At 38.6% G+C, this 57,671-nt stretch carries 46 protein-coding genes and 1 pseudogene (2 of these 47 running past the window's edge); 11 read left to right on the top strand and 36 right to left on the bottom strand.

Translation table 11 applies throughout. The features are described 5' to 3' along the window. The 4 genes from H4J66_RS11760 to H4J66_RS11745 all read right to left on the bottom strand — a co-directional run. On the bottom strand, positions 1 to 802 hold the 5' end (the start) of the coding sequence (locus tag H4J66_RS11760; RefSeq protein WP_182174728.1) for an Eco57I restriction-modification methylase domain-containing protein. Its footprint begins 3,269 nt before the window's first position; the window shows 802 of its 4,071 coding nt (coding positions 1-802); its start codon is at positions 800 to 802; its stop codon lies off the left edge, out of view. Next, on the bottom strand, positions 802 to 3,954 hold the full coding sequence (drmD, locus tag H4J66_RS11755) for a DISARM system SNF2-like helicase DrmD (RefSeq protein WP_182174725.1): 3,153 nt from the start codon (positions 3,952 to 3,954) through the stop codon (positions 802 to 804). The genes H4J66_RS11760 and drmD overlap by 1 nt, the downstream gene beginning before the upstream one ends. A 15-nt stretch (positions 3,955 to 3,969) precedes the next feature. Then, positions 3,970 to 5,019 carry a DNA cytosine methyltransferase gene (locus H4J66_RS11750; protein ID WP_182174722.1) on the bottom strand — a complete coding sequence of 350 codons (1,050 nt, stop codon included), beginning with the start codon at positions 5,017 to 5,019 and terminating at the stop codon, positions 3,970 to 3,972. A 187-nt stretch (positions 5,020 to 5,206) separates the two neighbouring features. Then, positions 5,207 to 5,452, bottom strand: coding sequence for a helix-turn-helix domain-containing protein (locus H4J66_RS11745; protein ID WP_182174719.1), 246 nt, complete (start codon positions 5,450 to 5,452; stop codon positions 5,207 to 5,209). 122 nt (positions 5,453 to 5,574) lie between these two features. Between H4J66_RS11745 and H4J66_RS11740 the strand changes: the two genes are divergently transcribed. Together H4J66_RS11740 and H4J66_RS11735 are read left to right on the top strand one after the other, a co-directional pair. Then, on the top strand, positions 5,575 to 6,096 hold the full coding sequence (locus H4J66_RS11740; RefSeq protein WP_182174716.1) for a hypothetical protein: 522 nt from the start codon (positions 5,575 to 5,577) through the stop codon (positions 6,094 to 6,096). Continuing rightward, positions 6,097 to 7,578 carry a DEAD/DEAH box helicase gene (locus tag H4J66_RS11735; RefSeq protein ID WP_182174713.1) on the top strand — a complete coding sequence of 494 codons (1,482 nt, stop codon included), beginning with the start codon at positions 6,097 to 6,099 and terminating at the stop codon, positions 7,576 to 7,578. Between the two features lie 144 nt (positions 7,579 to 7,722). Here the strand turns inward: H4J66_RS11735 and H4J66_RS11730 are convergent, their stop codons facing one another. From H4J66_RS11730 to H4J66_RS11690, 9 genes and pseudogenes are all read right to left on the bottom strand, one after another. Continuing rightward, on the bottom strand, positions 7,723 to 10,521 hold the full coding sequence (locus H4J66_RS11730) for an SEC-C metal-binding domain-containing protein (RefSeq protein ID WP_182174710.1): 2,799 nt from the start codon (positions 10,519 to 10,521) through the stop codon (positions 7,723 to 7,725). 125 nt (positions 10,522 to 10,646) lie between these two features. Continuing rightward, positions 10,647 to 10,874, bottom strand: coding sequence for a hypothetical protein (locus H4J66_RS11725; protein ID WP_182174706.1), 228 nt, complete (start codon positions 10,872 to 10,874; stop codon positions 10,647 to 10,649). Positions 10,875 to 10,893: 19 nt separating this feature from the next. Further along, positions 10,894 to 13,077 carry an AAA family ATPase gene (locus H4J66_RS11720; RefSeq protein WP_220463287.1) on the bottom strand — a complete coding sequence of 728 codons (2,184 nt, stop codon included), beginning with the start codon at positions 13,075 to 13,077 and terminating at the stop codon, positions 10,894 to 10,896. After that, the gene (locus H4J66_RS11715) at positions 13,074 to 13,511 is read right to left on the bottom strand and encodes a VPA1267 family protein (RefSeq protein WP_182174703.1); all 438 of its coding nucleotides are present in this window, start codon (positions 13,509 to 13,511) and stop codon (positions 13,074 to 13,076) included. The genes H4J66_RS11720 and H4J66_RS11715 overlap by 4 nt, the downstream gene beginning before the upstream one ends. A 53-nt stretch (positions 13,512 to 13,564) precedes the next feature. After that, positions 13,565 to 14,149: a hypothetical protein gene (locus H4J66_RS11710; RefSeq protein ID WP_182174700.1), complete on the bottom strand. Its 585-nt coding sequence runs from the start codon at positions 14,147 to 14,149 to the stop codon at positions 13,565 to 13,567. A gap of 1 nt (position 14,150) precedes the next feature. Beyond that, positions 14,151 to 16,118 carry a site-specific integrase gene (locus H4J66_RS11705; RefSeq protein WP_182174697.1) on the bottom strand — a complete coding sequence of 656 codons (1,968 nt, stop codon included), beginning with the start codon at positions 16,116 to 16,118 and terminating at the stop codon, positions 14,151 to 14,153. A gap of 11 nt (positions 16,119 to 16,129) precedes the next feature. Further along, on the bottom strand, positions 16,130 to 18,310 hold the full coding sequence (locus H4J66_RS11700; protein WP_182174694.1) for a hypothetical protein: 2,181 nt from the start codon (positions 18,308 to 18,310) through the stop codon (positions 16,130 to 16,132). Then, complete coding sequence (locus H4J66_RS11695; RefSeq protein WP_182174690.1) at positions 18,310 to 19,470, bottom strand: site-specific integrase; 1,161 nt, start codon at positions 19,468 to 19,470, stop codon at positions 18,310 to 18,312. The genes H4J66_RS11700 and H4J66_RS11695 overlap by 1 nt, the downstream gene beginning before the upstream one ends. Before the next feature lie 37 nt (positions 19,471 to 19,507). Beyond that, positions 19,508 to 20,128, bottom strand: a pseudogene (locus H4J66_RS11690) (ion transporter); the annotation flags it as partial. Positions 20,129 to 20,465: 337 nt separating this feature from the next. Here H4J66_RS11690 and H4J66_RS11685 point away from each other — a divergent pair. Beyond that, the gene (locus tag H4J66_RS11685; RefSeq protein WP_182174684.1) at positions 20,466 to 21,803 is read left to right on the top strand and encodes a sodium-dependent transporter; all 1,338 of its coding nucleotides are present in this window, start codon (positions 20,466 to 20,468) and stop codon (positions 21,801 to 21,803) included. 248 nt (positions 21,804 to 22,051) lie between these two features. On the opposite strand, the gene H4J66_RS11680 is transcribed toward H4J66_RS11685, so the two are convergent. The 4 genes from H4J66_RS11680 to H4J66_RS11665 all read right to left on the bottom strand — a co-directional run bounded on the left by H4J66_RS11680 (position 22,052) and on the right by H4J66_RS11665 (position 26,753). Continuing rightward, on the bottom strand, positions 22,052 to 23,251 hold the full coding sequence (locus H4J66_RS11680; protein WP_182174681.1) for a GGDEF domain-containing protein: 1,200 nt from the start codon (positions 23,249 to 23,251) through the stop codon (positions 22,052 to 22,054). Between the two features lie 50 nt (positions 23,252 to 23,301). Continuing rightward, complete coding sequence (locus H4J66_RS11675) at positions 23,302 to 24,654, bottom strand: DNA recombination protein RmuC (RefSeq protein WP_182174678.1); 1,353 nt, start codon at positions 24,652 to 24,654, stop codon at positions 23,302 to 23,304. 225 nt (positions 24,655 to 24,879) lie between these two features. Next, on the bottom strand, positions 24,880 to 25,098 hold the full coding sequence (locus H4J66_RS11670) for a TIGR02922 family protein (RefSeq protein ID WP_182174675.1): 219 nt from the start codon (positions 25,096 to 25,098) through the stop codon (positions 24,880 to 24,882). Positions 25,099 to 25,229: 131 nt separating this feature from the next. Then, positions 25,230 to 26,753 carry a fumarate hydratase gene (locus H4J66_RS11665; protein ID WP_182174672.1) on the bottom strand — a complete coding sequence of 508 codons (1,524 nt, stop codon included), beginning with the start codon at positions 26,751 to 26,753 and terminating at the stop codon, positions 25,230 to 25,232. Between the two features lie 168 nt (positions 26,754 to 26,921). Here H4J66_RS11665 and pabB point away from each other — a divergent pair, with 168 nt between their 5' ends. The 3 genes from pabB to H4J66_RS11650 all read left to right on the top strand — a co-directional run bounded on the left by pabB (position 26,922) and on the right by H4J66_RS11650 (position 30,476). After that, positions 26,922 to 28,343, top strand: a complete 1,422-nt coding sequence (gene pabB, locus H4J66_RS11660) for an aminodeoxychorismate synthase component I (RefSeq protein ID WP_182174669.1) — start codon at positions 26,922 to 26,924, stop codon at positions 28,341 to 28,343. A gap of 39 nt (positions 28,344 to 28,382) precedes the next feature. Continuing rightward, on the top strand, positions 28,383 to 28,952 hold the full coding sequence (locus tag H4J66_RS11655; RefSeq protein WP_182174666.1) for a CoA pyrophosphatase: 570 nt from the start codon (positions 28,383 to 28,385) through the stop codon (positions 28,950 to 28,952). A 132-nt stretch (positions 28,953 to 29,084) separates the two neighbouring features. Beyond that, a complete protein-coding gene (locus tag H4J66_RS11650) occupies positions 29,085 to 30,476 on the top strand; it encodes an L-serine ammonia-lyase (RefSeq protein WP_182174663.1) in 1,392 nt (463 codons plus the stop codon). A gap of 251 nt (positions 30,477 to 30,727) precedes the next feature. On the opposite strand, the gene cysB is transcribed toward H4J66_RS11650, so the two are convergent. Then, complete coding sequence (gene cysB, locus H4J66_RS11645; protein ID WP_070374031.1) at positions 30,728 to 31,702, bottom strand: HTH-type transcriptional regulator CysB; 975 nt, start codon at positions 31,700 to 31,702, stop codon at positions 30,728 to 30,730. Positions 31,703 to 32,026: 324 nt separating this feature from the next. Here cysB and H4J66_RS11640 point away from each other — a divergent pair, with 324 nt between their 5' ends. From H4J66_RS11640 to H4J66_RS11625, 4 genes are all read left to right on the top strand, one after another. Then, a complete protein-coding gene (locus H4J66_RS11640; RefSeq protein ID WP_220463286.1) occupies positions 32,027 to 32,794 on the top strand; it encodes a hypothetical protein in 768 nt (255 codons plus the stop codon). A 73-nt stretch (positions 32,795 to 32,867) separates the two neighbouring features. Then, positions 32,868 to 33,251 carry a ribosome recycling factor family protein gene (locus H4J66_RS11635; protein ID WP_182174660.1) on the top strand — a complete coding sequence of 128 codons (384 nt, stop codon included), beginning with the start codon at positions 32,868 to 32,870 and terminating at the stop codon, positions 33,249 to 33,251. Between the two features lie 78 nt (positions 33,252 to 33,329). Beyond that, the gene (locus H4J66_RS11630; protein ID WP_182174657.1) at positions 33,330 to 33,863 is read left to right on the top strand and encodes a YaeQ family protein; all 534 of its coding nucleotides are present in this window, start codon (positions 33,330 to 33,332) and stop codon (positions 33,861 to 33,863) included. 32 nt (positions 33,864 to 33,895) lie between these two features. After that, positions 33,896 to 35,254, top strand: a complete 1,359-nt coding sequence (locus H4J66_RS11625; protein WP_182174654.1) for a M28 family peptidase — start codon at positions 33,896 to 33,898, stop codon at positions 35,252 to 35,254. 105 nt (positions 35,255 to 35,359) lie between these two features. Here H4J66_RS11625 and H4J66_RS11620 read toward each other — a convergent pair whose 3' ends face one another. Further along, positions 35,360 to 35,809, bottom strand: a complete 450-nt coding sequence (locus tag H4J66_RS11620) for a GNAT family N-acetyltransferase (RefSeq protein WP_259368474.1) — start codon at positions 35,807 to 35,809, stop codon at positions 35,360 to 35,362. Next, complete coding sequence (locus H4J66_RS11615) at positions 35,799 to 36,695, bottom strand: DMT family transporter (RefSeq protein ID WP_182174651.1); 897 nt, start codon at positions 36,693 to 36,695, stop codon at positions 35,799 to 35,801. Before H4J66_RS11615 ends, H4J66_RS11620 begins: the two co-directional genes overlap by 11 nt. Before the next feature lie 203 nt (positions 36,696 to 36,898). Here H4J66_RS11615 and H4J66_RS11610 point away from each other — a divergent pair, with 203 nt between their 5' ends. Further along, complete coding sequence (locus tag H4J66_RS11610) at positions 36,899 to 37,351, top strand: isoprenylcysteine carboxylmethyltransferase family protein (RefSeq protein ID WP_182174648.1); 453 nt, start codon at positions 36,899 to 36,901, stop codon at positions 37,349 to 37,351. A gap of 112 nt (positions 37,352 to 37,463) precedes the next feature. Here the strand turns inward: H4J66_RS11610 and H4J66_RS11605 are convergent, their stop codons facing one another. The 16 genes from H4J66_RS11605 to uppS all read right to left on the bottom strand — a co-directional run. Beyond that, positions 37,464 to 38,033 (bottom strand): alkylphosphonate utilization protein, encoded by a 570-nt coding sequence (locus H4J66_RS11605; protein WP_182174645.1) that lies wholly within the window; start codon positions 38,031 to 38,033, stop codon positions 37,464 to 37,466. A gap of 318 nt (positions 38,034 to 38,351) precedes the next feature. Further along, positions 38,352 to 39,590: a serine/threonine transporter SstT gene (sstT, locus tag H4J66_RS11600; protein WP_182174642.1), complete on the bottom strand. Its 1,239-nt coding sequence runs from the start codon at positions 39,588 to 39,590 to the stop codon at positions 38,352 to 38,354. 108 nt (positions 39,591 to 39,698) lie between these two features. Next, positions 39,699 to 41,069, bottom strand: coding sequence for a tRNA lysidine(34) synthetase TilS (gene tilS / locus H4J66_RS11595; RefSeq protein ID WP_182174639.1), 1,371 nt, complete (start codon positions 41,067 to 41,069; stop codon positions 39,699 to 39,701). Positions 41,070 to 41,202: 133 nt separating this feature from the next. After that, on the bottom strand, positions 41,203 to 42,159 hold the full coding sequence (accA, locus tag H4J66_RS11590) for an acetyl-CoA carboxylase carboxyl transferase subunit alpha (RefSeq protein WP_070374042.1): 957 nt from the start codon (positions 42,157 to 42,159) through the stop codon (positions 41,203 to 41,205). A 171-nt stretch (positions 42,160 to 42,330) separates the two neighbouring features. Beyond that, complete coding sequence (gene dnaE, locus H4J66_RS11585) at positions 42,331 to 45,888, bottom strand: DNA polymerase III subunit alpha (protein ID WP_182174636.1); 3,558 nt, start codon at positions 45,886 to 45,888, stop codon at positions 42,331 to 42,333. Continuing rightward, positions 45,888 to 46,613, bottom strand: coding sequence for a ribonuclease HII (gene rnhB, locus H4J66_RS11580; protein WP_182174633.1), 726 nt, complete (start codon positions 46,611 to 46,613; stop codon positions 45,888 to 45,890). The genes dnaE and rnhB overlap by 1 nt, the downstream gene beginning before the upstream one ends. Continuing rightward, entirely contained in the window at positions 46,610 to 47,812 is a 1,203-nt protein-coding gene (gene lpxB, locus H4J66_RS11575) for a lipid-A-disaccharide synthase (RefSeq protein WP_182174631.1), read from the bottom strand. Before lpxB ends, rnhB begins: the two co-directional genes overlap by 4 nt. Positions 47,813 to 47,844: 32 nt before the next feature. Beyond that, entirely contained in the window at positions 47,845 to 48,639 is a 795-nt protein-coding gene (gene lpxA, locus H4J66_RS11570) for an acyl-ACP--UDP-N-acetylglucosamine O-acyltransferase (RefSeq protein ID WP_182174628.1), read from the bottom strand. Then, positions 48,640 to 49,092 (bottom strand): 3-hydroxyacyl-ACP dehydratase FabZ, encoded by a 453-nt coding sequence (fabZ, locus tag H4J66_RS11565; protein ID WP_070374046.1) that lies wholly within the window; start codon positions 49,090 to 49,092, stop codon positions 48,640 to 48,642. A 4-nt stretch (positions 49,093 to 49,096) separates the two neighbouring features. After that, positions 49,097 to 50,137 (bottom strand): UDP-3-O-(3-hydroxymyristoyl)glucosamine N-acyltransferase, encoded by a 1,041-nt coding sequence (gene lpxD / locus H4J66_RS11560; RefSeq protein WP_220463285.1) that lies wholly within the window; start codon positions 50,135 to 50,137, stop codon positions 49,097 to 49,099. A 173-nt stretch (positions 50,138 to 50,310) separates the two neighbouring features. Continuing rightward, positions 50,311 to 50,829, bottom strand: coding sequence for an OmpH family outer membrane protein (locus H4J66_RS11555; RefSeq protein ID WP_259368473.1), 519 nt, complete (start codon positions 50,827 to 50,829; stop codon positions 50,311 to 50,313). Between the two features lie 146 nt (positions 50,830 to 50,975). Beyond that, positions 50,976 to 53,450, bottom strand: coding sequence for an outer membrane protein assembly factor BamA (gene bamA, locus H4J66_RS11550; protein WP_182174622.1), 2,475 nt, complete (start codon positions 53,448 to 53,450; stop codon positions 50,976 to 50,978). Positions 53,451 to 53,477: 27 nt separating this feature from the next. Beyond that, positions 53,478 to 54,833, bottom strand: coding sequence for a sigma E protease regulator RseP (rseP, locus tag H4J66_RS11545; RefSeq protein WP_182174619.1), 1,356 nt, complete (start codon positions 54,831 to 54,833; stop codon positions 53,478 to 53,480). Then, a complete protein-coding gene (ispC, locus tag H4J66_RS11540; RefSeq protein ID WP_182174616.1) occupies positions 54,834 to 56,081 on the bottom strand; it encodes a 1-deoxy-D-xylulose-5-phosphate reductoisomerase in 1,248 nt (415 codons plus the stop codon). It lies immediately after the preceding gene. A 13-nt stretch (positions 56,082 to 56,094) separates the two neighbouring features. Beyond that, positions 56,095 to 56,964, bottom strand: a complete 870-nt coding sequence (locus tag H4J66_RS11535) for a phosphatidate cytidylyltransferase (RefSeq protein WP_182174613.1) — start codon at positions 56,962 to 56,964, stop codon at positions 56,095 to 56,097. Positions 56,965 to 57,033: 69 nt separating this feature from the next. Beyond that, positions 57,034 to 57,671: the 3' portion of a polyprenyl diphosphate synthase gene (gene uppS, locus H4J66_RS11530; protein WP_182174610.1), read on the bottom strand. It continues 106 nt past the right edge of the window; only the last 638 of its 744 coding nucleotides appear in the window; the start codon falls outside the window, past its right edge — the gene reads right to left on this strand; the stop codon is at positions 57,034 to 57,036.

Raw genomic sequence — 57,671 nt, 5'->3', positions numbered from 1 at the left:
GGTTTAATCGATCAATTGATTGAATAAGCACTTCAACTGCTCGACTAACCTGACTTCCTAGTGCTTGGGTTACGTCGCCTTGATGTGTTAAAGATTCATCAACTAACTGGGGTAGTGTTTTATTATCATCAAAACCACTATAGACAATCTTAATATTAAAAAGACTATAAAATGCTTTTAACGTTACCGACTCTAGCCCCCAAAGTCTTGCAAACCAACTTGCATACGTTGTAGTTCCACCAGCAGGTGCATCAATGAACATCCATTGTTCACCGTTAGTAATTAAACCTAAACGAGTACCAACACCACGACATAAATGTGCCATTCGTTCTGCTGGACTTGTTGACCAACCATCACCTCTTAATACCTCACTGAGTGCTGTTCCAGCTGGGTAGGTTTGTACTAGCATATAAGGCTGAGTTTCATCATCACCGATAACAACATATTCAGGTTTAATAGTGACGTGATGTTCAGGGACGATAACATGAATGGAAGCGTGCATTTGAGATTGATCTTTAAGAGTGTCACCATCATCATCTTCGTCTAGTTCTAGGCCAACTTTTAATACCCAATTGATCCATTGTTGATGAATTTTATCTTTGATCTGTATATCTTGTTGTGCATCACTGTCGGTGACTTCACGCCATTCGTCATAGGTTTGACGAAATTGCTTTTTCTTAACGGGGTCTACTTTTTCTAAACCTTGTGGAAAAGCTTGATTAAGAATAGGCTCAGCTAAAAATGGTCCTGATACTTCAATAAGTGAAAGCCACTCTGCATGTTGATTTGTAGAATATGTCATTAGTTAGCCTCACAAATATTATCTGGAACCAGAAATATTACCGCGACAGGAAACGTACGGTCGATATAATTTGCATACCGCTTTTCAATAGCTTCGGTTTCAGCTTTTTTGTCTGATTCTATTCGCTTCTGTCTCTCTACAATGGCTACTCTATCTTTTGTGACTTGAGTTCGTTCTTCTTCACCAAATAAGCTCATTTGATCATGAAGTACATTTTCCATTAACCCTTCTCTTGCCAGCTCTGTATTTATCGAGTTATTCAATTCATTAAGTACAGAAGTGATATCAGCGATTTCTTTGTATTTAAGATTGCTTAGTGTATTTTCCAAATTATTAAGTCGCTCTTTTGAGCGAGCTTCGATAGTTTGATAAATAGCATTTTCTTGGTTCGTAAACCTTATTTTTAAAGCGTCTTTCGTTTGTTCTGATATTACTGCTGGATTTGATTGTTCTAGCCAATCATTAATTTGTTTAACACCGCGCTCTCGATTGTAGCCCTTATCTTTTAGGTAACCACCGGCATAGGTAATTTCTTCATGAAGGCGATTATGAGTACCCCCAACAACTACTAATCTTGATGCTACAATAGCAACAATGTTATCCAACTCAGAACTTGGAACACTTCGAACGGTTACACGATGGAGTTTATCGTCTTTTTCCCACACTTTGCTTCGTAACAAACGCAAACACATTTGTACTAATCGATGATTGAGATGAACTAAAACAACATCATCTCTGCCTTTAGCCACATTATGGTCAAAGGTTATCGGCCTAATTTTTTGGGTATACGGATGACGCAAACCTTTATTACAGGGAGCCCAAGAGCCAGTAAATTCTGGCATAGTAAAAATGCTTCCGTCAGGCGTGTTGGCTAGCGTTGATTTTTTCAATAACGGTTTTTGAGCAACTTCAAGCGCAGTTTGAACAGCAGCAATGACATGTTCTGGTGTTAAGTGGAAATCTTCTTGTGTAGATATTAATTGTTGGTGCAGCTTTTTAATTTTTTCTTGCAAATCTCTTTCTGCTCGAACTAGTTTTTTTGCTTTTGCCATTTTAGCTTCAGCTAGTTCAGTATTTAACTCTGTTGCTCGGCCTTCAATTAATCCTGCCATTTGTGGAGCAATTACGGGATTTACACTTCCCATGTCTGCACGCATCGATTCAAGTTTAGTGAGTGCACGGATGATGTCATCCTTGTGGCCGCCGATAGCATCACTTTTATCAAAATCTGTTCCGGAATCAACCGGATGCCAAATAAGGATTTCTTTAGCTTTTTGGCCATGTCGGTCAATACGGCCATTACGTTGCTCCATAACGTTTGGGTTATAGGGGATTTCTAAGTGTATAAGGCAATTACAATGATTCTGTAGATCTATACCTTCTGATGCGGCATCAGTGGCTAATAATATTCTGACATCAGATTGTTCAGGATGAGTTTGAAAAGCTGCCTTTATTTCTTCACGTTCCTCATGAACCATACCACCATTAATCATGGACAACCTTTTACCTGCATATCCTTTTTCTGTCAGTATTTTTTCTAACCATTGCTGTGTTGTTCTGTATTCAGTAAATAATATTACGCGTTGGTTATTCCACTTATTACCGTCTTTTAAGTTGCTATCAATCCAACGACATATTGCATCTGCTTTAGAGTCTGACTGGTGCTGTGCTGACTGTGCCCAGTTTCTCAATTCTTTTAATAACAATCGTTCTTGTGAGTTGAGTGGTGCACTTCGGCTACTTGCTTCTTCAATGGCTTCTTCTTGAGCAATTTCGAAATCTTGATCATTGGCATAATCTTCTTCGGCTTTTAGCATTGCTTTTCTTAGAATGCGTTCTTCTATCGCTGTGATTTGTTTCGGTTCAGTGGTTTTAGTAACTGTACTAATATGCTTTTCAAGGGTTGATGCAAAAGAAGCTGGAGAAGAGAATAGTCTCTTTTTCAGCAAGCCATTAACAAACTTGGTTGCCATCGCATTTTTAGCATCAGCATTTGATTCTTCACGGCTTTGTGCATATTGCTCTAACTTCTTATGCATATTTCGTTCAAGTTCAGTGTAATTCACCTCTAACGCTTGTAACTTGCGCTTTGGATAAAGCGGATCACCTTTTTCATCAACAAGATCTGTTTTCAAGCGGCGGATCATTACTTTCTGAAGCTGTTTTTCATCCGGTAAAATATTGCGAGAAAAACGTTGGTCATCCAAAATCTCGAGAAGGGATGTGAATGATTCTGTATAGCCGTTATGAGGAGTTGCGGTTAAAAATAATTTATGTTGAAAATGAGGGGCTATTTCTCTAATTATTTGTGTACGTTGACTTGCTACAGCGTAATTGGCAGAGCCTGAAGGCGCTATGTTGTGTGCCTCATCAATAACCATCATGTCAAATTTACGAGGATAAGTAGCCTTAGTTGGGATAGTTTCTCGTAAAAGCCTCAAACCCTCACCACTTTTGATCCAATCTTGAGATACTATTAATCGGGGAAAAGATGTCCATGGGTTTGCATGAATACCACGTTCTCGACGGAGGTGTTTTACATAATCAGTATTGACGATTTTAAACTCTAAGCCGAACTTTTCTTGCATCTCATCTTGCCATTTAAGCTGCAAGGATGCGGGACAAATGATTAAGACAGTTCTTGCTCTGTGGCGTAATAACATTTCTTGAATGACAAGACCTGCTTCAATTGTTTTACCTAAACCAACGTCATCAGCAATGAGTAGATTCACTCGAGCCATGTTTATAGCTCTTACAAGTGGATCTAATTGAAAATCTTCTATGCTAACACCACTACGAAATGGTGCCTGCAAAAAGCCTCTATCCGCGTTGGTTGCTGCGCCCCAACGAACGGCATCTAGAAAGGCATCTAACTTTTTAGCATCATCAAAACCTGTTATTTCGGGTAAACCTGATTTTTCGATGATATGTGCACCGGGTTCTATTTCCCAGATAACCTCAAGCTCTTCACCCAAACCATCTTCATCAATTGAAGATAGCTTTACGTAGTGTTGTTTTTTATGGCGTGAATTAGGAAGTTGTGAGGTATTAACATCCGCGACAATCCATTGCCGTTTTCTGACTTCAACCAGTTGACCTGGCTCAGGAGATATTTTAAGAGAAGAGTTTCTTTCAGCAATACTTTCAAGCATTGATTATCCTTAATATTAATTTAAAGTAATGGCTTTTCCATGTTCTTCTAAATGTACTTTGATACTTTTTGCTATTGCTTCACCTAAACCGACAGGAACGGCATTTCCTATCATTCGACCTAACGGTGCTCTAACAAGAGGCATTCCTGGTGGAATGAATTTATAATTTCGGGGAAAACCTTGTAGTATTGCAGCTTCCCTCAATGAAATAGCTCGATCTTGATCTGGGTGTCCGAATCGACCATTACCAAAGCCAAAACATTGTGTCGTCATTGTTGGGCCAGGTTTATCCCATTCCATTCGACCGTAAACACCTGTATAAGTCTTCCCACTTTTAACTTGATGGCAAGGCGCAACAAGCTCTTCAGGCCAATCTCTCCAAGTTCCACCAGGCTTAGAAGCTTGGATTCTTTTCAAATTTATATCAGTTAAAGCTGAAGAGCAGTGTAGTTTATCATTTTTATCTGTTTCACCTGCTCTGATTGGCTTTAATTTACCAATAGCTTCTTTTACAGTTATGGGTGATGCATGAGTTTTCTCGATCATTTGAAAAGAACCGTATAAAGATGCAAGCAGAACAAGTCTTTTTCTGGTTTGAGCAACACCATAATGACTGCTATCAACAATTTTATACCATACATGATAGTCATTGCTTTCAAGCTCTTTTACAAAGTCACTAAATATTTGGTGTTTTTGAACGCTAGGTACATTTTCCATCGTGATGATGTCGGGTTTTGTACCTTTGGCTAGACGTAAGAACTCATTTAACAAGCTCCAACGTTCATTTCTATTAATGTCATAGCGTTGAGAATACGTTGAAAATGGTTGGCATGGGGCACAACCTGCAAGAATCTTAATTTTTGAATTGCCGTACAGCTCTGAAAGTTCATTAACTGAAAAATCACTGACATCTTTTTCTATAAATATTGAATCATTATTTTGCTCATATGGGTAACGACATGCACCATCAAGATCAATACCAGCAACTACTGGTAATCCTTCTTTTACAAAACCGTGGGTTAATCCACCCGCACCACAGAACAAGTCTACACAAGAAACTGTCATTTATTACTCTTGTTATTATAGTATTTCACGTCTTATTTAAATAATCCGATGTTATTAATTTAGTAAAATTAAAGGTCTGTATTCTATAGCAGAAAATATCAAACCAAAAGTTATAATACCTGTTACTGTTACGTTGAATTAATAATAAAATTTTATTACTTGAGATATCAGAGTTTCGAAGGTTACTTTAAAAGTTATCATTTAAATTACTTTTTACTTCTGCTGCATCAGGATATATATCAGTATGTTCACACCCAAGGATGTGAATAATTTCATAAATTCGCTCACTCGAAGCTGCCACCTTACCTTGCTCAATTCTGCTGATATAGCTTTGTTCAACATTAAGCTTGGATGCTAAATCAAGTTGGCTCCACGACTTCCTAACCCTTGCTATCTTTATGTTCATTCCAATTAATACTTGAACCGGTTGCATAGCTAAGTTCCGCAATTAAAAGAAAAATCTTCTCACATTGCGAATACATCACCTATGTAATATAATACATCAAATATGACATATAAGTCATATTTGATGTATTAATTTAGCTAAAGGGCCTTATGAAGATTGATCCAACTGTTTGCAGTATTTTATCTATGAAAAATGTGGACAATTTTTCTGCCATTGAAATAAGAACAGCTTTCATAGCGATTAAAAGGGATAAAGATTTACTCCCTGCTAATGCAAGGCGTTTTGTCTATGAAGAACTTCATAAAATTGTAAAAAGGGGGTGGTTAAAAAAAGCTACTTCTGAAAAAAAAGGGATCACTCGGTATACCAAAACAAAACAATTTGATTATCAATTTTTTAATCGTTTAACTGAAGTAAAATTGACTCCCACACCAACCTCATCTGACGTTGACTCTTTTGCCTTAGCAATGCGCTCTAGACTAGAAACATATCAAGCAGAACTGTTAGAGGGGTTGGGTTCTATTGAGGAGTTTGTCTGTTTACGAGCAAGCTACCCTGAATTACATGTTTCATTAAAACCTAAATACAGGCATTTAAAAGAACGAAACCACATGCTGATGGGAAGAATTAAAATTGTTGAAGAGTTACTCGAATCTAGCAGAGACCAATAAATGAAATTAAGAAAATGGCAGGCTGAATGTATTGATTCGGCGCTTTTGAAATATAACGATGTAACGAGACACTTTCTCGCATTAGCAACCCCTGGCGCCGGAAAGACAACTATGGCTTCGGTGCTAGCAAAAAGGTTATTAGAACTAGACGAAATTGACTTGGTGTTATGTTTCTCCCCCTCTTCGATTGTGGCTAGGGACTTTAGTGATGAGCTAAGTAAACAGTTTGATGCACCTTTTGATGGCTCTTTAGGGGCGATGGGGAATTCCATTACTTACCAAAAGCTTAATACCTTAAATGACTCTACATGGAGATTGTTCGATAAATACCGCATATTCGTCATCTTTGATGAAATACATCACTGTGCTGGTTCATGCGTTCAAGATGCAAACTCGTGGGGAGAGCCAATCATTAATAAAATTAAAGATAAGGCTAAATACTCTATCGCTCTTACCGGTACTCCTTGGCGATCAGATGCGCTACCCATTGCGTTGTCTCAATACTGTGAAAGTACCCAACAAATACAGTGCGACTATATTTACGGATTAAAAGAAGCCATACGCGATAAGGTTTGCCGAATCCCTCAAATTATTGCACTAGATAATGATAATATTACTGTGGTTACAGGGGATGAAACATCACACTTTAATAGTTTTATCGATCTTTTATCTCAATCTATCATTCCGTATTCAGAAATTGTTACTAACGACGTGGTAATTGAGCAACTGTTAATAAATGCTCAAGAGAAACTAGATGAATTAAGGCTCATTAATAAAGGCGCTGGTGGGTTGATTGTTGCATCTTCAATCGCCCATGCATGGCAAATACATTTGATAGTGCAACAAGTTCTTGGTGATACGGCTGTAGTGGTAACAAGTAATGAAATAGATGCAGATGAAATAATCAAAAAATTCCGTGACGGATCTGATAAATGGATCATCAGCGTTGGCATGATCTCTGAGGGAACTAACATTCCTCGATTGCAAGTATGTTGCCAGTTAACGAACATAAAAACCGAATTACATTTCAGGCAAATATTAGGCAGGATTCTGCGAATGACTGGTGCTTTTAACCAAGAAGCTATCATGTTTATTCCAGCAGATCCCAAGCTGGTTAAATACTCCTATCGTGTTGCTCAAGATATCCCTGATGAAGTTAATGTGGTTCAGTTTACTACGATGGATAGTGATTTTGAAATGGAGATAATTGAGGATGAAATATCATCTACTGCTGATACGGAAGTTCAAAATTTAGGTTTAAAGCAAGAAATAACTTTAGATCATAACACTAATTTTTTTCTTGCCACGAATGATCAATACAGTGATATTTGCCCAAACCATTTGACGAATACTTATGAAAAAATCATGAAAATCTTTGGTCGATTTAAGCAAGAGTCATTATGCATTGATGGTTTTGACTCTTTTGAGATATCTGCCCAATCCCTTTCTAAGTTAAACAATTTCAGTTCAGAACTAAGTTAATTACTCTATAGAAAGCCTGTTAAAAATAGAGCTGTAGACGTCAATAGTGTTGAAAGCTGATTTTTCGCATACATATTCGCTATAACTTATTTTAAGGTCAATTGTTCGCTATGAAACAAGCACACGGAGACATTGACAAATAAGTTAGGCTCCATGGCATTTTTTATATTTAAGTCCAGAACTACAAGGACAAGGCTCATTTCTTCCTACAGAGCCAAACGACCGAATAACCGCGCGCTTCGACGCGTTATAAGAGAGTTGGGCAATGTAATTTGATTGCTGTTCTACTTCCTGACGTTGTTCGCCGGATAACCCCTCAACATATGGTTCCAAGCGTCGCATTTCGGCATTGGCGTCCTCATGGTGCCCGCCAAGCGCTAGGATTAACGCATACTGGCTTCTGACCTGAACCAATTTCCCCACCAATCCTGCCTTATTTACAACCGGTAAAACGTGCTGTTCCATGACTTCTCTTGCACCCTTAAAGTCTTTCATGTCGATAAATTGATCAGCTAAATCTTGACCAACTCGCACCATAGAATCTGGTGCACCAGCCATGTTATAGAACTTCATTGAATGAATACGGGCGAACGGCGTTGGCTTACCCCACGCTTCACGGTTTGTAGCGTACAAATCTAGGGCATCCGCAATATGTTTGAGATATTCCTGAACATTTTCTGGTCGGTTGATAATTGTCCATAAGACATCAGAATTTTTACCCATAACATCTTGAGAACGGATACCGAGCAGGTCGTAATATCCTTCAATGACTTTCAAACACAGTAAATCTACTTTTTTGTATTTCTTTAATCTCCAAAGGGCTATGGCATGGTTATAGTCAAAAATTCTTTCATGATCGGCATTGGGGAACTTAGTACTGACTTGTTCTACAAGTCGTTCAACCTCGTGTGCGTCACCATTTCCTGCTGAGAATAATATCCGCTTCATTGCATACGCGGTTTGTTCTCTATAACCAAATTCATGCTCAGCAAGAAGAACCTCCATGGCTTCAAATCGCTGGACGAGTTTTTCAGTTTGGCCCTCCCTTATTTCAGAGAATACTATCCCATCCAAGGCCCAAAATTTATGAACAGGTTCCAACTTATCTGCAGTCAATGCACGTTCTAGACTTGCTAGTATGTCTACGTTGATACCCATTTCATAAAACAGCTCTTCCCCTGAAAGATCGATGAGCGCCATAATATCATTAAGCTTGATAAAAATTTGGGTCAGCAGCGCAAATCTAGATGTATCGCGATTTTGGTGAAGGCTCACTATCAGCATATCTTTCAACGCTATCAGTCCATTATTTTCTGACACTGGATCCATAAACTCTAAATGTTGCAGTCCCAGTGCTCTGATTGCATCATGTACCTTCAGCGTCTGATTCCCGAAAACCTCGACGACTCCGGTGGACCGCATCTTTTTAATGATTGCGGCAGCACCTTTTGTGGTTAATTTTAGTGAATCGACAAGAAGCTTTGAAACTTCATCACGACTCAATCCCACATCAGCCAAGCTGAATAATGCCAGCGAGTCTTGAACTAACTTGTCGAACCCCTGATAAACACGAGATAGGATGACTTCCTGCGCCGTTTCTGCGCTATTTTCCTGTTGCTGAAGTTCTGCGCATAGTGCGTCGACATTCCCTGCGTATTCTGTGACCGCAATCTTCGCTGCGCTCTGAACATATAGTGGCAGTCCACCGGTATAACTCCGCAGCTGCTCATAACCCTGAGCAGTGGCAAAGCCACCTAGCTTATCTACAGCTTCGGCAACAGTATCAATATCCCAACCCAGAAGTGTTTGACGCTGAAGCCCCGTAATAGCCTCCAGCTCTCGAACGTTGTCATGAGGCTGACACAGCAGAACAAAGCTAATGTTTTTGGTTGCATTCAGAACATCCCGTAGATTTTCTACAGGGATACGATGAGCGTTATCTAAAACCAGCAGCAGAGTTATCCCTTGCTGTTCTAGGGATGTGTCGAACGTTTTCAGAGCCTCGTAACCACTTGCTCCTGGTAGTAGAATTTTTCGTAAACCATCTCGATCCGATGTTGAAAATTTTGCTGCCAATTCACGAACCAGTGTACTTGCTAAGGCAGGTCCAGGAAGATCACCTGTGTCATAGTAGGCACATAGTTGAGTGCTGTGCAGCGCTGCTTGAGCTGCCCACGCGGTTTTACCTGCGCCGGATAAACCGCAAAGAATACGTACACGATCATCAGATGTCAGAGAAGGCTCCTGCTTTTGTGGTCTGTAATAAGCTGGAGGTGTGGGAAAGTCTTGTAACTGAACAATAAGTTGCTCAAATAGCCCAGGTAGGTCATTGATGTGAAATGAATGCTGCTTGTCAGCGGTGCTACCAGTAGCTGCAAGTTGTACCAGTCCGGCCAACTTCCATATCAGGGAGTCCGGGGACAACAATGAAAAATTCAGTTTCTCCGCCTGAGCGATACACCATGCTGCTGCATCAGTCAGCGACTCCCATGCGGGTGGGAGTGCCGGGAATATTTTAGTAGTTGACTGAGGGCAAAAGAAAAAAACATCAGGAGGGAGTTCATTATTGTCGATAGTATTTTGAAGCATAACGCTCGCTGGCTGGTTAGCAACGAAAAAAAAGGATGCCTCACCTTTTCTCCTCCCTTCAACATGCTCTTTTCGCAGGTCGTCAAAACGCTCTAGGGCGCCTGAAATCTCGCTGGGTATGATTGGCTTTGAACGAGTTTTAACCTGCACATAAATTCGCTCCTGCTCGGTAATAAGTTCAATATCCTCATCAAGCTCAACCATCACCACATCGACGTTTGCCTTTTCCGCCAATAACAAGCAACCTACCGTGTACAGATGCTGATATAAGAATCCTCCATGAACTGACTCGATACGTACCAACTGAGCTGCATCCAATACTTCTGGAATTTTTATTTCATCGCTTCCGTGCATATTATTTCTCATATAATTATAAATTTGTAAGTGGAACATTAGAAATGATATTTAACTCATTGAGTCTTTAGCTATAATCTACAACATAGCGCTTATTCGGTTGAATTTGAATTATTTAAAATGCTTTATGAAAAACCACCATATTCAATATGCTTAACATACTGAAGGAAACGATCCTTTTCTCCTAAATCACAAAGTTCGGAAGGTGTTTTGTCGGCGCATGATGGAATTTGGTGCGTATTAAACCAATTAATTACTTCATAGTCGTTTTTGGTCCATTTTTTCAATAGCGGCATCAAATAATTAAGTTCTACTTGGGTGAAGCATCGCTCTATTTCAATAATGCTATTCATGTGAATAATACCTCTTTTATTAATTAAAATCGTTCAAGTTCTGCCCTGATAATAATTCACTTAGAAATGAATTCCGTTTATTAGCATTACTTTCATGTTGAGTGATTTTAATGAAATCACTTTCTTTACCAACAATATGAACCTCTGTTTCTGCCCTTGTTATGGCTGTATACAACCAACTTCTATCAACAATCCTAGCACTTTTAAGACTGATTATTATTCGTGGAAACTGTGAGCCTTGAGCTTTATGTAGTGATATTGCATAGCCTAGTTTAATTGAGCTAAACAAATCTAAATCAAGTTGAACTTCATCACTAGTATCAAGTGTCACCACACCAAATTTATCATCTTCATGGTCAATCGATGTAATAACACCAAGGGAGCCATTTTGTACACCTATATCATAGTTATTTTTGGTGAACAAAACAGGATCGCCGAGCTTGATGCGTACAAACTGTATCTCGCCTTCGTGTTTAATTGTTAGCCTCTGTCCATCAGGGTTATTCTCTGCTTGGGCAAGACTGTTAATTTCATCTATACCCCCAAACTTCGCTTTATAAGTAGCACCAATAATACGGCTATTTTCAGGTGACTGTGAATATAGCTCAACGCATTTAGATGATATTTCCTCTTCAGGCGTTTCATGAAATGTTATTTTGCCAAAAGATAAGTTATTAGGGACGATCCCAACACATATCTGTGCACTGTACTCAGTTATACCTGTGCTAACGTCTTGTCGTTTAACGATATCTAATGTTGTGTTCATGATGGTGCCGCTACTTACAACATCTGCTAACACCTTACCTGGCCCAATCGGAGGTAGTTGGTTAGGATCTCCCACAAATAAGATCCGAACATTAGGGTGGATATGAGTGACAATTCTGTACATTGTTGGTATATCGACCATTGATGCTTCGTCAATCACGACTACATGTTTACCATCATCAATCTCTTCTTTTCGTAAGAATGCTGCAATGGTACTTGTAGCGAAACCAATAGATTCATGCATGCGCATAGCAGCCCGACCTGATAACGCTATAGCATGTATTGTATAACCCGCGAAGTGCATAGCCCTCAGCGCTGTTCTAAGTACGGTTGTTTTACCTGTACCGGCACCACCGGTGATACACGCTATTTTAAATGCTAAAGCGTTCACAACAGCTTCCTGTTGCTTATCCGTCAACCCATAAGGCAACTCATCAATCGCTTGCCTTGAACTTTTAGTAAATGATTCATCGAAGTTGTCACCAAAGCTTGTTAGCTTCTTAAATCGCTTAGTAACAACACCCTCCATTATCAATGTGGCTGATTGATGATATGTTCCATGTTCAGGGTGAATAATATACTGACTTTTACTAAATCCGACTTGAAAAGCTTTTTTGGTAAGTTCCATACAACCAAGTAATCGCCTTACTATTGGCTTTAATTCATTTTGGCTTGAGAATGTATTACCATTGCCTAAAGAAGCACGTAAAGCTTCCTCTATTGCCGCTGACAATCTTCTATCGTCATCATCGTTAACAACATTAAAATGAGATTTAGCTAATTCGCTAACAGCTTTAAACGACATACCAAATGACATCAACCGAAAAGGATCTTGCCTTATCTCTTTGATAGATTGATCGCCATGAAATTTCAGTAATGATTGTTGGACATTTGAAGGGATCTGCTTTTTAGACATCCAATTAGCGTATTTAAGGTTAGAATACTTTTTAAATCCTTCGTACAAAGCTTCTACGGAAATATCGCTAAGCATTTTGCTTAACGATATTTTATCTTCCGCATAATTGCGGCTAAGCATTGCGTAGATTTCTTTATCATAGTATTCCCAAAGCTCTCTAGCTTTAACAGTCCCAATACCTTTGAATGCTTTTTCGTATGAAATAAACTTTATAAATTGCTCACCTGTTTCAGGAAGCGTGCACACCGCGAATATGGGATCTTCATAGGTGAGTTGTTTGTATGTATAACCATTATTATCGAAATCAGAAACTTTATACTTATCCTTAACCGTCCAGTGCTGCCCTATAGCAGGTTCAACAGAAAGGTTGGTTTTCTTTGACATGATTGAGATTAAGGTTTTCGCACTAAAAATCTTATTGCTTTTATCTAATGGTGCTCCCATAAAGATGACATAATTGGATGTATTGCGAGTTACACTGGTAACCCTGAACCTTGACTCTCTAATTCTTGAATCAATCATCTAGGCATCATTCCTAATTCACCAATAACATCACCTAGCTCAGAATATTTTTCTAGTTTACGTTCGAGCTCACGTACTTTAGCTTGAAGTTCAATGTTTTCTTGCTCAAGCTTCGACAACCGTTTTTTGTTCAATGCGTTCCCAGTAGCTGATTGGTCAAACTCATTAGGTTGTGTCTCTTTTTCAATACGTTCTTCTGTTTTTTCAGGTAAGACTCCTCGTTCTCTAAGACCATCCTCGAGGGCAGCTAATGCTGGGACTATCAGGTCATTTTGTGTCAGGGCAGATTTACCGATACCCGCGCCAAGAGAAATTTCCTTGCGATTAAGTTGCCCCCGGTAGACTATTTGACTAAAGCAGGCATCATCTTGAGTTGATGACCAACTCATAAATTTATCAAAAGTATCCTGCTTTGCTTGCTCTGCGCTTCCCATTATCTACTCCTCTTTTTTTAATGAGATAAGTCTCGATAAATTGCCAGATGAAGCTATTTACGGCTGTTAATTTCACGAATTAAACTTTTCAACTTCAGCTCTAAATTAGCACTTCTCTCTTGTTCTTGTTTATACAAAACATGTAATTCACGATACTTTTCTTGCAAGTCTCTTTGTGAGTCAAGCACCTCTGACTCTACTGCCCGATCAAAGTATTCATGCAAATTCTTTTGCTTCAAAACCTCTAACTCTTTATCTCGATCTATAACAAGAACTTCAAGTTCTTCTTTGGAAAGCCTTTGACCAACACCAATTTGGCTGCAACGACTTTTCCAAACCCTAGCCAACCGGTCATTTTCTTTGTTAATGAATCCAAATAAATCAGGTTCCCGATCTTCTCTGATGTTTGAGCGCCCAATACTCAAGCTATCAGCAATTTGTGCAGGGACTATTTTTCGTTCTTTGATTTTTAGTTTCTCAACTACTTTTGGTTCAGATTGTTCAATAATCTTTTCAATCTCTTTAACTCTCTTAACAATCGTTAGATAGAGCATTTGTATTTGCTCTCTTGATTGTGCCCATGAAGGTATTGTAGAGCTCTTTTTGCTGGTGAAATTATCTAATGAAAACCTTTCCATACTATGTATCCATCTCGTCAAGCATAGCTTCCGCACGCTTAAGTGTTTGCCTTGAAGTATCAATGGCGATACTTTTAACATTATCGCCCATCAGGTTAGTAAATCTTGCGATCATGTGTTGATGTGATACAGCAATCCGTGTAATTGATTCTTTATTTGCATTTTCAGAGGTTAGAAAGTTAATACAATCGCTGCATACTTCAAAGACACCTGTATCTAGCATTGGGGTTTGAGTTTTTTTGTCTATGCATTTAGCTAGGTGCTTCATTTCTTTACGAACTAAGCAATAACCGTACTCGTGAGCCGTTATACTTTCAAACTCCTCTGCCATATCATCAACAAAATCATCAATTTCAGTCTCAGTTAAAACTATAGTTCCCATCGATTTACTGATGTAGTGAGCCACCTTACCATGGAGATCACGCTTAAAATCATCATCCATCACAGCTTGAACATTTTCAGTAGCCAACTTAGTCAATATTTCTTTCAAGTATTGTTTTTCAATTTCATCGCGCACTTCGTCTTTGAGTTTGCCAAAAACATAATGCGTGGTGAAGTAACTACCGTAGCTGTGGCGAAAATGACGACGTATGGCTTCAAAGACATTACCTTCAAAACGCCTTAAGGCAAACTCAGCCCATGTATGACGAAAACGATGTGGGTGTATTGACGGGCAGTGTTCGTTAAACTCTGGATGACATTGCAAAAATTTACTATATATAGAGTTCAAACGATATCTTAGTGTATTGTCACTCGCTCTTCGGTTTTCACGCCTGAAATCATCATTGTTCTTATAATCCTTTTTACTAAAATATTTACCGAACAACGGAAGTCTTTCTTTATCTTTTCGATTTCGTTTATCGATATAACTTAATGCAACTAGAGTACTAGCAGCCTCAGCAACTAATCCATGCATTTCACGAACTTCAGTGATACCGTAATTAGTTTTAATTAACTCCGATTTGAACATCCAGGTGCCATCGTTTTCGATATCATAATCATCCCCACAAATACTCCCAAGCTCACTAAGTCTTATGCCAGTTAAGCATAGAAAAATAACGATGCAAGCATCATAAACATCATTACAATGTTCATTCAATTGTTTGAAATTTGAAAATGGCAATCCGATTATTTTATTCCCATAATGCTTTTCTTTAATATCTTTAAGCCCATCAAGTTGCCTCTTTGTATGCAGTCTTACTTCAGACCATTCCCCATTTAAATAAAGATCAAAATACCCCTGACCAATTTGATGTACAGAATAACTATCGGCACTTCTTTGATATTTAAAATAATCTTTGAGGAAGACAGTTTTTTTATCTTGTAAAATAGCGATGGCATCATGCAAAAAAGCCATAGCGATGGTGAGTGGGATGGAGCTCCAGCCTTGACATTTATACCACTCATCATAAGAAAACCCATATGATTTCAATTTAGTTTTTAGAGAGGTTTTAATAAAATTTTTAGGAAAGTCAAAAGCAATCCCGTCAGAAAGAAGACCTCTCAACTTAAGATTTCTACTTCGCTTTAATATCAAAAATGTAGGATCAATAACTCCCCTGCTAAGTGGAGCTTTCTCATTATCTTCAGTCCAGTTTATATTGTTATCTAAGATATCTAATAACAATGCCTTCACATGAAGCTCAGTCCATTGTGATAAAGGTAAACTAGGATATTTAGTGCTTGCCCAAACACCAATACGTAACAAAGCAGCTTTCCAGTTTTTTGCAGTGTTTTTTCTAGAGCTAAGCGTTTGTAGTTCAGTGTGATTCCAGCCCCCGCACATTTGTACAAAATATTCTTTAACCCAAAACTGAAAAGTTGGCGTTAAAGCCGAGTGATAAAGGTCAACTTCAAAATCTACACCATCAATACTGTCTCTTACTGTAAATACATTTTCACTTAATCTGTTAATTACAGAAATGTCATCAATTACTTCTGGTATATTTGCATTCTGATTTAGGTTCATAATCATCGCCCTTAAATTAAATCACTAAAAGAGAAAGTCAGGTCTACCGACATAAGCTTGCCTGCTACTTGGACATCCTCAGGAAAACGGTCAAGAACTGCCTGTAAATATACTTTTTCCCCAATAGCTTTTTTTGCGTTAAATTGTGAATTAGGATCATCCATGAGCATACGAGGTAATTGTTCCTCTATATGTGACATCTTTAAAATGATCAGCGCAGCTGTTAAGTCATTTGCAATAAAAATAACCTTATTTTTGCATATAATTTCGCTGGTTAAGCCAATATCTTCGTCGAGTTCATTGATTAAACTTTGGAAATCTTCTGATGTACTAGCACAACCTAAAATCTTTTTAGCTTCATTGAGGTTAACCACTTGAGTATTCTTCATCAGCTCTCCCATTTTTGTTGCATCCTTTACCATGAGGTCACCCATTTGCACAGCAAACTTACGCCTTGATTCTATAACCTCTTTAGCGTTTGATCTGTCATGATAGGTATTGTGTTTGGTCTGGGGTGTATGCCCTGTCAACTGAGATTCAACTTGACTATCATTAAAGTGTGAACTGGTTTCTGAACCTTTCTCTTGTATATTATTACCACCATCCATAGCAACTCGAGATTGCCCAATAAACGTTGGATTGAGGCCTATCCTTTTATGTTTAACAACATCTCCCCGACTTACTTTAGGCTTACCGAGCTTTTTATTTTTATGACGAAGTCTTTCATGTTTTCCTACTTGCTCATTTACCAACTGATTGTTGTCAAAAACCTGTTTAACTATCCAAAGGAAAGGTTGTGCATCTTCTATAGTTACGTCTTTTAAAAGGGCTTTTTGTGTATGACTCCCCTCAGTAATTAACAAACTAAAACACAAAGACACGGGGTCTTTCGCTACTCCTAAGTAACCATTTCTCATATGCTTACTAGATATATATGGCAGAGCTAATCCTTTAATTTTTTTTGGTAGTAAAGTCTGGCACTCTCGAACAATATGAAAATACTTTTCTAAGGCATCATGTATCAACTGTTTTGGGGGATATACAATGGTTAAACCTTTCTTGTGTTTTCCAGGGCGACGTCCCTTTACATGTTGAGCCTGAGTTCCAGTGTCATTACTAATTACATCAAGCAATTTTAGTCGTTCCAAGTTGCTAGACTGAACTCTATCGGAGGCTAAAAAACACTGTGCTGTAAATACTTCAACTAAAGATGCTGAAAACAAGTCGCGAACAGATAGTGACCAAAGATTGGAGAGAGAAAAAGTGTTTCCGCTATGGCAATAATCAACTGATACCATATTATCCAATTTAGTTGAATTTCTAAAAAAAGATTGCATATCTTCAATCGATACTACAGGGCCAAATGGATGACTTGTTGATTTAATCACTCTTTCCATCAACACAGGATCATTTGAGTTTAATACTGCTTTTAAAACTGGAGTATAGAAACGTTTGCTTTCATCAGTTAAATCAGGACGTAACTTGCCCCTTGAAAAGTGTGCATGAGAAACAGGGGGATTCAAAATATCTTGCTTTTTAAGCAGACTTACCAAAGCACTAACCTTTGAATCACTCAACAAAATATTACGCTGTCTATCATAATCAAGTAACAACCAGCAACAAACGAGTCTTAACGATTTTACAATGACAGTATCGCTGTATGGGCAATCGGGAAATAGGTTCGATAGTGGCTGGTAGGCATCTGGTTTACCCTTCTGAAATTTCGGAAAATACGCTAAATAGGTAATTAATAGATCGCTGTAATTATTATTAATGTCTGTCTTAACAAATTCATCCAAGTACCACTCAAAAACAACTTTAATAATGCTTACTGTTGAACCTACAGTCCCCCCTGTTTGTTTAGTATTTTCTTTAATATAGAGAGTGAACTCTTCAAATACTTTCATTGGTACATCCGAGTCTTTAAGATAACTTTTAACAAAGGTAAACTTAAGAAAAAGCTCAATGTAATTGACCACACGGTACCTAGTACTCACCGCCATCTTTTTAAATTTTACTGAGTGTAAATAATCAATAACTACAAAATGCACAGTTAGTTCTGTATCCTCTTGCACACTAATACGCTTTAACTTCTGTTGACCGATATCAACCATTACTTCTATTTTTGAGTATTGAGCGGGTAGAATAGTAGCAGGTACATCAAAGTTATTTAAATCCATGCTGTCATCCATTACTTTTCTCCCTTTCTATATTTTTTATGATATAGCTGAGCAAAAACGGTTTCTTGAAGATTTAAGTCTTTCATAACATTCAATCGTTTATTTAAAACAGCATCATAAAAGATGTAAATGTCAGTAGTCTGTGGATCTTCATGCCCCATCCATTGGGTAACGAAAATCCTAGAATCCAGCCCCGTTTTTTGGCAAAACATCACTGCATTGGTGGCGAAACATTTTCGCAAAGTGTGATAGTGCCTTCCGACCCAAGTTTTGACTTCATCTTCTTCAAGCGTAGTTTTTTCAAGATATGTATTAATACATTCACGAAACAGCTCAGTACCAAAGCTTTCATAACTCAAAGGTCTTCCTTTTTTAGTGGACATCAAATTTGTTTTTATGTGTTTAGCACGACCCCACAGAAAATCGTATATAGCGGTTGTACCTTCAACTGTGAGTTGAACATTACGCGTCTTTCCGCCTTTACCTGTTATATCTAAATTTATTGCTCGTGGTACGCGTTTATCTTCTTTAGGCAACAGTTTACGCAATTTTTTAACACATAAGTTTTCTTCAAAAACTAGCTCTTCTGTTCTAAACCCAGCATGATACCCGAGCATTAATGCTAGTTTGTTACGCTCACGTAAAAATGGATCTTTAGTGGTCAAATTGGCAAGTACGACATCTTTAAACGTACTTTCATTCATATAGGTTTCATGCAGTTTGATAGTCAGCCCCTGCATAATACTTGTCTTTGTTTCTTCATCACCATAGGAATAAGTAAAATGTGGAACCGTAGACATTAGCCCATACTTATACGCATACTTATAAAAACTAGAAATAGAAGCGATGTGTCTTTCAATAGTCGAATCAGCTAATTCTAATTTTTTCTTAAGATAGCCATGTAAATAGCGGGACATTTGTTCATCGGTCAATTCACGAAAATCCTTTCCGAAAATTCCATGGACCTTTTCAGTATGTTCAAGAACGCTAAAGAATTTAGCAAGGTCGAATGAATAGCCGCGGATGGTTTTTTCAGCATTACCAGCTCTGGCGAGGTGAAACAAATACATGCTAGGCGAAAAAATAGGTACTCTTAATTCATCAACGACACAATAAAAATTCAATACTCTAGAAGCGTATTTGTAATTTTTAATTACTTGAGAGTTTGCCATTTAATTATCCAAAGGTACTATTTGTTGACAGTCTAATCATAAAAAAAGATTTCGTCAACAAAACAACAAAAAAAGACAAACCTAGATAATCGGTCCAATCTTCAAAAGTGGCAATACGAAAAAGAGTCAACATCGATATTGAAACATCGCCCCAGAGTTCTTTATTAATATTATTAAAAAACATACTGCCAACCGCAGCATAAATATAAAAAATAACAAACATGAGTAAGGCGATATAGCCCATACGAGGAATAGCTTTGAGCAGCGAATTTATCAGCAAGCGTAATTCAGGTACCATAGAAACTAGACGTAAAACCCGAAACACTCTCAACAGTCTTGCTAATAAGACACCTGAGCCACCTGTTGGTATTAAACTACCGATAACAATTAATGTATCAAAGATATTCCAACCACTTTTGAAGAAATTCTTTTTATCTGGAAATGCCATGAAGCGTATTGATAATTCGATGACAAAAAACACCGTGATAACACTGTCTAAAAAAACCAATATTCTTAATGCTTGCGGGGGTAAGTTATGGGTTTTTGCGCCAATAAGTAATGCTGACATAATAATAACGGCAATAATTGACCATTGAAAAAACGGGCTAGCGTCAATTTTTTTTAGCCGTTCTTGGACACGCATCACATAGGAATTCATAAATAAAGTTCTCTCAAAATAACATTCAACCCTGTTAACGCCAACAAACGAGTTATTACAACGTTCTTATTAAAATAAATCTAGCTTTAGGGGATAATGTCCAAGCTTATCTTGAAAATTTAACAACACCCACACCTTTCATACGTATTTATAATGACATTAATTTAACTTCAACTTATATAGGGGTAATATTTTTGAAAGCAAGTTTATCGGCCATTAGTTACTAGGTTTACAGTGTTTATATTTTATCAGAAACAAATTTTTAAAAAACCGTTGCTATATGATCTGAACTCGGTAAGCTCATCACCAAATAAAAATAATTTGCATTCAATACTATATGACACACACTAGAGATTCTTTTCATTCCCGTATCGGGTTTGTCTTGGCCGCTGCAGGATCAGCCATTGGTTTAGGCAATATTTGGGGATTTCCAACCCAAGCCGCTAATAATGGCGGTGGTGCTTTTTTATTCGTTTATTTACTTGTAACACTTTTACTCGCCCTTCCCGCTTTGTATGCAGAAATATATATTGGTAACCAGGCGCAAAAAAATCCAGTGGCTGCATTAAAAGAGGCTTGTAAAGACACTTCGCCTACTGTAGGTAAATATGCCGGCATAATAGGCCTATGTGGCGCTATAATGATGTTAAGCTTTTACACTATCGTCGCTGGCTGGATGTTAGCGCATGCACTATCGGCATTCGCTGAGCTGTTAGGCCTAACCAATATTTCACAGTGGTTAGCCACATCAAGCACCGAACGTAATTTATTATTTACGCCGCTTTTTATCTTACTAGGCGCCGCCATTATACATCAGGGCGTTAATGCCGGTATTGAAAAATGGTCAGGGCGTTTAATGCCATTGTTGTTAGTGATGCTAATTGGTTTAATCATTTATATTTTACGCCAACCCGGTGCAGAAAAAGGCTTAGCGTTATATTTAATTCCTGACTTTTCACAGGTTACTAACCCTAAACTCATCATATCAGCAATGGGGCAAGCCTTCTTTTCATTATCTATTGGCGTAGGCGGTATGATGGTGTACGGCTCGTACATGCAAAAAGGTAAAGACATTGGTAAATTAGCCATTTCTATTACCGCACTTGATACTTTTATCGCTTTTATGGCCGGCCTGTTAATCATACCGGCACTTTTTGTTGCTCAAGAAGCCGGAGTTGAAGTTTTCAGTAATAATGAGTTGATTGGAGAAGGCCAGTTAATCTTTAAGATATTACCTGAGCTGTTCAATTCAATGGGCAATGTCGGCTTGATTGTTTCAAGCTGTTTCTTCTTGTTGTTATCCATTGCTGCATTAACTTCAACTATTTCTTCAACTGAAGTACCTGTCTCTTATTTAATGGAAGACAAAGACTTTACTCGTTCAAAAGCGACGTGGCTAGTCTCCTTCGTGGTTCTTTGTGCCAGCATATTGTTAATTGCTTTTTTTGACGAATTATTTGGTTTAGTCATTCGAGCATTAACAACCATATTGCAGCCATTAAGTTGTTTATTCTACTTTATCGTTGTTGGTTGGTTATGGAATAGAGGTAATAAATTACGTGATAAAGCGCTACAAGAAGGTAGGAAGTGGCTACCCATTTGGGGAAACTACCTTCGTTTTGTATGCCCACTCTTGTTAAGTGTGGTTTTTGTTAACGTTGCGATATTAAATTAAGCATTAATCACTGGCTTACCCCGCATTAATACAGCCTTTTAACATCAGCCCCTGAAGCAAGTTCAGGGGAGCCGGTACCTTGTGCTCGGTGGCAATTAATAATATCACGGGTCACGTTAACTTCACTAAACAATGCAAGGCTTGCTCAGTAACGATGCTTTGCTTCGGCATGGTTCACCTTAATTGTGAACGATAATTTCTGCTGGCCCAGTATTATACTTGCAGACAGTCATCATATTTAGCCTGCTTTAGACACTAACGTTATTTCGCCCTTTATTCTTAGCTTTGTATAATGCTTGATCCGCGCATTTTAACGCTTGTTCAAAGCTTTGTTTACTTTCCCGCACTGCAACACCAATTGAAATAGTAACATTGACAGTTTTAAACTCACTATTTTTGCTTACCTTTTTAGCATTTCGTTGTTGTTTTGTTTTTCTCTGTGGCTGACGAATGACAATTTTATAGGTTTCAATAGCTTGGCGGACCACTTCTAACTCAGTAAAGGCTTGCTCAAGAGTTTTACCGGTAAATACGATGGTAAACTCTTCTCCGCCATAGCGAAATGCTTTCCCTCCCCCTTTAACGTTGCCAATTTTTTTTGACACTAGTTTTAATACTTGGTCGCCAATGTCATGGCCATAGGTATCATTAAACTTTTTAAAATGATCAATATCTAGCATAGCAAGGGTGTATTTTCGTCCAAGTGATAAGGCTAACTGATTGAACGCGCGACGCGATGGCAAGCCCGTTAAGTCATCTCGATAGGCAAGAAAATAAGCGTCGACAGCAATGACTAACACGAAATACAAACTGAGTAATGCCAAGGTTAAACTTAGCGGTAGCTCAATTAATTGATATTGATAACATAGCCAAAACAGTAAGGAAATAGCAACCGCTGAAGTCACTAAATCTGCTTTAATCACTGCCCGCCAAACAATAACCATACTACATAAAGCTAGTGGCAACTCTAAACGAATAACGTTACTAAAGCCTGCAATATGGGAAAATGTTTGTACAAAAATGATAATTGGCTCACTCATCGTTAACCAGACATAGCTAGTGATAGCCACTAAAGAAATAGCGATTAATCGATAAAGACCATGAATCGAGATAACGCCACGGTCTTTTATCAAAGAAAATAAAAGTAAAACACCACAGCCAAATAACGTTAGCCAATCACCCTGCTGTAGTAACCACGTTGACCAAGGCGGTGAAAAAGTGATACTGGCGTAATATAAAAGCCACAATAATGATAAGTAAGCTAACCGGCTACGATTAAAATAACTGGCAAAGACGATCACAACAGCCAAGAACACCACTAATAATTGTTCGACAATCACTATTTGCTTTAGCCAAAAAGCTTGGTTTTCCATCATCAAAAAATAAACTAAGGTAACCGTGCCTAAACTAATAAATAGTGTTTTTAGTCCTTTAATTCTTTGCAACAAGATTAACTCCTTAGATTAAGTTATCACTAAAGGGTAGAGAAGCAATCAGGTTAAACAACAGGCAGAGCTTGCTCATTATCTATTTTACTGTCTGCACCAGTGGGCTTTTCATCACTATCATTTTTCAACTCAACCTGTTCAATTTTATCAAAGCGTGACGATATTTTATCTGCCGAGGTATGAATTTGTTTTACGTCACTCGCTGCTTGGTCTATGTGCTTTGCTAAATTGGCAAAACGAGATTTAAAACGACTAAAGTCTTGCGATAAGTGTGAGAGATGCGCTTGAATAACATGTATTTGCTTACGAGTAGCTTCATCTTTTAGTACTGAGCGTGACGTTGTTAATATAGCCATTAGCGTGGTAGGCGATGCCAGCCATACTCGCTTTTTATTGGCGTAATCAACTAAATCACCTTGGTGTGCATGAATTTCAGCAAAGATAGCTTCTGCAGGAATAAACATAATAGCCCCGTCGGCGGTTTCTTTTTCAATCAAGTATTTAGAACTAATATCATTAATATGCTTTTTTATGTCGAGTTTAAACTGACGCTCTGCCGATTTTCGGTCATGCTCCCCTAGCTGGTTATCCAGCATTTTCTTATAGTTTTCTAAAGGGAACTTAGAGTCGATAACGACATTACCGGTTGGCTCAGGTAAGAATAAAATACAATCAGCAATTTTTCCATTTGATAAAGTGTGCTGTAAAGAAAAGTTTTGCTCGGGGATGACGTTGCGAATTAAACTGTTAAGCTGAACTTCGCCAAAAGCCCCCCGTGAACGCTTATCACTTAATACTTCTTGTAAGCTGACTACGTTTGAGGAAAGTTCCGTGATCTTCTTTTGCGCGTCATCAATCAAGGCAAGACGTTGCAAAATATCATTAAAGGTTTTTGTTGTTTTCTCAAACCCTTCTGCTAAACGTTTTTCTACTTGCCCGCTGATTTCTTTTAAGCGGTTATCGGTAGAGACAGTTAATCCATCAATACGTTTGGCCATTTGCTCACTCGATGCTTGCAATGACTTAGTTAACTCTTCACGGCTAATGTGCGTCACTCGATTTAAGTGTTCAACAAGTTGATCAACCGATTTTAGCTGATTCTGATTAAAAACGACTTGGTGCTCGTGTAATGCGCGGTGTAACTTTTCACTACTTGCATGTAAACTCGATGATTGCTTCTCACCTTGCTCAGCATGTTGGTACAACAACTTAATTTTAAAATCAGAGATTTGTTGTTCGAAATAAGTCTTTAACTCAACTTGTTGGTTTGCCAATTGTTGATGATTAAAGCTAGTTTGCTGTTGTTGTTGCTGTTGGTATTTATTTGAGACTTCACTATCAACGGTTAATTTTTCAAACAATAGCTGTGACTTTTCATCTTGCAGAAACAACTGTAGTGACATTTTTTTTATTTTAAAAAAAACTATAAAACTTATTAAAAAGCACAATACCAATAAAATAATGTTGAACAGCATAAAAATTTCGGTAGGAATTTTTTCTAAAAAAACAAGGAATTCATCGATAGGCATAAAATCACATCAGCAACACTGTAAATATTATCAGTATTAAACCATAGAAATATACTCAGGTTAAGTTTATTCTAAGCTTGTTCATCAACAAGTCCATATTTAATAATCATTGATAAGATGAATGCGATCGCCAACTTTATTAAGAATGGTTATTTCTCCATCACACACAGCAACAATCGATTTATCTTCTTTAAATTTTTCCGGAATAATGACACGTCCACTGGCATTTTCTGCAAATTGTCCAATAAAGTGCATTAACTCAAGTGAATCCTCATTATAATAAATAATAGTAACAGTGCGAAGGTTAGTGTTAGTCATAGTTAATGTTTTTAATACTTAATTTTAATAATGTTCTATTAGTATAGACGAAAATAATCAACTTACTATCATCAATAAAAAAAGCGCCCTAAGGCGCTTGTTTTAAAATTAGTAGCTTACACAAGCATCAATTAATTTTTTGATTTGGCATCCTGCACTTCAATCTTAGCTTTCCAAATAGCAGGGCCCGTGACGTGAACCGATTCTCCTTGGCTATCAACAGCTACCGTTACCGGCATATCTTCAACTTCGAATTCGTAAATAGCTTCCATCCCCATATCTTCAAAAGCAACAACTCTTGCTTTTTTAATGGCTTTCGATACTAAGTATGCAGCACCACCAACGGCCATTAGATAGACTGATTTATGATTTTTGATGGTTTCAACGGTCTCGGCACCACGTTCAGCTTTGCCGATAGTGCCAAGTAGGCCTGTTTCAGAGAGCATCATTTCTGTAAATTTATCCATGCGTGTTGCTGTCGTTGGGCCAGCTGGACCCACAGCTTCATCGCCAATAGCATCGACAGGACCTACGTAGTAAATAAACTTGTCAGTAAAGTCTACCGGTAACTTTTCACCCTTGGCTAGCATATCTTGAATACGTTTATGAGCAGCATCACGTCCGGTTAAGATAGTCCCGCTCAGTAATACAGTTTCACCGGTTTTCCAGCTACTGATATCGGATTTTTTCAAGGTATCAACATTAACACGACGCACGTTTTCACCGACTTCCCAGGTTATTTCTGGCCAGTCTTCTAATTTTGGTGGTGTTAAGTTAGCTGGACCAGAACCATCTAAGTGAAAATGGACATGACGCGTTGCCGCACAATTGGGTATCATCACCACAGGTTTTGATGCCGCGTGGGTAGGTGCTGACATAATTTTAATGTCTACAACTGTCGTTAAACCACCGAGACCTTGTGCGCCAATACCTAATTTATTAACACGTTCAAAAATTTCTAGACGCAGTTTTTCTTCGGCTGTTTCAGCACCACGGTCAATAAGATCTTGAATATCTACCGGTTCCATTAAACTTTCTTTAGCAAGTACCCCTGCTTTTTCTGCTGTTCCACCGATACCTATGCCTAACATTCCCGGAGGACACCAACCTGCGCCCATTGAGGGCAGTGTTTTTACTACCCAGTCAGCAATTGAATCACTAGGATTTAACATCACCATTTTTGATTTATTTTCACTACCACCGCCTTTCGCTGCAATCATAATATCGACGCCACCACCGGCAACCATATCGATATGAACAACCGATGGTGTATTATCTTTAGTATTAAGACGCGCGCCAGCGGGGTCTTTTACAATAGAAGCGCGCAATGGGTTGTCTGGGTTTAAGTAAGCTCTGCGAGTACCTTCATCAACCATTTGCTGAACCGTTAAGTCAGTTTTGTCCCACTGAACATCCATACCCACTTTTACAAAGCAAGTCACTATGCCGGTATCTTGACAAATAGGACGCTGGCCATGGGCTGACATTCTAGAATTAATTAAGATCTGAGCAATAGCGTCTTTAGCTGCGCTGCTTTCTTCTTTATGATAGGCTTTTTCAAGCGCTTGAATAAAATCTAAAGGGTGATAATAAGAAATGTACTGTAATGCATCGGCAATACTTTCAATTAAATCTTGCTGTTTAATGATAGTCATGAGGGTCTCTTTTTATGCAGATCGGCAGATGTAGTTCAACGGCATTTCCTACTTACCTGAAATTATAGATAAACTAGGGAAGCTTAAAATGGTTGAAAGTTATAAATATGCAGATATCATACCCTTCTTGTTAACGAGCTTCCACAATATTATCGAGTAAAACCTGTCATGTTTACTATTTCTGCCCAGCATTTTACTGTAGAAAAATCTATCGATGTAAAAGCTTTATTTTCAGCTTTTAGTCATCAGCCTTGGGCGATGTGGCTTGACTCTTGTGGTGAACAACAGTCACCTGCCCACGTTGATAGCAACTTTGACATTTTGGTTTGGCAACCCGAAATTACGCTAACCACTCGCGGCGATCAAACTGAAGTACAGTGGTTAAAAGATGACAAAAAACAAATCAGTCATCAAAATCCATTAACGCTGTTAAAAGAAATTCAACAGCAATGCTTCAACAACATAACTGTTGCCAGCAGCCATTTACCTTTTAATGGCGGCAGTGTCGGTTACTTTTCTTACGATTTAGGCCGACGTTTTGAGAACTTGCCCCATCAAACAACGCAAGATATAGATTTAGCCGAAATGTCGATAGGGCTTTATTTTCAGGCATTAATTTTTGATCACCAAGCTCAACAGTTTTGGTTGGTTTGCCCACAACCACAACGTGAAAGCCTAACAACTGCAATAAATCAGCAGTTAGCTTTGATAAAGAAAACCACACAAGTAAAAGAAAAGTTTTCATTAATGACCGATTGGCAGTCGAATATCAGTAAAGCGCTTTATGATGAAAAATTTAAATGCATACAAGACTACTTATTGTCAGGAGATTGCTACCAAATTAATTTAGCGCAACGCTTTAGTGCTCAATATCAAGGTGATGAATTCGAAGCTTATTGCGCGTTACGTGATAAAAACAAAGCACCTTTTTCTGCTTTTTTACGTTTTGAAAAAGCCAGTATTCTCAGTATTTCTCCTGAACGATTTTTACAAAAAACAGGGCGTAAAGTACAGAGTAAGCCAATAAAAGGCACTAAACCACGCAGTGATAATACTGTCATAGACCAACAAAATTCAGTTGATTTACAGCACTCAGAGAAAGACCGTGCCGAAAACTTAATGATTGTTGATTTGCTGAGAAATGATATCAGTAAAGTCTGTATTGCTGGCTCGGTAAAAGTTCCTAAGTTGTTTAATATTGAAAGTTTTCCTGCGGTTCATCACTTAGTCAGCACCGTTGAAGGTGAATTAGCACAACCTTATCAAGCGACTGATTTATTAGCGGCTTCATTTCCTGGCGGTTCAATTACTGGCGCTCCAAAAATAAGGGCCATGGAAATAATTGATGAATTAGAGCCTCATCAACGAAGTATTTATTGTGGTTCTATTGGTTATATTTCTGCTTGTGGCAATATGGACACGAGTATTACTATACGTACCTTGCTGTGCGAAAAAAATAATGCGACCAAAGCGAGCATCATTTATTGCTGGGCCGGTGGTGGCGTGGTGGCAGATTCAAAGGTTGACGCTGAATATCAAGAAACCTTCGATAAAGTAAATAAAATATTACCTGTGTTATCAGCGCTTTAACTTATTGTAGTTTTGGCTTTCGCCATTGATGGATTTATAATGAACAAGCATGATTTTTTACAAAACTTTCAATTTTCAGCACTTGATGTTTCCCTTCATCAATACCAGCACCTTGGCGCACTAAAACCTGCTGCGGTGTTAATCGCACTAATAGAAGAGAATAAACAACTCTCTGTTGTGTTAACAAAACGTGCTAGTCATTTAAAGCATCATCCTGGGCAAATCAGTTTTCCCGGTGGAAAAATGGAGGACTTTGATACAAGCTTTATTAACACCGCCATAAGAGAAGCCGAAGAAGAGATAGGTTTAAATAGTAACAACATTAATATTGTTGGCCAATTACTTCCTTATGAAACAATCAGTGGTTATGTGGTTATCCCCATCATTGCTTTTATTGATAAAAACCAAAATTACGTGATCGATAAAAATGAAGTTGCTGAAATATTTCAGGTACCATTACAGCATTTTCTCGATTTTAATAATCACTACATGGTAACCATTGAGCGTCATCGCAAACCCTTTCCAATTCACTTTATGCCTTTCGAACACCATAATATATGGGGCGCAACCGCGGTAATGCTGAAAGATTTGGCCATTCAATTATCGTGAACCTTTAGGTTTTTAGTTAATATCAACTATAATTAAACTATTATTGTTTTTCATGGTGATAGCTTTCAGTTACAATTACCGAAGATAATTCCATCTTTTGATAATTTTATCAAAATAAATTCAGGTTTTAGTATGATTAGTGTATTTGATATGTTTTCTATTGGCATTGGCCCGTCAAGCTCTCACACTGTGGGTCCAATGAAAGCAGCGAAATTGTTTGTTGGACAACTCAAAGATGAGCATAAATTAGCCCAAACAACGCGGGTAAAATGTGAACTTTTTGGTTCGTTAGGGCAAACTGGTATTGGCCATGGCACCGGCAAAGCGGTAATTTTAGGTCTGTCTGGCGAAAATCCGGATACGATTGCCGTCGACGCTATTGATTCAATTCTAGAAGCCGTAGTGGGTAGCCAAAAAATTTCGCTTAATGGCGAGCACTTAGTATCATTCCCTAAAAATGATGCAATTATCTATCATCGCCGTAAAACGTTACCTGCTCATTCAAATGCCATGACTATCTTTGCCTTTGAAGATATCCCAGGAAAAGAAAGTACGTTATTACTAGAGCAAACATATTATTCAATCGGTGGCGGCTTTATAGTTAACGCGCGCGACTTTGAAAAAGAAAAAGATAAAGCACTATCTCTGCACAACAATATAAAACGTCCTCATTATTTCTCATCAGCGACTGAGCTTATCAACGAAGCTAATGAGAAAAACCTCAGGATCAGTACCATCATGATGAATAATGAGAAGTGCTTAGCCGATGAAGCCACTATTAGGGCTAAACTCGTTAATATCTGGCAAGCAATGAAAGATTGTGTCGACCGAGGTATTAAAACCGAAGGTATTTTACCCGGTGGCTTAAAAGTTGCGCGCAGAGCTCCTGCCCTTTATAAGGCATTATCAGTTGAAAATAACAACGATCCACTTATAGCGATGGACTGGGTTAACTTATTTGCTCTTGCAGTTAATGAAGAAAATGCCGCAGGTAGTCGAGTTGTAACAGCCCCAACCAATGGTGCAGCGGGTATTATACCTGCCGTATTATGCTACTACGATAAGTTTGTTAGACCCGTTGATGAAGATACCTGTGTACGCTATTTATTAACCGCCGCAGCCATTGGTATTTTATATAAAACTAACGCGTCAATTTCTGGTGCTGAAGTGGGCTGTCAAGGTGAGGTTGGCGTAGCTTGTTCTATGGCAGCTGGCGCATTAACTGAAATTATGGGTGGTTCGCCAAGTAAAGTAGAAAACGCGGCAGAAATTGGTATGGAGCACAATTTAGGATTAACCTGTGACCCTGTTGGTGGCTTAGTTCAAGTTCCTTGTATCGAACGTAATGCTATGGGCTCGGTAAAAGCGATCAACGCATCACGTTTAGCTTTACGCGGCACCGGTAATCAAAAAGTCCCACTGGATAAAGTGATTAAAACCATGTGGGAAACTGGCAATGATATGAAAACTAAATATAAAGAAACTTCTCGTGGCGGCTTAGCGGTCAACATTACCGAATGTTAAGACGTTTTTAATCGCAAAGCTCCAATTGACAAAGGGTTAATGGATGAACATTTGTCGTTCCTTGCCATCGTTGTGCAGCGAAGCATTAATGTTTTGAAAGACAGGATGTCTGAGAAAGGTCATCCTGAACATTCGTCGTCCCTTGCCATACTTTCTATACTTCCCATCACGAAATACTCTTCATCCTGAACATAAAAAATCGACTGATATCAGTCGCTTTTATGTGGTTATTGATTTGTATCACAGTTGTTTTAACGAACAGGCAATTTAATATTCGCAAACATCTCATCTATTTCAGCATTATTTTTCAATAAAACGGCTTTAGTGACTAAATCACGATTTAAATGAGGAGCAAAACGCTCGATAAAATCAAACATGTAACCACGTAAGAAAGTACCGCGTCTAAAACCAATTTTAGTGGTACTTGAATTAAATAAGTGACTGGCATCGATAGTCACTAAATCACTATCAATTCTAGGGTCGATAGCCATAGTGGCAATCACACCAACGCCAACACCTAAACGCACATATGTTTTAATTACATCAGCATCGGTGGCAGTAAAGGCAATTTTAGGCTCTACTCCAACACTATTAAAAGCCGTATCAAGCTCTGAACGTCCAGTAAAACCAAACACATAAGTCACTAATGAATACTTTGCTAAATCTTCAATAGTAATGCCTTGTTTTTTAGCTAAGGGATGATCGGGTCGCACTATTATACTGCGATTCCAGTGATAGCAAGGTAGCATCACTAAATCGTTATATAAGTGTAATGATTCCGTCGCAATGGCAAAATCAGCGTCACCTTTGCCTGCGGCATCACTAATTTGCGCTGGTGTTCCCTGAGACATTTGCAAAGAAACTTTTGAGTACTTTTTCATAAAGCCTTTGATCACTTCAGGCAATGCATATCGCGCTTGAGTATGCGTGGTTGATATACGTAATTTACCTTCATCGGGTTGTGTATGCTCACGCGCAACCGCTTTAATCGCTTCAACTTTAGAGAGAATTTCTGTAGCAATATTGATAACTTCATTGCCTGGGGCAGTAACATGCGTTAAATGTTTGCCACTGCGGCCGAAAATTTGAATACCGAGTTCATCTTCTAGCATGCGAACTTGCTTGCTTATACCCGGTTGAGAGGTGAATAAACTTTCTGCTGTTGCAGAGACATTTAAATTATTGTTGAGTACTTCAACAATATAGCGCAGTTGTTGCAGTTTCATAATTATACTTCAAAATTTTATGCTGATTGCTTATGCAAAAAATATATACTTAAATGAAGACTTATTCCATATTAATTTTCATTATTATGCTTATATAAACGATTTAATTTAAAAATGTAGTATTATTACTACAAAATACACATAACGAAGTTAAAATTGACTTTTTTCAGATAAAATGAAGTTTTTCATTCAAAATAAAAAGTTATATAAATAGCCTTAATTAGTATTAGAGATAAAAGGTTCATATAAGGCTATGCTAATGTGTCCATTTTTTGTAGACTGCATGAAAGATATTTCTATTTTCATAGACGAGTAGTTAACATTATGGGCATTATCATTGCTTTAATTATCGCATTAATCATTATAGTTGTGGGTGTTGGTGCAATTCAACAGCACAAAGCAAAACAAGAAAAAGACAAACGCATAAAAGCGGCTAAGCAAAAAGCGATTATAGATGAAAGTGAAGACCTTATTCTACATCTTGCTAACCTGCCCAGTAATCCTAGTATCGTCAACATTCTTAATCGACGCAGTTTAACCGCAGCAAAAGCGATGAGATCAATTTTACCTGATTCAAAAAAAATTAAAGGTAAAGTTGATGATATTGAGTCAAGGTTAAAAGCGTCTCAAGAACTCGCGGCTTCAAATTCAGAACAAGAGGAACCATTCATTCTCCCTGATAATGAACAACAACTTGTTAGTATTTTGCAATGTATTAAAAAATTACGAGCAACACTTAAGTCAGAGCAAGTCAAAGGAGCATTAGACGCACAAACATTTACCCATGAAGATAAAAAGCTCGATGCTATGCAACTACAGATTGGTGTTGAAAGCTTGCTAAAACGTGGCAACATGGCTTACCAAAAAGAAATGTTGGGGTCAGCGCGCCAATATTTTGAGAAAGCTTTGCAAACATTGTCCGCTCATCCTTCACAAACAGAATATACCATCAATAAAAAAGCTGAGGTTGAGATCCAACTTGAAGAAATAACCGATGCACTTAAAAGCACTAATGCTAAAGATGCGGCGAAAAAAGCCAAAGATCAAGAAGATGATATAGACTTATTATTTCAACCGAAGAAAAAATGGTAGTCAATTATTATTAGTAAGACTGAAACCAGCATTTTGCTGGTTTTTTATTCTCTGTTAACATTACTCGCTCCTTATGAAAACATCGCCAAATCATATACCTGTCATTAATCTGCCCTCATTGCTTAGAAAAGTAATAAAAGCTTATGCGTTAAAAGCAGGAATAAGAGCTAGTGGCTGTGAACTTTATAGAATTGGCCGTTCGCGCAATTGGCAACTAAAAGCTAGCTTTGAACAATTAGAACACGTTGTCGCTTTTATACAAGACTCAGAAGAGCCGAGTTGGCAGTGGCTAGTTAGTTACTTAATGAGTCAAAGGCAAGCACTTAGTCACGATGAACTTATACGTATTGCTAAATTAAAGTCAGACATTACTGTTAACCAATTAATGGCCCGCACTGATTGCACGATTGCTGAAGCCAGAAAAGTCATTGATGAATTAGAGTGGCTGGTCGAATAAAAGGACTTACCTGCTGTATTCCTTAATGTTATACGGGTATTATAAGCTTAATTAGCATTTCTTACTTTACGGATAATCATGGCACTAAAAGCAACAATAAATAAAGCCAGTATACAACTGTCAGATATGGACAGAAATTACTACGACACCCTCAATTTAACCATCGCCCAACATCCTTCAGAAACAAATATTCGCATGATGGTTCGCTTGTTAGCTTTTATTTTAAATGCAAATGAACATCTGCAATTTGGTAAGGGTGTGAGTGACGAAGAAGAAGCCGCTCTGTGGCAAATTAATTACTCTGAAGTGATAGAGTTATGGATAGAGCTTGGGCAACTGGATGAAAAACGTCTCAAAAAAGCCTGTAATCGTGCCCAAAAAGTGATTCTTTATGCCTATGGCAGTAGTGCTGAAACCTGGTGGAAACAGTCACAAAACAAATTATGTCTACTCAATAAACTTTCCATTGAGCTCATTAGCCAAGAAACTTGTGATGCATTAGCAAAACTTGCTGGCCGCTCTATGGACTTTCAGTGCAGTATCCAAGATGGCCAATTATGGTTAACGGCGGGTAATGAAACACTGTTAATTGAAACAACAAAATTACAATAATTAATACCAACATGGATAGGGAAATAATAAGCATGAAAAGTCACCTTACTAAAAGCTGCTTAACTTTAGCTCTTTTTGCATGCATTACACTCCTTTCTGCATGCAGTGAGCCTGAACCACCTAAAGCCAAAATTGCTAAAATGTCATCGGAACAAGTTATTAAAGATATTACTTATCTCGCAAGTGACGATTTAAAAGGCCGAGCCAGCTTCTCTGTTGGTATTGACCAAGCGGGTGATTATATTAGCCAGAGGTTTACCGACATTGGACTAAGCCCACTCGAAGGCAATAAAGATTTCAAACAAACATTTAATGTAACCAGTATTATGCCAACAGCATTAACGGTGACCTTAAATGGTCAGACTATTGCTGACGCTAATTTAGGTATGGCAAGTACTATGGCCACGCTTTCATGGCAGAGCCTTGAAAATGTTAACACCCATATTATTGCTGAAGCGGATGATATGCGCGCGGCTCTTAGTAAAATGAATAATGACGGTGGCCAACACCTGGTTATTATCCATAGTGCTCACGCTAAAACTTTTGCTGGTTATCGAGGTTACTTTCAACGAGGCTTAACTAAGCTTAACCTTGATCACCAAGGGGCTATTGTTATGGTTTTAGCCGATGATAATGAAGTTACCACGGTAAACGTTAACGCGAGTACTTCGATAACTGAAAAAACCTTAACCAATATTGTTGCGATACTACCGGGCAAAGATAAAAACCCAGCGACAGCAAAAGAAGTGGTTTTATATTCATCACACTATGATCATTTAGGTGTAACGGCTGATGGTAAAGAGGTTTTTAATGGTGCTGATGACGATGCGTCGGGCACCTCTGCTGTTATTAATCTGGCACAACACTATGCCCATCAAGGTAAGAACGCAAGAACCTTAATTTTTAGTGCTTTTACCGCCGAAGAAATTGGTGGCTTTGGCTCTAAATATTTTTCACAGCAATTAGATCCTAACAACGTTGTGGCAATGATAAACATTGAGATGATAGGTAAACCTTCAAAGTTTGACGCTGGTTCGGTTTGGATGACAGGAATGGAGCGTTCAAATTTAGGTGAATTACTTAACGTAAGCTTAGCGGCTAAAAACAGTGAAATTTACCAAGACCCTTACCCAGAGCAGGGGTTATTTTATCGTTCAGACAATGCAACACTTGCGCGTTTAGGTGTTCCAGCTCACAGTTTTAGTAGTACCCAACTCGATAAAGACCAGCATTATCATAAAACGTCTGATGATATTAGCAGCCTAGACTTAGCGTCGATGTATCAGGTTATTGAGACGTTATCAGTCGCTACGCAAGGACTAGTTGATGGCAGTATTACCCCAACACGTATTGATGTAAATACTGTTCGATCGAGTGGTAAAATCTACTAAGTTTGACCGTTCGTCCTGAACACCGTCACTCCTTGCCATCCATGGCATCGTGACATACCGTTCATCCTGAACATAAGGTCAGTGATTTTAATTACTGGCCTTATTTTATTGTAACCAGCGCATTTGATACTCAACTTCATTCTGGCCAGTGACAACAAAACCATGGCGTAAATATAAAGAAATAACTGGATTTGCTAACAAAACATTTAATGTTATTGGTAGTTTTAACTCTTTTGCTTTTCTTTTAATTAAGGCTAAAACCTTACCACCAATTCCTTTTCCTTGATGTATTGGTATGATTTGCAGCTGCCTGATGTGTAATTTATTCGCTAATACGGCTATTTTTATTAAGCCTATAGGCTCATTGTTCATCAAAATAATAGTTGAATCTGCAAAAAAATCATTCACTCGTTCAAGGTGTTGCTGATCAGATAAATCCAAACCTGCAGCAATAAGATGTTCGCCCATTGAGGCTTTTCTTAATTGTAATAAATAGCCGATATCACTCTGCTGGGCTTGTCGAAATCCTATGGTTACTTTTTCATCACTGAGCATATTTATTACGATGGTGTTTAATCACTGAATCGCCCCATTGATAAATAGCTAAACCAGCAATGATAGCTAATGCGCCAACGATTAAATTAAAATTAATCGTTTCATTATTTAATAGTAACCCCAGTGAAATGGCAATCACTGGGGTGATCATAGTGATCAATGCCACCGTACTCGCTTTTAGGCGTTGTAATATATAGAAATAAGCAATAAAACCCACTAAAGAGCCAATAACACCAAGATAAACGACACTTAATATTGATTTGTTACTCCATGTTTGATGCGCAATATTGCCATCGAAAATAAGCCAAACTAAGGTAAATAAAGGTAAGCTTAATAATAGTGAACCCAGGGTTGTTGCCATAGGGTTTATAGCAACGTCAACACTTTTGACCAATACACCACTTAAACTAAAAAATGAAACCGCAATCAATACCGCGATAATGCCAATATATCCATCACCTTTAAGTGATATTTTATCAAAACATACTGTAGCTAAGCCGCAAATAGCGATCGCCAAGGCTATTTTTTTTGCTGTTGATAATGCAGACTCAGCCAAAAATCGCTGACTTAGCACCCCAGATAAAATAGGTGCCAAGCCGAACATTAACGACATCAGCCCAGAAGAAATGTAGCCAGCGGCTAAATACGCAAATAACATCCCACCAAAAATGCCTATCGCTGAAAAACTATAAAGTTTAAGCGCCTTTTTATGCCAAGGAAGCTCAATACGAAAAGCTTTCAGTATGAACCAGCCAGGCACAACCGCAATCAGCATCCGCAACAATACCGCTAAGGTTGGATGAATAGTTTCACTGCTCCACACTATCGCTAGTGGTGTTGTTGACCAGATAAGAATAACGGCAAAGTAAGCAATGGGTACTGACATTTTATATATCCTTTATCGGTGCTATATTGAAAATTCAACCCGAAGAAAACTAAAGAAACATAACGAGTATACAAATAATCGATGGCGATATTATCTGACTACGTCAAGAACATCTAAAAATAAACTTATCGATTTAGTGTGATTAATAGCCACTAATATCTACTAAAATAACAGCCATAAAATTTTTAAGCTTAAGGCAAATCATGGAGTTAAAAGTAATACCCGTAGTGCAGATATTAATTGCCGTGTTATTAATGATAGTTTTTTATAAAATATCACCCGATCTCACTTTGAGCTGGCCGGCACATTTACCGGTTGCCCTCGCGCTGTTCTTTATCGCGATAGTCGTCGGCCTTTGTGCAATAGTCAGTTTTAAAAAGCATAGAACAACCGTTAACCCCACTAAGCCAGAAACAAGCTCAACTGTGGTAAGTTCTGGCATATATTCATTTTCAAGAAATCCAATGTATTTAGCCATGCTGATTTCACTGATCTCGCTCACTTATTACTTACAACATTTAGCATCTTTACCTATTATTTTAATATTTATTGGCTGCATGACACGTTTTCAAATAATTCCCGAAGAAAAAATGTTAACAAAAATATTTGGTCAACAATACCGTGATTATCAGCTAAAAGTAAGACGTTGGTTATAAACGATATGAGTCAGACAGTAAAACCGCAATGTTGGGGCTTTACTGACTTACTCTGATGGCTTTGTTGATGCTACATAGCTTTTTAAAAGCTAATATAAACAACATGTTTTACTTAAGCTTTTTTCAGGTACGCCGAAACTAAAACAATACGTGTACCGTTAACTTTTCCTTCAATATGCTCAGGATTATCCGTTAAGGTAATACCACGCACCATAGTGCCCTGCTTAGCCGTAAAGTTAGCGCCTTTAACTTTTAAATCTTTAATCAAGGTAACATCGTCGCCGTCTTGTAAATCAGTGCCATTACTGTCTCTTGTTGGCCCCTCTCGCTCAGCAGCGGCAATGCCTTGCTCAGCCCAAGTTTTAACATCATCTTCCATGTAAATCATTTCTAAAGCGTCTTGTGCCCAACTCTCTGCTGACAGTTTATGAAGCAAGCGATACGACATAACTTGCACAGCAGGCTCTTGATTCCACATACTGTCGTTCAAACAACGCCAGTGACTTACATCCATTGAAGTGTCACCATTAATTTGTGCTGTGCATATAGCACATAGATATACACACTGCTGAGCACTTAAGTCGCTGGTTGGTGGCACAGGAAACACAGCTAATTGTTCAGTTGACGTACATAATTCACAGCTAGCATTACTGCGTGCTTTTAAGGCATTTTCGGTAGGCATAATATTAATTCACTAATTTTTGAAGAGGGTTTTTCGCTATTATGCCCCTAATTCAGTGATTTAAAAAGTGCTGATTAACAACGGGAAATAATTGACCTGAGCCATTATTTAAAGGCTACGCTTTACTCTGGCTAAAACGTGACCGTATAGCTTAGTTGCTGAATACTAAAGTGGCGGTATAGCTCTGTTACTGAATACTAAAGTGAAAGTATAGCTTTGTTGCTGGGCAATAAAGTGGCAAAAAACTATCACCCTGAATTAGCGTCAGGGTCTAAAATCAACCACCTCTCTATATGAGGTGGTTAACGAGGGCTTCATTTATTCTAGATTTTTAGTGATGTGATGCGAAGCCGCTGCCGTGAAAATAACATCGGTAGAGCTATTTAAGGCTGTTTCGGCAGAGTCTTGGATAACACCAATAATAAAGCCTATCGCGACTACTTGCATAGCAATGTCACTGTCTATACCAAACAAACCACAGGCTAATGGAATAAGTAACAATGAACCACCTGCAACACCAGAGGCTCCACAAGCTGATACTGAGGCGATGACACTCAATAAAATAGCGGTTGCAAAATCAACTTCAATATTTAAAGTATTGGCCGCAGCAAGCGTTAATACCGTAATGGTGATCGCCGCACCAGCCATATTAATGGTGGCGCCTAAAGGAATAGAAACCGAATAGGTATCTTCATGTAAATCAAGTTTTTCACACAGTTCCATATTAACCGGAATATTTGCTGCAGAGCTACGCGTAAAGAAAGCGGTAATACCCGATTCTTTTAAGCAAGTAAAGACTAGCGGATAAGGGTTTTTACGCGTAATAAAATAAACAATCAGCGGGTTAACCACTAAAGCAATAATAACCATAGAACCTAAAAGTAATAGTACTAGGTGTCTAAACTCACTTAAGGTATCAAAGCCTGTGGTCGCAACCGTATTAGCGACTAAGCCCATAATACCTAAGGGTGCAAAACGAATAACCAATTTAACGACACTTGAAATTGCTTCGGCTAAATCATGAACCATAACCTTCGTTGATTCACTGCCTTTCTTTAACGCAAAACCTAAGCCTAAGCCCCATGCTAAAATGCCAATAAAGTTTCCAGTAACAACCGCATTGAACGGATTATCCACAATTTTAAACGCTAAGGTTGATAAGACTTCACCTAGTCCTTGTGGCGGATTAGCACTTGCGCCAACAATATCTAATGTTAATTGCACCGGGAACGCAAAGCTTAGTGCTACAGCAACCAGCGCAGCACTTATTGTGCCGAGTAAATAAAGCCCAACAATCGGTTTTAAGTTAGCATCGCTATTTTGTTTTTGGTTAGCAATAGATGAAGCGACTAAAACGAATACCAAAATAGGGGCAACCGCTTTTAGTGCACTAACAAATAAACTGCCGAGTATCGAAAATGACTGTGCAACTTCAGGTAAAATAAGCGCTAAAACAATACCAACAACAAGTGCAATAATGATTTGATTAACGATGTTAATAGCTTTTAGCTTACCCAAAAATGATGTTTTTTCTACAGAGGTATTTTGTGTTGTCATAGTTTGTCTTATTTTAGTTATTGTTTTTGTTATTAAGATAACGTATCGATGAAAGATTTTTACCACTTATGCACCGACACTGTCTAGTTTATTCGTTACACGGTACCTTTAAAGAGGCAGTTGACCATGCCATGATAGCGTAAATGCTGAGTCACTGTTCTCGGCGAGATAGGACTGACAAACAAACTGTCCGACTACCGCAACCAATTCATTATCATAAAAGATAAAAGGTAACCTTTTTCTCTGCCATGTTGGTATAGCAAGCTCTTGTAAGATTTTCTTTAATGGTCTTGAATGCTGTCGATATTGTGGTAAACACCTTGGGTTTTCGTGAGAAAAACAAATCGTCACTTTTTGTTGCTCTGCCGGTTTTTTTATCACTGACTGCCAAGCACTATTTTCTTGTACTTGTGCTGATACATTAGAAAAACTTAACCAACCTAATTGATCGGGAAGATAAACATCTAACGGTTTATCATCCGCTAACAGCCCTAATGCCACGTTTTGTTGCCACAACGACAGGTCCTGATAGATACCCGTTAGGTGTAACTCACCTTTATAACGTCTAATACAACACTCAGCTAATTGCACAACTGGCGACTTATCCGCTTGTGCATTAAGCTGCTGGCATATTTGCATTAATTGCTTTTGGCTTGGCATTAAGAATCCATGGCAAGCCAAAAAATAGCGCAATAGATTTTTAAGACGTGCTTCGCTGAGCTTATTTACATCAACAACACTAAGCTTATTAGCTGAGGACTGACAAGCAATTAAATCTTGCTGCGCTAATTCATCCAGTAATTGTTGTGCTTCAAAGCAATGTTCAGCACTGCGTGCAATCGTCTTATTGATGCTTGGCCAACGTTGATTTAACTTAGGTAAAACTTGATGGCGGAGAAAGTTTCTGTCAAAACGCTCATCCGTATTTGATTCATCTTCTATCCAAGCTAAACCATACTCTTTCGCATAGGCTTCAATATCGGTTCGTGAAATAGTTAACAACGGTCTGACCAGTAATTGTTGCCCCAATATCATCTCACTTTGCATCGCTGAGAGCCCTTTCAAACCTGCGCCTCTTTTTAGGGCGAGTAGAAAAGTTTCAGCCTGATCGTCACTGTGATGACCCGTAACAATTAAATCACCTGCTTTAGCTACTGATTTTAGTGCTTGATAGCGGGCATCGCGCGCAAGCGCTTCTAAGCTTTTTTGGGCAACAGCTTGCACGTTTACTTCAATAATATCTAACGGCAGGCAAAATAGTTGGCATTGTGTTTTAGCAAAGGCTTGCCATTTAACGGCATTAACACTTAAGCCATGATTAACATGACAAACACGAATATCGCTATTAATAGCATGTTGTGCTCTTAAAGCACTAAGGCAATGTAACAGCACTTGAGAGTCGATACCGCCACTGTAGGCAACAAGCAGTGATTTTTGAGGGTGATTGGAAAAAAAATCTATTAAGGTCTGTTTAATCATAGAATACTTGGTTAATTGACACTGAAAACAAAAAAACTGTCGCCTTAACTTAGAGATAGAATCAGTAAGATAAGGCTACAACTTCATCAGCAGAGTATTCAATATTACTTTGCTCGTGTCGATTTATAGCAACTTAACAATAACCGAAAGACATTAATCTGTCATAACGTTTTTCAATTAATTCTTCTTTGGACAAGCCTTCTAATTCGGCAAGGTTTGATTTTAATTCTTGCTTTAAGTTAGCTGCCATAATATCCATATCACGATGTGCACCACCTAATGGTTCTTCAACGATATTATCGATAAGTTCTAATTCTTTAATACGCGTAGCGGTAATACCCATGGCGGCAGCGGCAGTAGGTGCCTTTTCAGCGGTTTTCCACAAGATGGATGCACAACCTTCAGGAGAGATTACCGAGTAAGTAGAATATTTCAGCATGTTGACACGATCACCAACACCAATCGCTAATGCACCACCAGAACCCCCCTCACCAATAACCGTACAAACAATCGGTACAGTTAAACGTGACATAACTTTTAAGTTCATCGCTATCGCTTCACTTTGGCCACGCTCTTCTGCACCTATACCCGGGTAGGCACCTGGCGTGTCAATAAAGGTAATAATCGGCATATTAAAACGTTCAGCCATTTGCATTAAGCGTAAGGCTTTACGGTAACCTTCTGGACGAGGCATACCAAAATTACGTTTAACTTTTTCTGCTGTTGAACGCCCTTTTTGATGACCAATAATCATCACAGGTTTACCGTCTAAACGCGCAGTGCCACCAACAATGGCTCTATCATCTGCATAGTGCCTATCACCAGCAAGCTCATCGAATTCAGTAAAAATGCGTGGTATGTAATCAAGCGTATAAGGACGCTGTGGATGACGTGCCACACGAGCTGTTTGCCAAGGGTCAAGATTTGCAAAAATCTTTTTGGTTAACTCCGCGTTTTTACCGCGTAATTGAGTAATTTGATCTTCAAGGTCAAGATCTAATTCTTGACCGTTATTGACTAATTGTAACTCTTCAATTTTGGCATCAAGTTCAGCAATAGGCTGCTCGAAATCTAAAAAATTTAATGACATATGATTATTCTTACCTATGTTCTATGCCGTTTTATAACAACAGCATGATTATTCAAATAGAGTACTTAATAATTTAAATTTGACTATTAAGTTGCTAACAAAGTCGTCATCGACCTTGTTATAAATTTTTTATAATGGTTAACAATAAATAACCCTTTAATGCGCCCTAAATTATTTAAACCTTAAAGTAACGTCGCCATCACCTAATAAGGTTTTTAATTCATGTAATAAAGGGTCTGCAGGCGTAACGCGCCATTGTACGCCTAATTCTAGCATAGCTTTTGCTTCATCTCTTTGATAAAACAACCGAACAGGACACGTACCATCCTTATAAGGTGTTAATACCTCGGTAAATTTATCAATAAAACCTGCGCCTGCCTTGTTTTTATTGACATTGATATCTACTGAAGAGACATAGTTTTCACGAGCATCACCAACCGTCATGATATCTCGAGCGGTCATTGTAATGCCTCCGGAGTATTCATCAAAGCTGACCTGTCCACTACAGACCAAAATAGCATCACTTACCAGCAATTCAGCAAAATTATCATAGTCATCGGGAAAGAGTCTAATGTCCATGCGAGCACTTTTATCGTCAAGCGTAACCAAGGCCCATCGTCTGCCGCGCTTATTGACCATAACTCTAACACCTAACACTAAACCAACCGCAACCGTGGTTTTGTCTTTACTGGTCGGTTGCAGACTTACTAAGCGTCCAGTCGCATAATGCTTTATTTCACTTAAGAAACGATTGATGGGATGACCCGTTAAATATAAACCTAACGTTTCTTTCTCTGCATTAAGCCAAACTTCTTCAGCCCACATCGGCACATCTTTAAAGGCTTGTCGCGGCTCTGCTGACGTTTCATTAATTAAGCCAAATAAATCATTCTGTCCAACTGCCTGTGCTTTTGCATATTGGTCTGCAGCCTTTATGGCTTCAGGTAATGTTTCAAATAAAACAGCACGATGTGGTACTTCTTTACCGTTGATAATTTTTTTAGGCCCTAAACTGTCCATGGCCCCGGCTTTAACTAATTTTTCTAAAACACGTTTATTAATTTTTTTCAGATCGAGTCGCGCGCAAAAATCAAAAAGATCTGTAAATTCACCACCGGCTTCGCGTGCGGCAATAATGGCATCAATCGGACCTTCACCCACACCTTTTACTGCGCCAATACCGTAGACAATTTGATCTTGCTCGTTAACGGTAAATTTATATTGACCGGCATTAACATCAGGGGGTAGTAAATCTATACCCATATTGCCACATTCATCAACTAGGGTAACAATTTTATCGGTGTTGTCTATGTCGGCTGACATTACCGCAGCCATAAATGGCGCAGGGTAATGTGTTTTCATCCATAAGGTTTGATAAGAAACCAAGGCGTAAGCCGCTGAGTGCGATTTATTAAAACCATAACCCGCAAATTTCTCCACCAAATCGAAGATCTTCATCGCAAGTTCGCCGTCAACACCTCGGTTGATCGCGCCTTGCTCAAAGCCATCACGCTGTTTGGCCATTTCTTCAGGTTTTTTCTTACCCATAGCGCGGCGTAGCATATCCGCGCCACCTAACGAGTAACCCGCCAATACTTGCGCAATTTGCATAACCTGTTCTTGATATAAAATAATACCGTAAGTCGGTTCAAGAATAGGCTTTAAGTCAATATGTTGCCAAGTAGCATCCGGATAGCTTACTTCTTCACGACCATGCTTACGTTCAATAAAGTTATCAACCATGCCAGACTGCAATGGTCCTGGTCTAAAGAGCGCAACCAAGGCGATAATATCTTCAAAGCAGTCAGGCTTTAATTTTGCAATAAGTGATTTCATACCACTAGACTCGAGCTGAAACACTGCCGTTGTCTCAGATCTTAATAACACTTTAAAACTGGCTGGGTCTTCTAAATTAATGCGGGTAATATCAATAGGCGCTTTGCCTTGTTTTAACAATTTTGCATCAGCCATTTCGATAGCCCACTGCAAAATCGTTAACGTGCGAAGTCCCAAGAAATCAAACTTAACTAAACCGGCATCTTCAACATCATTTTTATCGAACTGAGTAACCGGGTTTTTACCCTCTTCGTCACAGTAAAGTGGCGCAAAGTCGGTAATGGTGGTTGGTGATATCACGACACCACCGGCATGTTTACCGGCATTTCGTGTTGTGCCTTCTAAAATACGGCACATATCAATTAAATCTTTGACTTCACTGTCTTGTGCGTAAGCTTCTGGCAACTTAGGCTCTTCTTCAAAGGCCTTGGCTAGTGTCATGCCTGGTGTTGGCGGTATAAGCTTAGAGATGCGGTCAACAAAACCATAAGGGTGACCGAGTACTCGTCCAACATCTCGAATAACCGCCTTGGCTGCCATGGTGCCAAAGGTAATAATTTGCGACACGGCATCACGGCCATATAGTTCAGCAACGTGATCAATAACTTCATCACGCCTGTCCATACAGAAATCGATATCAAAATCTGGCATAGAGACACGCTCAGGATTCAAAAAACGTTCAAAGAGCAAATCATATTCAAGGGGATCTAAGTCGGTAATTTTTTGGGCATAAGCGACCAACGAGCCGGCACCAGAACCACGGCCAGGACCCACAGGAATATTATTATCTTTACTCCACTGAATAAATTCCATCACGATTAAAAAATAACCGGGAAAGCCCATATTGTTAACCACTTTAAGTTCAATGGCTAAACGTTCGTCGTAGGGTTTACGCTTTTCAGCAAAATCTGCAGCGTCTTTATCAAATAAGGTCTCTAAGCGGTCTTGTAAACCTTCTTCAGAGACTTTAACCAAGTAATCTTCAATCGATAAACCTTCTGTTGGAAAGTCAGGGAGAACATATTCTCCAAGCCTAACCGTAACATTACAGCGTTTGGCGATTTCAACTGTATTCTCAATCGCTTCAGGGATGTCTGAAAATAACTCACACATTTCCTCTTCAGTTCGAAGGTACTGCTCTTTAGAATATTTTTTCGGGCGACGTTTATCGTTGAGGGTAAAACCATCATGTATGGCAACACGTATTTCATGGGCATCAAAGCGCTTAGGAGAAATAAACATCACTTCGTTCGTTGCTACCACAGGGAGCGAAGCTTTTTCTGCCAGCTCGACTGCCAAATGAATATAGTTTTCTTCGTTTTCTCTGTTGGTTCTGATCAGTTCAAGATAAAAGCAATCAGGAAAATAGCTTTGGTAAAAATCGACCATTTTATTGACTAGCTCGACATTTCCCTTAATCAGCGCTTTACCAATATCACCTTCGCGACCCGCCGACAATAAGATCAAACCTGGAGCATAGTCAATTAACCAATGCTTATCGATAACTGCCTTGCCTTGAACATGACCCCGAAGGTAGGCTTTAGAAATAAGTTCAGTGAGATTTTTGTAGCCAACATTATTTGTGGCTAAAACAACAATGCGGGAAAGTTCATTTTCTAATTCATCACTTTTAACCCAGAGATCGCAACCAATAATCGGTTTTATTCCCGCGCCATGAGCAGCATGATAATATTTAACCAGACCACAAAGGTTTGTTTGGTCGGTTAGTGCGATGGCGGGCATTCCCAAAGCTAAAGCTTTGGCGACAATAGGTTTTACTTTATTTAAACCATCACATAATGAATAGTCACTGTGCACTCGCAAATGAATAAATTTTGGTTGAGCTTTGACTGACACTAATTCGGGTGCACCAACTAATACTTGCTCTGACATTAACACTTCACCTGGGAGTCTTCTTGTTGAGTTTTTGTCGGTAAAACACCCTGCATAGCAATAACTTTTGCTACTGGCTTAAAGCTTGCTCGGTAGCAATCAAGTACACCGTGCTCTACTATTTTTTCTAAATGGGCTTTGGTTGGATAACCTTTATGTTTTGCAAAGCCATACTCGGGATGTAATTCATCTAAAGCGAGCATTTCATCATCACGAACGACTTTTGCAAGGATTGACGCCGCACTTATTTCACTGACCCGATCATCGCCTTTCACCACAGATTGGCTAGCAATGTTGCCATTCACCTGCATAAAAATAGGGCAACGATTACCATCAACTAAAACATAATCAGGTGTTACTGATAGATCTTGTACTGCTCGCTGCATCGCTAACATAGTGGCATGCAGAATATTTAAGGTATCTATTTCTTCGGGGCTTGCTCGTCCAACAGCCCAAGCAATAGCTTTTTCTTTTATTTCCACCGCAAGTAACTGACGCTTTTTATCTGATAGCTTTTTTGAATCCATCAAACCTTCAATAGGATTTTCGGGATCAAGAATAACCGCAGCAGTAACAACGTCACCCACCAAAGGTCCTCGCCCAACCTCATCGACTCCTGCGATACAGTAGGCAATGGGGTATTCAAAAGGTGGAAAAATCTTTTTAGCTTTTGCCACTTTCTTAATGGGTGTTAAACTGGTGTCGCTTACCGCTTCATTACTCATTTTGACATTAGATCCATGACAGCTTTCGCCGCTTCTTGACTGGCATTTTGTTTTAAAGCGAGATGAATTTTCATATATTCATCTTCAAGTGATGTTTGGTCTTGATATAAACGTTCTTTAACTAACGGCACAATGTTATCAACGCTAACTTTACCTTGCAGTAATTCAGGTACCAGTGTTTTTTTCGTCAATAAATTAGGTAATGAAAACCATTCTAATTTTACTAGACCTTTAAACATGTGATAAGTAAAAGCATTGAACTTATAGCAAATCACCATGGGGCGTTTAACTAATGCAGCTTCTAGGGTTACCGTACCAGAGGCCATGAGTAAACAATCACTGGCCGCCATTACTTGCTGGGTTTTATTAGTAATAATTGTTACCGCTAAATTTGGCGCTATTTTCTCTTTCAATTGGCTAAATTGTTTGGTTCTCTTATCACTGATCATCGGCACAACAAAATGTAATTGTGGGTCTTGTGCTAACAGTTCTACTGCAGACATTAAAAAAGGCTCGGTTAATCGAGATAACTCTCCACCACGACTACCGGGCATAAGTGCAAGTATTTTTTTATCAAGCGGTAAGTTAAGGGCTTGTCTCGCTTCACGCTTATCCGAGTAAAATGGAATATCGTCTGCTAGCGGATGGCCAACAAAAGTACAGGGCACTTCATATTTATCATAGAAATCTTTTTCAAAAGGCAATAACGACAGCACCATATCGGTAGCCGCTTCAATGGTAAAAATACGCTTTTCACGCCAAGCCCATACAGATGGGCTAACGTAATGAACTGTTTTAATACCCGCTTTCTTTAGTTGTCTTTCTAGGCGTAAATTAAAATCGGGTGCATCGATGCCAATAAACACGTCGGGTCTATCATTAATAAACTGAGCGGCTAAACAGTCTTTGACATGAAATAAGCGTTTGAGGCGTCCCAATACTTCAAAAATGCCCATCACGGAAAGCTCTTCCATTTCAAACAAACTTTCAAAACCCAGAGCTTGCATTTTTGGACCACCAATACCGATAAACTTGGCATTAGGGTAAACAGATATTAGAGAGCTCATAAGACCAGCGCCGAGCGTATCGCCAGAATGCTCGCCAACAACAAGCCCAAACACGGGCGGTTGTTGAGCAGTTGAACTATTTATAATGGGTGATGTTTGGAGAATAGCCTGTTTTTCTACTGTGTTTGTCATTAACCTTTACTCTATACTTTTAACAATCGTGTTTAGCGGGCAATGCCACGGCTAGAGTTTTTAATAAACTCAGCAAACAAGGTTAACTCTGGCATATCATCGGCTAATGCGGCAACTTTTTCTAAAGCTTCGTTAACGTTTAAACCTTTACGATAAACTTCTTTATAGGCTCGTTTAATCGTTAAAATAACCTCTTTGTCAAAACCTCGGCGTTTTAACCCTTCTGAGTTTAAACCAAAAGGAGAAGCCGGTTGACCAGACACCATCAAATAAGGCGGTATATCTTTTAAAATCAGCGAATTTGCCGCAACAAAGCTGTGTGCGCCAATATGACAAAACTGATGAACGCCTGTCATACCGCCTAAAATAGCGTAATCACCTACATGGACATGACCAGCAATAGAGGCATTATTTGCAAGAATACAGTGACTGCCAACGATACAATCATGGGCAACATGAGTATACGCCATAAACAAATTATTACTGCCTATTTGCGTTAGGCTATTATCTTGAATCGTGCCGCGATGGACCGTACAAGATTCACGAAAAACATTATTGTCGCCGATGATTAATTCGGTTAACTCGCCGGCATACTTCAGATCCTGACAATCTTCCCCAATACTGGCAAACTGAAAGAATTTGTTGCCTTCGCCAATTTTTGTTGGGCCTTTAATAACAACATGGGAATTAATCACACAGTTGTCGCCAATAACGACATCTTTAGAAATATAACTCCAAGGACCAATACTAACATTTTTGCCAATGCTAGCGCCTTCTTCGATAATCGCCTGTGGGTGAATTAAGCTCTGATTGTTGGAAGTCACCATTTACACCACTCTTCTTGCACACATAAGTTCAGCGCAGCAAACAACTTTACCTTCGACCCTAGCTTCGCCATAAAATTTCCACATACCGCGACGCTCTTTTAAGAACTCGACATGCAAATGCATAGTATCACCAGGCACAACAGACTTTTTAAATTTTGCCTTATCAATTGAAGCAAATAAGTACATTTCATTTTTATCTCTGCCATCTGTGCTTTTAAAGCCTAAAAGCCCGGTTGCTTGTGCTAAGGCTTCGAGGATCATCACACCAGGAAAAATAGGGAGATCAGGAAAATGACCATTAAACACAGGTTCATTAATGCTAACATTCTTAATAGCATGCAATGTTTTCATTGGCTGATAATCTAAAACGCGATCGACCAAAAGCATAGGGTAACGGTGTGGCAGTAATGCTTTGATTTCTGCAATTTCAATGGTGTTTTTTGGTAATTCCAACGGACTATTCCTTTTCAATAATATTGTTTAAGTGCTCGATGTCATGCTCTGCACTCTTAATGCGCTTAAGTATACTTTCTAATTTGCGAATTCTGGCATTATTTTTATTCCATTCTTTATTGGGTTGGCACGGCATGCCCGAAGAATAAACACCGGATTCATTAATATCTTTGGTCACCATGGTCATGCCGGTAAAAACACAACCATCACCAACTTCAATATGACCATTAATACCAACAAGGCCCGCTATCACACAATTCTTGCCAATAACGGTACTGCCTGCAATCACACTACAAGCTGCCATTGCAGTATTTTCACCAATGACAACATTGTGAGCAATTTGAATTTGATTATCTAAAATAACACCATCTTTAATTACTGTATTTTCTAGCGCGCCACGATCGACAGTCGTACTGGCACCAATTTCGACTTTGTTACCAATAATCACGCTTCCCAGCTGAGGTATTTTCAACCATTTACCTTGGTCATTTGCATAACCAAAGCCATCAGAGCCAATAACCGTATTCGCTTGAATTAAACAATCTTGACCAATTTCAACACGATGATAAATGCTAACATTTGACCATAATTTAGTATTAGCGCCGATTTTTGCTTGAACACCAATAAAACAGCCCGCGCCAATAGTAACATTATCACTTATAACTACGCCCTGCTCTATCACAGTATTAGCGCCGATGGCGACATTCTCACCTAAAGTAACATCCGCTGAAATTTGAGCCGAGGGATGAATACTGTTAGCCGGTTTTGGAGTAGTATCCAGTAATTGTGCGGTAAGTGCATAACCTAAATAGGGATTATTCATCACTAGCGCATGGGTATTACAGTCATTAAGGTGTTGAGAAGAAATAATAACCGCACCAGCTTTAGTATCAGCAAGCTGTTGGCTGTATTTTTTATTGGCTAAAAATGCAATTTGTTGTGCATCAGCGGTTGATAGTGTGGCAAGTGAATGAATAATATATGTTTCATCACCATGAACCTCAGCACCAATTTTTTCAGCTAGCTGTTTGAGAGTATAAGACATAAACACTTAATATTTTTATGGATGCTCAATGAGCATAACTGGAAAAGACGCTAAAACCAATATGATTTTATTAGGCTAGAAAAAAAACTTGCAACTAATATTATCAATAATAGTTGCAAGTTTTATAACGGTAAGGCTTCAATTAACCTTTTATCTTCTACTTAGCGGTAGACTTAGTTAAGTTTACTAACCTGTTCAACAACCTTATTAGTGATCATTGCATCTGGCTTAGCAAAAATAACGGCTTGCTGTTCTAAAATAAGGTCATATTTGTCTTTTGCAGCAATGCTGTCGATAGCTTGACGAACCAAGGCAATAATTTTGTTTGTTTCTTCGTTCTTACGTAAGCCTGTTGCTTGTTGGAACGCTTTACCTTTAGCTTGGTAATCTTGATATAATGTTGCGATTTGAGTATCAAGTTCTTCGATATCTTTAGCGCTCATTAATGAACCGTCACGCTGTTTCTTTTCTTGGTAATACTTAATGTCTTTTTCTAACTGAGCTAAAACAGCTTTATCATCTTTAAACTCAGCTTCTAAAACCTGCATTACTGCCGTTGTTTGTGGGATTTTACTCATCACTTCTTGGAAATTAACCACGGCGATTTTTTGATCAGCAGCCATTACTGAGCTTGCTAATAACAACGTTGACGCTACTGCAGAGCAAGTAACTGTTTTAATGAATTTTTTCAATTTTATCTCCAAAATATTATTACTTCACAACTTTGATATAAGTTGCATTAATTTTTATAATTGTCATGTAATAGCTATGGGGGCTAACTATAAGAATTAAACCCCCTTAGTAAATTTATACGCACTATGCCTGAAAGTTCTCTTTATTAAAATGTTTTACCTATATTAAAACTAAAGAACTCTTTATCATCGTCTTTTTCTGATTTTAGTGCTTTCGCGAAACTAAAGATCATTGGACCCATAGGAGATAACCATTGCACTGATAAACCGGCAGAGCTTCTATAACGGCCAACATCTGAATAATCATCAATTTTTTCAAATTCAGAAGTCACTAGATCGTTGTAGTCTTCTAATTTGAACTCCGTATCCCAAACATTACCCACATCGACAAAAAAGCTGGTGCGAACACTGTTCGAAAAACCTTCATCAAGTAAGGGGGTCGGTACAATAAGTTCGATACCCGCAACAACTATGGCATTACCACCAACGGAACGCTGTGAGACGTTAATAAAATCGTGATCTTGCCCTAAACAACAACTACTTCCGCCCTCGACCGGATCAGGGGTACCGGTGATTTGTGTTGGATAGCGAAATACCGCACGTGGGCCAACAATGTTATTTTCAAAACCACGTAACGTATCAGAACCACCCGCTCTAAAGTTTTCCCAGAAAGGCAATATCTGGTCATTACCATCTATGGTGCCATAACCATTACCGTAACCGGCGTTTAAACGTGCGAGCACTGTCCAACGTTGGTCTTGTGTTAATGGGAAGTACCATTTAGTGTCTAAATTAATTTTAAAATAATCAACATCTGAATTTGGCGTTGTCATTTTATAAGTCAAACTTTGACTTGAGCCGTCTGTTGGAAAGGTACCACGGTTCAATGTCGTGCGAGATATAGCCACCGACAAATCGAAACTTTCAAATTCTAAACCGCCATCTGGGTTATTAGGATCAGAATATATCTCGTAAAATTGTTGAATTTGTTCGTAAGTTTGTAAACGTGTAATACCGTTACTTTTGTAACCTACGCCAAAGTTTAAACGAACATATTCATTAATAGGAAAGCCTAAGTTCAGCCCGACACCATAAGTTCTATTATTGTATTCAACTAAGTTAGCATTACCCGCATTAAACTCGTTGTAATATATTTGTCCACCTAAAGAAACAGCATCGACAGTAAAGTATGGGTCGGTATAAGAAATACTCGCACTTTTCTGATAACTCATGGTATTAACATTAAATGCCAAGCGGTTACCCGTTCCTAAAAAGTTGTTTTGCTGTATACCCGCACTTAAACTTAAATTAGTCGTAGAACCATAACCAATGCCGGCAGTAAAAGACCCAGAAGGTTGCTCTTTAACCATAAAGTCAATATTAACTAAGTCATCATCACCTGGTAATTGTTTAGTTTCGTATTCAACATCTTCCAAGTAAGGTAAACGTTGTAGCCATGCTTTTGAACTTTCGGCAGCATTATTCGATAACCAAGCACCTTCCATTTGACGCATTTCACGGCGTAGTACTTTATCGGCAGTAACATTATTACCTGCGAAGTTAATGCGGTTAACGTAAACACGTTTGCCAGGGTCAATAGAAATAGTCAGTTTAACCGTTTTTTCTTCTTCATTAATTTCAGGAATAACGGTTACTTTAGGGTAAGCATAACCATAACGGCCAAGATAACGGCTGATAGTTTCTTCGGTATAAGTTACCTCTGCGCCGTTATAAAGTTTACCTGGACGTAATGGGTTAATAGCTCGGATCGTGCGTTCAAACCCAACCATATCACCAATAAAATCGATTTCACTGACTTTAAACTGTTCACCTTCAGTGATATTCAAAGCAATATAAACCGCTTTTTTATCAGGGGTCATTGACACCTGAGTAGAGTCTACTTTGTATTGCAGATAACCACGGTCTAAATAGTAACTTTTAATCGTTTCTATATCACCTTGTAAGGTTTGTTTTTGATAGCGGTCTTGCGCCATAAAATCCCACCAAGGAGAATCAAAGGTAAGTTCTATGCGTTCAAGAAGCTCAACATCAGAAAAAATTTCGTTACCAACGACGTTAATCTGCTCTATTGCTGCAGCATCACCCTCGGTGAAAACAAAATTTATGTCAACGCGGTTACGAGGCAAGTGAATAATTTCAGCTTTTACATCGGCATTATATTTACCAATACTGTGGTAAAAATCTTCCAAGCCAACCTCAATACCAGAAATTATAGTCATGTCGAGTGTTTCACCGACTCGAATATCACTGCCGTCAAGACTCTCAGTTAGTTGCTCTTCTTTTAAGTCTTTATTACCATCGAAGGTGATTTCACTGATCGTTGAACGCTCATGAACACGATAGATGACTCTATTACCTTCACGATAAACGACAACGTCATTGAAATGTCCTGACTTGTAGAGAGATTTTATCGACTGAGAAATACGGAATTCATTGAGCGTATCTCCCGTATTAAAAGGGATATGAGTCAAAGCAGCACCGAGTGCGACACGCTGTAACCCTTTTACTTCAATATCTTCTACTTGAAATTCTTCAGAGGCTTGTGCTGTTGTACCTAAGGCACCTAATAATACCGCAAGGGCAATTTTTTTAATTATCATAAATGCTAACTTTTATTACTTCTTTTGTTATAACCGCGAAAAATCGTTAAATAATGCGATACTCATTAAGCCTAAGAGGGCTAGTGTACCAAACTTAAAACCTATTTCTTGTATTTTTTCTGATACGGGTTTACCTGTGACAATTTCCACAAGGTAATAAAATAAATGCCCGCCATCAAGCACTGGTAAAGGTAATAAATTTATAATACCTAAGTTAATGCTAATTAAAGCCAGAAAACCTAAAAAATATACCAAACCATATTGTGCACTACTTCCTGCTCCTTGTGCGATAGAAATAGGCCCACTTAAGTTCTTAACAGAAATATCACCCGTCAAGAGCTTGCCTATCATGTCAAAACTCAATACTACTAAGTTCCAACTACGCTGTAAGCTTTGTCCTAAAGCATCAACAACGCCGTAACGTAACTCAAATAAATATTCTTTTGGGTAAGAGTCAGATTTTGGAACCACCCCCAAATAACCTATTTTCTTACCCGCACGTTCAATTAAAGCAGGTGTCACCACTATCTCTTGGTTTTCACCTAGTCTTTCGACGATTAAAATAACGTTTTGTTCCGGAAGTTGACTAATATTTTTTGAAAACATCGCCCAACTGCCATTAATACTTTCGTTATTGATGCTAATTAACTTGTCATCAACTTTTAGGCCGGCCTTATCTGCAACACTACCTTCTTCAATATAAGCTAGCTCAGCATAAACAGCCGCTCTATATGGAGCAATACCTAAACTACTAATGGCCGATTCTTTATCCGGTGAAAAAGACCAGTTAGCTGCATCCAAATAATAAGTTTTCGGCGAAACACTACCTTGTTCTTTTGTTTTTATAGTAAAAGCGCTCTCACCTATTTGCGAGACTAACGCTAGATTGACATCTTGCCAATCTAGGGTCTTTTGACCGGCAACTTCAATGATTTCACTGTTACTGGTAAGATTCGCCCGCTGCGCTATAGATTCTGGCATTATTTCACCAACAATCGGCTTTACACTCGGCACACCAATTAGAAACATCAGATAAAAAGCAAAAATAGCAAAAGCAAAGTTTGCTAGAGGCCCAGCAGCAATAATGGCTATACGCTGATAAACCGTTTTATTATTAAAGGTTTTATCGATATCTTCGGGCTTGACCTCATCAACGCGGCCATCAAGCATTTTAACGTAACCACCCAATGGTATTAAGGCGATAACAAACTCTGTACCTTCTTTATTAACTTTTCGCCATAATACTTTGCCAAAGCCAATTGAAAAACGTTCTACTTGTACGCCGTTTCTGCGAGCAACCCAATAATGGCCGTATTCATGCACCGTAATCAAAATACCTAAAGCGACAACAAAAGAGGCTAAATTCCAAAAAAAATCAAACAACTATAGATTACCTTTTTCGTTAACTGCATTAATAGCCACATCATCGACTACAAAGCAGCCACTGGCAATTAAATTACGTGAAAATTCTCTAGCACTTGCATCAAGCGCAACAACATCATCAATTGATGCCACCCTTTCTGAGACAAATTTATTCACAGAAGTTTCATTTATTTTTGCAATATCAGTAAATTTTATTTTTTCGTTCAAAAAAGCATCAACAGCAATTTCATTAGCGGCGTTTAAAGCTGTACATGCACCTTGGCCACTTTTACAAGCAGCTATGGCTAATTTTAAATTAGGATACTTTTGATAATCGACATCTTCAAATTCAAATGATGGTGTATTGAAAAAATCTAAGGGAGCGACACCTGAATCAATTCTCTGTGGATAAGCCAAGGCATGAGCAATGGGGGTGCGCATATCAGGATTACCCATTTGAGCTATCACGCTACCGTCTTTATATTGCACCATTGAATGAATGGTACTTTGCGGATGTAAGACAACGTGGATATCGTCAGGGTCGATATTAAACAACCATTTTGCTTCAATAAATTCTAGGCCTTTATTCATCATAGTCGCAGAGTCTACAGAAATTTTACGGCCCATTTCCCAATTAGGATGGGCACAAGCTTGTGCTGGGGTTACTTCTGCTAATTGTTCGACTGAAAAAGTTCTAAACGGACCACCTGAGCCGGTCAGTAATATTTTACTGACACCATTACTTGCTAAGTCGCATCGACCGGGCTTAGCTTGCACATTAGCGGGTAAGCACTGAAAAATAGCATTGTGTTCACTGTCTATCGGCAGTAATTCTGCACCATACTTTTCAACCGCATCTATAAACAAAGCGCCTGAAGTCACTAAAGCTTCTTTATTGGCTAACAGTACTCTTTTACCCGACTTAACTGCAGCCATAGTAGACAAAAGACCTGACGCTCCAACAATAGCAGCCATGACCGTATCTGAGGTATCAGCTTGAGCAATATCAATTAAGCCTTGTCCACCACTGAGTACTTGAATATTTTGTAAACCATTTTGGTCGAGTTTTACTTTTAAAGCTTGTGCGGCATGCTCGGCCACCATAACAACAGTGCTCGGCTTAAATTCCTGACACTGCGCCAACATTTCATCAACCCGAGTATTCGCTGATAAAGACTCAACAGAAAATAACGTGGGATGAAGCCTAACAACCTCTAAAGTGCTAACACCTATCGATCCTGTTGAACCTAAAATACAAAGTTTACGCATCGTTTATATCAACCTACTGCCAGCCTAATAAGGCATAACATAATGCATAAACTGGCGCAGTAGCGGTTAAACTATCAATTCTGTCCAAGATACCGCCATGACCAGGTAAAATTGCGCCACTGTCTTTTATACCTGCTTGGCGTTTAAACATACTTTCATTTAAATCACCTAGCACTGACACTGTCGTGATAATAGCGGTAACAATTAACGCTAAGGTAAATTGATGTTGCTGCCATCCAAGCGAGTAACCGGCAATACTAATAAAGATACAGGCACAAACAACACCACCAATAAAACCTTCGAGAGTTTTGCCTGGACTAACGTTAGGGAGAAGTTTATGTTTACCGATAGATTTACCGACAAAATAAGCACCAACATCAGCGCTCCACACCATTAAGAATAAAAACATAATCAGCTGAGCGCCATTATACGGATCTTGGTTGTAATCATTACTACGCAGCACCATAAAAGCGAGCCAAGTAGGAATAAGCGTTAACCAGCCAAATACACCACGAATCGAGCGATGGCTTGACCAAAACTTACTGTAGCGAGGATAAAGAAAGGTCAGCGTTGCTGATAGAATCCACCAAGCGACAGCAATCCATAATACCAGCGACACACCTGAATGAAGCTGTCCATCAATAGACCAGAGTTGTAACAATGGTAGTGCGTACCAAAGCGCTGATATTAGAATAATCGTCGCACAGACAAAAGCAAGTCGACGGCGCTTATTGGCAAAGCCCATTAAAGGCCCCCACTCCCATGCACCAATAGCCATAACAGCCATAAATAAAGCCGCAAATTGATCTAAAGGTAAATAGAAAATGGCGAAAATAGTTAAAGGCGCTAAGATAACAGCGGTAATAATACGTTGTTTTAACAAATGGAAACCCTTATAAATGCTATTTAATTTTATTGTTATTATTGTTTTTATTGTTTTTAATTTATAGTCTTAATTTTTTATTTGTTCACCTGTTTGGCCAAAACGTCGTTCTCTTTGGTCAAAGCATCCCATTGCGTTAATGAGCGCTTGTTCATCAAAATCAGGCCATAATGTTTCTGTAAAATAAAATTCTGCGTAAGCTGCTTGCCATAATAAAAAATTACTTATGCGAAAATCACCACCGGTACGAATAAGTAAATCAAGTTCAGGTAGGTTAGCTAAGCAAGTATATTGATGGAGTGTTTCTTCGGTTATATCATCAACAGACATGGTGTTATTGGATACTTTTTCAGCTAAAACTTTAGCGGCATTAGCGATGTCCCAACGTCCGCCATAGTTAGCTGCAATAGACAATACCATACCTTTATTGTTTGCGGTTAAATCTTCTGAAACTTTTATTTTTTTCTGTAACGTTTCTGAAAAACGTGAAACATCGCCAATCACTTGGAAGCGCACATCATTTTTATGAAGCTTCTTCACTTCTCGTGTTAGCACAAACATGAATAAATCCATCAATACGCTAACTTCTTGTTCTGGACGCTGCCAATTTTCACTACTAAAGGCAAAAAGTGTTAATGCTTTCACTCCGTATTTTATTGCAGTACTCACTGATGTCCGAACCGATTCAACACCTGATTTATGACCTG

Origin of the sequence: Colwellia sp. MB3u-55, from assembly GCF_014076785.1 — a bacterium.
In the GTDB taxonomy this organism is placed as follows: Bacteria; Pseudomonadota; Gammaproteobacteria; order Enterobacterales; family Alteromonadaceae; genus Colwellia_A.
This window is presented reverse-complemented; position numbering and strand designations above follow the sequence as displayed.

What these genes read in the sequence shown, in the direction of transcription:
- drmD (WP_182174725.1), bottom strand. Translation starts at nt 3,954, where the DNA reads ATGCTTGAAAGTATTGCTGAAAGAAACTCTTCTCTTAAAATATCTCCT.
- H4J66_RS11750 (WP_182174722.1), bottom strand. Translation starts at nt 5,019, where the DNA reads ATGACAGTTTCTTGTGTAGACTTGTTCTGTGGTGCGGGTGGATTAACC.
- H4J66_RS11745 (WP_182174719.1), bottom strand. Translation starts at nt 5,452, where the DNA reads ATGCAACCGGTTCAAGTATTAATTGGAATGAACATAAAGATAGCAAGG.
- H4J66_RS11740 (WP_182174716.1), top strand. Translation starts at nt 5,575, where the DNA reads ATGAAGATTGATCCAACTGTTTGCAGTATTTTATCTATGAAAAATGTG.
- H4J66_RS11735 (WP_182174713.1), top strand. Translation starts at nt 6,097, where the DNA reads ATGAAATTAAGAAAATGGCAGGCTGAATGTATTGATTCGGCGCTTTTG.
- H4J66_RS11730 (WP_182174710.1), bottom strand. Translation starts at nt 10,521, where the DNA reads ATGCACGGAAGCGATGAAATAAAAATTCCAGAAGTATTGGATGCAGCT.
- H4J66_RS11725 (WP_182174706.1), bottom strand. Translation starts at nt 10,874, where the DNA reads ATGAATAGCATTATTGAAATAGAGCGATGCTTCACCCAAGTAGAACTT.
- H4J66_RS11720 (WP_220463287.1), bottom strand. Translation starts at nt 13,077, where the DNA reads ATGATTGATTCAAGAATTAGAGAGTCAAGGTTCAGGGTTACCAGTGTA.
- H4J66_RS11715 (WP_182174703.1), bottom strand. Translation starts at nt 13,511, where the DNA reads ATGGGAAGCGCAGAGCAAGCAAAGCAGGATACTTTTGATAAATTTATG.
- H4J66_RS11710 (WP_182174700.1), bottom strand. Translation starts at nt 14,149, where the DNA reads ATGGAAAGGTTTTCATTAGATAATTTCACCAGCAAAAAGAGCTCTACA.
- H4J66_RS11705 (WP_182174697.1), bottom strand. Translation starts at nt 16,118, where the DNA reads ATGAACCTAAATCAGAATGCAAATATACCAGAAGTAATTGATGACATT.
- H4J66_RS11700 (WP_182174694.1), bottom strand. Translation starts at nt 18,310, where the DNA reads ATGGATGACAGCATGGATTTAAATAACTTTGATGTACCTGCTACTATT.
- H4J66_RS11695 (WP_182174690.1), bottom strand. Translation starts at nt 19,470, where the DNA reads ATGGCAAACTCTCAAGTAATTAAAAATTACAAATACGCTTCTAGAGTA.
- H4J66_RS11685 (WP_182174684.1), top strand. Translation starts at nt 20,466, where the DNA reads ATGACACACACTAGAGATTCTTTTCATTCCCGTATCGGGTTTGTCTTG.
- H4J66_RS11675 (WP_182174678.1), bottom strand. Translation starts at nt 24,654, where the DNA reads ATGTCACTACAGTTGTTTCTGCAAGATGAAAAGTCACAGCTATTGTTT.
- H4J66_RS11670 (WP_182174675.1), bottom strand. Translation starts at nt 25,098, where the DNA reads ATGACTAACACTAACCTTCGCACTGTTACTATTATTTATTATAATGAG.
- H4J66_RS11665 (WP_182174672.1), bottom strand. Translation starts at nt 26,753, where the DNA reads ATGACTATCATTAAACAGCAAGATTTAATTGAAAGTATTGCCGATGCA.
- pabB (WP_182174669.1), top strand. Translation starts at nt 26,922, where the DNA reads ATGTTTACTATTTCTGCCCAGCATTTTACTGTAGAAAAATCTATCGAT.
- H4J66_RS11655 (WP_182174666.1), top strand. Translation starts at nt 28,383, where the DNA reads ATGAACAAGCATGATTTTTTACAAAACTTTCAATTTTCAGCACTTGAT.
- H4J66_RS11650 (WP_182174663.1), top strand. Translation starts at nt 29,085, where the DNA reads ATGATTAGTGTATTTGATATGTTTTCTATTGGCATTGGCCCGTCAAGC.
- cysB (WP_070374031.1), bottom strand. Translation starts at nt 31,702, where the DNA reads ATGAAACTGCAACAACTGCGCTATATTGTTGAAGTACTCAACAATAAT.
- H4J66_RS11640 (WP_220463286.1), top strand. Translation starts at nt 32,027, where the DNA reads ATGGGCATTATCATTGCTTTAATTATCGCATTAATCATTATAGTTGTG.
- H4J66_RS11635 (WP_182174660.1), top strand. Translation starts at nt 32,868, where the DNA reads ATGAAAACATCGCCAAATCATATACCTGTCATTAATCTGCCCTCATTG.
- H4J66_RS11630 (WP_182174657.1), top strand. Translation starts at nt 33,330, where the DNA reads ATGGCACTAAAAGCAACAATAAATAAAGCCAGTATACAACTGTCAGAT.
- H4J66_RS11625 (WP_182174654.1), top strand. Translation starts at nt 33,896, where the DNA reads ATGAAAAGTCACCTTACTAAAAGCTGCTTAACTTTAGCTCTTTTTGCA.
- H4J66_RS11620 (WP_259368474.1), bottom strand. Translation starts at nt 35,809, where the DNA reads ATGCTCAGTGATGAAAAAGTAACCATAGGATTTCGACAAGCCCAGCAG.
- H4J66_RS11615 (WP_182174651.1), bottom strand. Translation starts at nt 36,695, where the DNA reads ATGTCAGTACCCATTGCTTACTTTGCCGTTATTCTTATCTGGTCAACA.
- H4J66_RS11610 (WP_182174648.1), top strand. Translation starts at nt 36,899, where the DNA reads ATGGAGTTAAAAGTAATACCCGTAGTGCAGATATTAATTGCCGTGTTA.
- H4J66_RS11605 (WP_182174645.1), bottom strand. Translation starts at nt 38,033, where the DNA reads ATGCCTACCGAAAATGCCTTAAAAGCACGCAGTAATGCTAGCTGTGAA.
- sstT (WP_182174642.1), bottom strand. Translation starts at nt 39,590, where the DNA reads ATGACAACACAAAATACCTCTGTAGAAAAAACATCATTTTTGGGTAAG.
- tilS (WP_182174639.1), bottom strand. Translation starts at nt 41,069, where the DNA reads ATGATTAAACAGACCTTAATAGATTTTTTTTCCAATCACCCTCAAAAA.
- accA (WP_070374042.1), bottom strand. Translation starts at nt 42,159, where the DNA reads ATGTCATTAAATTTTTTAGATTTCGAGCAGCCTATTGCTGAACTTGAT.
- dnaE (WP_182174636.1), bottom strand. Translation starts at nt 45,888, where the DNA reads ATGTCAGAGCAAGTATTAGTTGGTGCACCCGAATTAGTGTCAGTCAAA.
- rnhB (WP_182174633.1), bottom strand. Translation starts at nt 46,613, where the DNA reads ATGAGTAATGAAGCGGTAAGCGACACCAGTTTAACACCCATTAAGAAA.
- lpxB (WP_182174631.1), bottom strand. Translation starts at nt 47,812, where the DNA reads ATGACAAACACAGTAGAAAAACAGGCTATTCTCCAAACATCACCCATT.
- lpxA (WP_182174628.1), bottom strand. Translation starts at nt 48,639, where the DNA reads ATGGTGACTTCCAACAATCAGAGCTTAATTCACCCACAGGCGATTATC.
- lpxD (WP_220463285.1), bottom strand. Translation starts at nt 50,137, where the DNA reads ATGTCTTATACTCTCAAACAGCTAGCTGAAAAAATTGGTGCTGAGGTT.
- bamA (WP_182174622.1), bottom strand. Translation starts at nt 53,450, where the DNA reads ATGATAATTAAAAAAATTGCCCTTGCGGTATTATTAGGTGCCTTAGGT.
- ispC (WP_182174616.1), bottom strand. Translation starts at nt 56,081, where the DNA reads ATGCGTAAACTTTGTATTTTAGGTTCAACAGGATCGATAGGTGTTAGC.